Origin of the sequence: Hymenobacter sp. NBH84, from assembly GCF_014217645.1 — a bacterium.
Taxonomy (GTDB): domain Bacteria; phylum Bacteroidota; class Bacteroidia; order Cytophagales; family Hymenobacteraceae; genus Hymenobacter; species Hymenobacter profundi.
The window spans coordinates 57,672-115,342 of sequence record NZ_CP043645.1 but is presented as its reverse complement, the minus strand read 5'-3'; the positions used below and the strand labels follow the sequence as shown (position 1 = coordinate 115,342).

Genomic DNA, 57,671 nt, shown 5'->3' with positions numbered 1-57,671 from the left:
CCACACGTGACGCACACCGCTTGCAACTGGTAGCGCTGGGCCAGCCACTGCATGGCCGCTTCCCTATCCTGCACCGGCCCCTGGCCCAACCACTCCATCACTTCAGTCAACTCATGGTGATTCATCTTGACCAGGTTGGCTTTGCTGAGCAGGTACTTCGTTACTTCCCTGGTGTAGTGCGGGGGACGCAGGTTCACGTCGAACACCCGGAAACGGGCGCTTTCGAGTAGGCGGTAGAGAGTTTCGCGGCTATTGGTCTGGCGAGCAACTAGGCTGCCGTAGACCAGCATATCGGCCTCCGCTACTGTATCGGCCAGTGCCGCCTCATACTGGATATAGTCCCAGGCCACAGGCTGCACAATCTTGTAGACCACTTCGTTGGCGTCGTCTACGTTGGCTTTCACTACCCCCGTGAGGTGGGTATGGCCTTGTTGAACATAGGTGGTACTTAAATGCTTCGACTCGATGAAAGCCAGCAGTTCCCGGCCCAGCTCATCGTCGCCCACGCGGCTGATCAGCTCAGCAGGTTGGCCCAACTGGCTCAGGTGCACGGCTACGTTAAACGGAGCCCCGCCCGGCTGCTGGCCGGTAGGCAGGATGTCCCAAAGTACTTCGCCGAAACAAACAACGGAGGTAGGCATATGCAGCGTAAAAGGGTCTTGGTTAAGTAAGTAGATTAGCGGGCACGCTGTGCGTCAGAAACAGCGCGCCCAATAGCAACGGCGGCGGCTCAGTGCAGCACCAGCACTTTGTCGGCATCTTCCAGCGTTTTACCTTTGGTTTCGGGCATCAGCTTCCACACGTAGAGCAGCTGGAGCACCATCATGGCGCAGAAAAACGCGAAGGTGTTGCCACCGCCCAGCTTCTCGGTGAGGGCCGGAAAAGCAAAGGTGATGAGGGCCGCCAGCACCCAGTGGGTGGAGCTGCCCAGCGCCTGCCCCTTGGCACGCACGGCGCTCGGAAAAATCTCGGAAATAAACACCCAGATAACGGCCCCTTGCGAGAAGGCAAAAAAGGCAATATAGCCAAATAGCAGCAGGGGCACGAGCAGGCCACTGCGCTGACTGTAAAAGGCTTCCGCCACGAGGCCCAGCGTCACAATCAGCCCTACGGAACCGATGAGCATCAGCTTGCGCCGGCCAAATTTGTCGATGATGTTGACGGCTAGCAGGGTAAAACAGAAGTTCACCAGCCCAATACCGGCCGACGACAGCAGCGCCGCGCTTTGGCCCAGGCCCGTCAACTCGAAAATACGGGGGGCATAGTAGATGATGGCATTAATGCCCGCCAGTTGGTTGAACATAGCGAACAGCACCGCCAGCAGCACCGGCCGCCGGTACTGCGGAGCCCACAACGACTCGCCGGCACCTTCCTCGGCCGCGTTGGCCACCAAAATGGTCGATACGTTGTTCTCGGCCGTAGCCGGGTCAATGCGCTCAAACACGGCCCGCGCCTCGGCCGTACGGTTTTGGCGTAGCAGCCAGCGGGGGCTTTCGGGAATTCGGAACAACAGCAGGAAGAACGCCAGCGACGGCACGGCCTGCACGCCCAGCATCCAGCGCCAATCCTGCCCCCCCCCCAGCCCGGCCAGCAGGTAGTTGGAGAGGTAGGCCAGCAGAATGCCAAACACCACATTGAACTGGAACATGCCCACCATGCGCCCCCGTGAGGCGGGCGGCGACACTTCGGAAATATACAGCGGCGCCGTAACCGACGAAGCCCCTACCCCGAGCCCGCCCAGGAAGCGGAACACCATGAACGGCACCCACGTGGGGGCCAGCGCCGCGCCTACCGCCGACACCAGGTAGAGCATCGCAATCCAGCTCAGGGTGGTGCGCCGCCCCAGTTTATCGGATGGGACGCTGCCAAAGATGGCCCCGATAACGGTGCCGATCAGGGCAATGGACATGGTCAGGCCGTGCTGGTAGGAGTTGAGCTGCCACAGCTGCTGCACCGATTTCTCGGCCCCGGAAATCACCGCCGTATCAAATCCGAAAAGTAAGCCGCCCAGCGCGACCACCACGGACCAGAAGAAAACGTTCTTTTTCATTCGTTTAGAAGTAGCTGACGGGTACGTCGTAGCTGTTTGCGTTATGGATTCACCAAAGTCAGCGGGGCAGTGACAGCACGCCTACCACCCTACATTCTGCTTGTATAGTCCTTTGCTGAAGTTGATCTGGTTGATTGGAATCGGCATGTATTCGTCGCGGGCGGGCGTGAAGCGGGCGGTAGACAGGTACTGCCGCAGGTTCTTTTCCTTGGCGAAGTAGGTGTTCAGGTAGGGCGCCGCAATACCCCAGCGCACCAAGTCGAAAAAGCGGTATCCTTCCATGGCAAACTCCAGGCGGCGCTCAAAACGCAGGGCTTCGCGGGCGTAGGCCTGCGTGAAACCGGCGGTTGGGTAGAGGCCAATGTTGTACTTGGAGGTAGCCGCGCCGTTGGCTTGCTTCAGGCGCGCGGTGCTGTTCTGCGCCCGCTGCCGGATCTGGTTGATGAGGGGTAGGGCCTCCGACGGCCGGTTCAGCTCAATGAGCGCTTCGGCCTTCCACAGCAGCACGTCGGCGTAGCGGATAATCGTCCAGTTTTTCGAAGAGCTCATGAAGGGCGGCGTCTTCTGAAAGCTGGGGTCAGTGGGCAGCACGCTTTCCTTCATCGACAGGTTGTAGCCGTATACCTGCGGCACGCGCACCCACGACTCCTGAAACACGAAGTTAGGGTCGTACTTGAACGGGTGCCCCACAATGGCCACCGTGTGGTCGAGACGCGGGTCGACGGTCGTGCTGAGGAAGTCGGCCGGGGTTGTCAGGTCGCCGGAGGTGTTGAAATCGGCGAAGCGGGGCAGCCCGCCGGCATCGGTTTTAAACGAGTTGATCAGGTTTTGGCTGGGCTGATGAAACGAGCAGCAGCCGTACTCCGGGTTCATGGGGTAGTTCAGCTCGTTGCCGCGGTCGGTGCGGCCCTTGGGCGTACCGTCGTTGCGCGAAAACTGAATGGCAAACACCGACTCTACCCCGTTGTCGCCCGCCGTGAGGAAGTTGGTGGCAAAGTCTGCATGCAGGGAGTATTGGCCGGAGCTGATAACGGCGTTGCACAGGGCATTCACTTCCGTGAGCTTGGCCGCGTCGATGCCCGTCACGGCGTTGCTTTCGTTTTGCGTATAGGCCTGGTACAACAGCGTTTTGGCCAGGTAGGCCTGCGCGGCAGGCTTGGTAGCCCGCCCGATTTCAGGCTGGGTGGCGGGCAGGTTTTCCACCGCAAAGCGGAAGTCCTCGGCCACTTTGCTCCACAGCGCGTCGTTGCTCAGGGCCACGTTCGACACGGTGGGGTATTGATCCACCGGTAATTCCTCGTCGATGTAAGGCACGTACTTGAACATCTCCTTGAGCAGGAAGTAGAAGTGCCCGCGCAGGAAGCGCATCTCGCCCTGGCGCACCGCCTTGTTGGGCATCGTTGCGGCATCCACGGCGTTGAGGCGGCGCAGCGCGTCGTTGCAGCGCGAAATGCTCAGGTACATGCGGTACCAAAACTCGTCGGTGTTGCTCAGGTCGACGCGGTTGAAAATGAAGGTTTCGTAGAAGTGAAACGCGTCCACGTCGGCGGTGCCCCCGCCGCCCTTGTAGGCGTCGCCGCCGCGCACGTTGCCGTAGGGCCACATGGAGGTATAAGGCACGTAGTAGATATCGTTGCCTAACTGCGCATAGGCCGCAATTACTTGTTTATCAATATTTCCAACCGTATTCAGCTGGTCGTCGCTGAGCGCCCCGGTGGGGTCTACATTGAGGAAGCTTTTATCGTTGCAGCTCACCGAAAAGGCCAGCAGCGAGCAGGCCAGCACGCTGGTTTTGAGGAGTTTCATGGGAAGGTTTGGCTAGCGTAGCAATTAGAAGGAAACGTTGAGGCCGGTGGTGAACACGCGCGGTATCGGGTACTGGTAGTTGGTCACCTCGGGGTCGGGGCCGGTGAATTGCTTACTCTTGGCGATGAGGAAGTTTTGCCCCTGCACGTACACGCGCACGTTTTGCAGGCGCAGCCGGCTAACCAGCGCAGTGGGTAGGTTGTAGCCCACCTGCACGTTGCGCAGCTTCAGATACGACGCGTTTTCGACGAAGTAAGTGGAAGAGCGGCCCTCGTTGTTGGAGTTTACCAGGGTAGGCGCCGGAATAGAAGAGCCCGTGTTGGTCGGCGACCAGGCATCGAGCAGGCGCTGCCCCCAGTTCTCGCCCGAAGCCAAGGAGGAGAAATCCGTACGGAATTTTGAGTTGTTGTAGGCGTAGAGGCCTTGCACGCCCTGGAAAAACACCTGCACATCAAAGCCCTTCCAGGCGGCGCCCAGGTTCAGGCCGTACGCAAAGTCCGGAATGGCCTCCGTAATCCACGTCTGGTCGAAGTTGTCGATTACCCCATCCCCGTTCAGGTCTTTGTAGCGAATGCGGCCGGGGGCGGCGCCTACCTGGGTAGGGCCTTCGCCTACTTCCGTCGCATTCTGGTACAGGCCATCGGCCACGTAGCCGTACACGGCGTTGATGGAATGACCCAGGCGCGTCACGTCCTGACCGTTGCCGCCGTAGGCGTTAATCACCTCGTCGGGCAGGTAGGTGAGTCGGTTGCGGTACGTGGAGAGATTGCCCGACACATTGAACGTCAGCCCGTTGCTGAGTGCGTTCTGGTAGGTGAGCAGAAATTCCCAGCCCGAGTTTTTGATGGAGGCGCCGTTCACGAACTTGTCGCCGCCCTCACCTACTACCCCCAGGAAGGGCAGGTTCACCAAGATGTCGGTGCTCTTCTTCACGAAGTAGTCGGCCGAGCCGGTGAGCTTGTTCTGGAAGAAGCCCACGTCGAGGCCCACGTTGGTCTGGGTAGTGGTTTCCCACTTTAGGTTGGGGTTGGCCTGCTGCACGCGCCGGTAGCCGGCCGGCAGGTTGGTGTCGTTGCCGTAGATGTCGTAGGCCGTGCCAATGTCATAGGCAAAGTTGGGGTCCAGCGTCCCCAGGCTCGACTGGTAAATAGCCCGTGAGGCAAAATTGGCAATGTCCTGGTTGCCAGTCTGGCCCCAGCCAGCGCGCAGCTTCAGGTCCGATACGGCATTCACGTTGTCTTTTACGAAGCTCTCCTCGCTCAGGCGCCACCCGCCCGACACGGCCGGAAACACCCCAAACTGGTTATCGGCCCCGAAGCGCGAGGAACCATCGCGGCGGATGGTACCCGAGAGCAGGTACCGGTCCATGAACGAGTAGTTGACCTTAGCGAAATAAGAAGCCAGGCGGTAGGCCGTGGCCGAGCCGCCGTTGTCCTTGTTGGCCGAGCCCGCGTCGAGCACAATGTAGTTGGGGTCTTCGCTGGCAAAGTTGGTGCGCGAGGCGTAGAAACTCTCGCTGGCGTAGCTGATGCGCTCATTGCCCAGCAGAAAGCTCAGCGCGTGCTTGCCGCCGCCCAGCGCCAGGTCATAGTTCAACGTGTTCTGCCACACCCAGTTACCAAACGTGGTTTCGTTGTTAGTCACACGGTTGTTGTCGTTGGACAGGTAGCCGGCCCGGAAGGTTTTGTACAGCTCCTTGTACTTATACAGCGAGTAGTCGATGCCGAAACTGGTGCGCAGGTGCAGCCCCTTGATGATTTCGGCGTCGGCGAAGGCATTGCCGAACACGCGGTAGAGATTCGAGCGATTCTGCTGGTTGTCGGTGAGCAGGCGCACGGGGTTGTCCCGGTCGCCAATGCCGTTCACCGGGCCGCCCCACCCTACCCCGTCCACTGTGCGCACCGGCACAATGTTGAGCAGCTGGCTGCTTCGGTCACGAATCAGATTGAGGTCGAACTGAGCTTCCTCTAATTTGCTGACCGTCAGGTTTTCCCCTATTTTCAGACGGTCACCCAGCAGCGAGTAGTCCGAGTTGAGGCGCGTAGTCCAGCGGTCAGCGCCGGTGTATTTCAGCGTACCGGAGTTCTTGTAGTAGTTCAGCGAAAACAGCACGCCGCCGTGCTCCCCGCCATTGCTTACATTCACGTTGTACTGCTGCACCAACGCTGTCTGCTGGGTTTCTTTAAACCAGTCGGTGTTGGCGGTGCGCTGGGTTTGAGCCGCGTCCAGAAACTCCGGTACCGTCACGTTGTCCAGCACCGGCCGGCCATCGGGACCCAGGTGCGACTGAAAGTTGTAGAACGGAATAGTAGGCCTGGTGCCGTCGTTGACGGAGGCCTGCCAGTAGATGCGCCCGTACTCCTGGGTGTTCAGCATCTTGATGTGCGGCCCCGGCTTCTGGGCGGAGAAGAACGTGGAGAAGTCCACCCGCGTCACGCCTTTTTTCGCCTTTTTGGTGGTGATGATGATGACGCCGTTGCCGGCCCGCGAACCGTAGATACTGGCCGCCGACGCATCTTTCAGCACCTGAATCGACTCAATATCATTCTGGTTGAGCTGGTTGATCCCCTCCTTGGTCGGGATGCCGTCAATCACGTAGAGCGGGTCGTTGTTGCCCAGCGTGCCGAAGCCGCGGATGCGCACGGCCGTGCGGCTGCCACTCGGCGAGCCATCCGTGGTAATTTGTACGCCCGGCACCCTACCCTGCAAGTTGTTGGCCACGCTGTTGGACGTCATGTCCTTGATCTGCTCAGGCTTCACCACCGCCACGGCACCCGTCAGGTCGGCGCGGCGCTGGGTCTGGTAGCCGGTCACCACCACTTCACCCAGGTTCTGGGCGGAAGGCACCAGCTGAATGGTGAAGGTGGTTTTGCCGGCCACGGCTACCTCCTGCGGCGCGTAGCCCAAGGAAGAAACAACGAGCGTGGCGGTAGCGGGCACCGTGAGGGCAAAGCGGCCCTCCCCGTCGGTGGAGGCCCCGTTGGTAGTACCCTTCACTACTACAGTAACGCCGGGTAGGCCCACACCTTTCTCGTCGTTTACCTGACCCGTAATTGGAATATCCGCTAGCGCCTGAATAGCAGAACTGGGTAGGGCGGCCACGGCTACTCCCGGCAGCACGGCGGCCGTGAGGGGAGCCGCAGCCAGTAGCGTGAGCACACGCAGATGCCGCGTCAGAGGTACACTTTTGTGCATAATGTAGCAAGAGAAAGAGGGTGAGAACAGAAAGCGCATTGAAGCGGCTCCTTGCCCCTGCCACGTTACATCCGACCGGGCCTACCTGAGCTGCAAACGTTTTAGCAGCAGCTTTGAAACAGGCCCGGAAGACGAACTGGCCCGGAGGCTGCGACGGCTTCAGGGCTCAAAATTCTCGGATCTTTCTCTTGCAACAGTACACGATTGATTCAAAAGCTTTCACATTTGAATCAATTACCTTTCAATAATTAATTAGCTTAATATCAGTATTTTGTAGTTAGAAAACGTTTGCAGTCAAGCGCGTCGCTTTCACTTTTTACACCTGATTTTCGCTGGCGTATCACGTGCTGGGCGTGGTATGCAGCGCCCGAAACTCGGAGGGCGACATTTGATAGCGCCCCTTGAAGCTGGTGGAGAAATAAGCTGGGGAGGAAAAGCCAAGCTGGTAGGCCACCTCCGCAATCGTGAGGCCTTCTTCCAGCAGCAATTGCCGGCTTTTGGTGAGGCGCAGGCTTTGAATGAATTCGCTTACGCCGGTACCCAGCACGGCCTTCATCTTGCGGTACAGCTGCACCCGCGAGAGGCCCATGCTGTGGGCTACGTCCTCCACGCTCAGCTCGGGGCGAGCCAGATTCGCTTCGATAATGGCCGTGAGGTCGGCCAGGAATTTCTGATCTACGCGCTGTTGGGGAGCTACTGTAGCGGTAGCGGTACTCAGCTCACGGCGGAAGTGCTCACGCTGCCGCTGCCGGTTAGTTAGCAGGGTGCGCAGGCTTTCGAGCAGAAAGGTAGGATTGAAGGGCTTGGTGAGGTAGAGGTCGGCGCCGGCCTGCACGCCCTCCACCTGCTGCTCGGGCGCCGAACGGGCCGTGAGCAACACTACCGGAATATGGGAGGTGCGCCAGTCGCCCTTCAGCTGCTGCACAACGTCCAGGCCGCTTTGGTCGGGGAGCATCACATCGCACACCACCAGGTCGGGAATGGTGTCGGCCGCCAGGCGAAGGCCGTGGGCAGCATCCAACGCCGTTTGCACTTGGAAGTGGGGCCGCAGCTTCCGGGCCAGAAACGTATTGACTTCGGGGTTGTCCTCAATCACCAACACGAGGGCAGCGCTGTTGTCGCCGGTGGCGAAGGCGGCTTCGGGTAGGGTTTCGGCCAGCTCCTCATCCAGCAGGAAGGAAGCGGCCACGGGCATCGATACGGGCGCGGCAGAGCGCATCGCGTCGGGTAGGGAAAGCGGCAGGGTGACAACAAAAGTACTTCCCTGGCCTGCCTGGCTCCGAAACGTCAGCTGGCCCTGGTGCAGGCGCGTCAGGCCCAGTGCCAAGGCCAGGCCCATGCCCGAGCCCTTACCGCCGGGCGCCTGCCCTTGATAGAACCACTCGAAAATATGTGCCTGGTCCTGGGCGCTGATACCGGGGCCCGTATCTTCCACGCTCACCCGCACGTGGCCTTCCGCCGGCAGGGGTTCTATACTGACCGTGACTTGGCCCTTCTCGGGGGTAAATTTCAGTGCATTAGCCAGCAGGTTGAAAAATACTTTGTCCAAGATGTTCACGTCGAACCACAGCCATACCGCTGGTTCGGCCGGCAAGAAGCGTAAGCTGACTCGCTGCTGCTGGGCTGTTTTCTCGAACATATCTATGATTTCGCGCACGAACGCTACGAGATTACCTTCGGTGGCCCGCACTGGCATCTTGCCCACATCAATTTTGCGGAAGTCCATCAACTGATTGACCAGTTGCAACAGGCGCTGGGCGTTGCGACGCACCAGGCCCAGCTCCTGCCGATGCGAGGGCGCCAGGAGGGGGCCATCCGTCAATACTTCCTCCAAGGGCCCCAGCATAAGCGTGAGCGGAGTACGCAGCTCGTGCGAGAAGTTTGTGAAGAAACGCAGCTTTGCCTCTGTTTCCACCCGGGCCTGCTCGGCTAGCCCCTGAATCTGATTACGCTGCGAGCGGATTTCCTCATTTTGTTGGGCCAGCATCCGAGTGATGCGTCGGTTAGCCCGCAGTGCCCGCCATACGAGCAGCCCCAAACCAGCGGCGCCCAGCAACGCCGCGCCTAGTACATATAGGCCGCGCTGCTGGCTTACAAAGGTGTGTCGCTGGGTTTCCAGCAACTCTTGCTGCCGCTGAATATCACGCTGCTGGCTGGCTAGCTTCTCAGTCTGCATCTTCATGGTCAGCACGTTCGTCGAATCGATGACCATGGTGCTAAGCATGTTTTCCTTGTCGTACGGCTCGTTGTGCAGGATTTTCATGGCCGTGCGAATGGCTTCTTCCCCACCCGGCGAGTACAGCAGGGTGGCGGTGAGAATACTATCCTGCACCAGCTGCAACCCTCCCTGGGCGCCCGCCAGCCCATCTACCCCCACCACGTGCACCTGCTTAACCAGTCCCAGTTGCTTGCATACTTGGTAGGCCCCCAAGGCCATGCGGTCGTTGTGGGCAAAGATGAGCTGCACATCCGGGTGCAGACGCAATACGGCGGGCAACGCTGCCAGCACCGATGGGCGCTGCCAATTGCCTTGCACCTCTCCTACCAGCTGCACCTGCGGGAAGCTGCGTAGTGCCTGCAACAGGCCTTTGTGCCGGTCGCGAGCCGGGGAGGCCCCGGCTGCACCCAATACTTCCAGGATCTTGCCTTTGCCTTTCAGCAGGCTGCCAATGTAGCGGCCCGCAGCCCTACCCACTTCCTGGTTGTTGCCGCCCACGTAGGCAGTATAGAGCTGGGAGGTGGTGCGCCGGTCGAGAATAACGACGGGTATTCCCCGATTAAAAGCTTCCTCCACCAGGGGAGTAATCGGTTCGGCTTCGTTGGCCGACACAATCAACAGATCTACTTTCTCCTTCAGAAATTCGCGTATCTGCCGCTGCTGGAGGGTTGTATTGTCGTGGGCGTCCTTCAGCCGAAACGTTACGTTGGGATAAAAGCTCAACTCTTTTTTCATGCCCACCAACATGGCTTGTCGCCAGGCATCGTTCATCGTGCACTGCGAAAAGCCAATAACATAACGCGTTGTCACTGAAGCGCTTACTACATGCACGTTCAAGCAGCCCAACAATAGAAATAACCCAAGTAGCCAGCTTATTAAGTGAGGCAGTTGCTTCATCCTGCTAAGATACAGTAAGTGCTAAAGATGCTCTCAGTGCCGGGGTGAGGTTACGGTAGGGTAATGCCGACGTGGTGCAGCCCGAAAACAGCCATTGATGTTTATCGGGTGTTAATTAGACGCCATGGGCACCTTAAGATAGCCTGCAGCACAACCCAATTCAGCTTACCGATGGGGGGGCTTGCCGCCGGGGCGAAGCTGGTTTTCTTCCATTAGGCTGGTAAGTCTATCTGCCCGAAACCGTATAAGTCAACAGGTAGCTCGCGGCTACCTGTTCACAGTGTGTGTACTAGACTAGGGTGGTCCAGTAAGAACGGGCAGTGCGATTAGGCTTGTGCGTTCCCCCATTCGGTAAGCCATTAATTAATAGATGTTAAGCCGCTTGTTCAAGATAGCTACCACGCGAGAGGCCCACCAGGGCGCACGCCCGCCGCTGACTCCAGCCTTTCCCTACTAAGCCCTGCGCTGCCTGGCGCCGCGCCGCAGGGCTACTTACTTTTTTCGCAAGATCTCCTTGATTGCCTGATTCTCTAGGCTTAGGTCCGCGAACATCTGCTTGAGTTTTCGATTCTCCTCTTCCAGATGTTTGAGCCGGGTGAGCTCGGCCACGCTTGCCCCCGCATACTTGTTCTTCCAGGTATAAAAGGTGGCCTCACTCAGCCCATGCTCGCGCCCGATTTGGGCAACGGTCTGCCCGCTGGCTTGTTATTGCAGAATGGCCACAATCTGGGCCTCACTGAATCGTCCTTTTTTCATTCGTTAGTCGTCAGGTAGTGAAAGTTACGTCTTTCACTACGCACATTTACCGACTTTAGCCAATACGTCCCTTCGTGACCCCTGGCCTTGGTTAAAAGTTTGGTCCAAACGTTACGCAGTGGCCTTGCCTGCTAAATACCCCTCGTCGTGTAGCACCTGCACGAAACCATGCGCCAGCAAGGCGAGCCGTCAGCAGACGACGGCCGCGTGGAGAGAACGCTCTATCCGGGAGCCCTTCCCGACCCGGCTGCTACCCGATGCTGAGTCTGTAACAGGTGCGGGGACAACCGGCTGGTTAGCATAGGTTTGCTGCGTGATTCAGTGCGCTAGCGGTCGGGTGGGTGCTACTTCGCCGGCGGGCGGGCAAACTGTTCAAGAGCATCGGCAGCGAACGGGGTGAACAGGTTCACGAGATTGCCATCCGGGTCGCGGAAGAGCAGCGAGCGGTTGCCCCAAGGCATGGTGGTCGGCTGCTGTACCAGCGTGTCGCGCAACCAGTCAGCCAGCCGCTGGTAGACGGCGTCTACGTCGGCTACGCGAAATTCCAGGATGGCCGAGCGGTTGGCGGCGGCCGTAGCTACCTGCTCCCCACCGAAGGGTGCCAGGGTACTGGTATGGCCAATGGCCAGCGTGGCACCCGCCGTGCGCAGCTCGGCAAAAACAGGGACCGGGCGGCGAAAGGGTTGGTTAAACAAGTGCTCGTAAAAGCGCGTCAGGCGCTCCACATCGGCGGTGATGAGGCGGACGGAAGTGAAATGCATAGCGAGAGAAGTGTGTTCAGGTCGCAAAATTCTCCCCCGCCACTGACAACCCTATGGCAGTCGGTTTCGCCTGTCACCAACTTTTTTTGCAGGTGGTAGCTTCAGGCTTGCCAAGTAGTCGGTCAGCGACAACGGCGCGGGATTGGTGAAGGGCAGCCCCGTGGCCGTGAGGTGTTGCACCCGCGACACGCGAAACTCCCGGTAGGCCTGTCGCAGTTGGCACCACCCGACGAGCTGCCAGGCGAAATTGTAAAACACTAATCCAATCGGCTCGACGCGGCGCCGCGTCTGGTGGCCTGCTTTGTCGCGATAGGTCAGTTCGAGCACCTGCCGCTTGGCAATGGCCCCTTGCATGGGGGCCAGATACTGGGTATGCTGCTCCTGATACTCGGGGATGGCTAGCTGCATGCCGTGGTCTAGCTGCGCCAAGCGCGTCTGGTCGGGTGGACGCAGCACGGCGCGCACTTTCTGCAGGGCAGCGGTTACCAGCGGCTGGATGGAACGGTCGGCCAGGGTGGCGCCCAGCGTTTCGAGCAGCAGCAGGGCACTGGCTTCTTCCGTCGAGAAGCTGACCGGCGGCAGAAAGTAGCCTGGCACGAGGAAATACCCTCGCCCCGCCTCAAAGCTCACAGGGATACCCTGCTCGTCCAGCGCCCGGATGTCGCGGTACACGGTGCGGACACTGATGCCAAACTGCGCGGCCATGCGCTCAGCGGGCACGTAGCGCTGGGCTTGCAGGAGGGTCACCAGGCCAAATAGGCGGTCGATACGGTTCATGGAGGAGCGGCTAACGGCTACTAAAGCGGTGACTGTAGGCAACGGTTTTCCCGAATCTGTTCGCCTTTAGTAGCAAATGACCTGGTTAACGTTTGTACCAAACTTTTAACCAAGGCCTCTCTTGCGCGAAGGTCCAGCGGCCGTCTGGTACGGCCAGCGGGGGGAAAGTAGACCGTGGGGCAGTGGGGCAGCAGAGAGGTCCGGTGGACGTTTTACGGGGTCCGAGTGGAAAATGCCCAAGGGCCTCAGGTAGTTTGTCGCTTGATGCAGGAAGTTTCGTTCACCAAAAAGAGCCGCAAACAGGGTGGGGCAACGAGACGGTAGTTCCGGCCAGTAGAGTAGCATCAACAGCCTGGTCTATAAATTGCCTTTTGCAACAGCCACTAGCACCCTATGGAACAACAGTGCACCCCAGCCTGTGCACAAAATGATCGGCTTACCGTTCGGTTTCGCTATGCTCTTTCGATGCTGTTCAGGGCGTGTAAAACGCTCACCCGGCACTACTGTTAGAACACATGGGGGCCGTCGCAGCAGCCTGTAAGCTGTTTGGCTTCCGAGTCGGCGGTTTTGCTCTATTTGTTTAACGACACCCAATGCTGGTTTTCCTGCTGCTTAGCTTGTTCCTGCTGCTCTCCCCAGAGCCCGCGCCCTACCGGGCCGTCGTCGTGGACGCCACCACCAGCCAGCCCCTGCCCCACGTGGCGGTACTGGATCTACAGACCCAGGCCCGGTTGGCAACCGATGGCCAGGGCCACTTCACGTTGCCCACTAGCCCGGCCCACGTGAAAGTGCAGCACCTGGGCTACGCATCCTTGGAGGCTACCCGCCCCGCCGCCGCGCTGGGCCAAGTGGACACGCTACGCTTGTTACCACAGGCGGTGCTGCTCCCCGAGGTAAGCGTACGCCCTGCCAGGCAAGTGCTCCTTTCCAGCCTGGGCGCTCACGCCGGCCAACGCTCCCGCTACCTGGTAGCGCCTGGTATACAGTATGGCGTCCGCTTTCAGCCGCCTAGCGGGAGCGGTACGGCCGTGCTGGATGAAATCACGCTGCGCCTGGCCCCAAAGACACCTACGGAAGGCCGGGTTCGGGTTCGCCTCGTGGCCGTAGGTGCCGGTGCCCTTCCCGGCAGCCATGACCTGATCCCGGTCGCGGCCACCTACACCGCGCAGGAGCTGGCCGGCTTCTCGGATGGCCTGATTCACGTGGACCTGACGCCGTATGGTCTGGTGCTCCCAGCGGAAGGCTTCTATGTCTTGGTCGAGGGCCTGCCCACGGACCCGCGCGCCGTCCATGTGCCCCCGGCCGCGAACGATAAGACGCCCTGGCTGATTGTTACGGCCCTGGACCCGGCCGACCCGACTAGCTACCAGCGCACGAATATGCGCGCCTTCCCCGCCTTTGCCTTCACCAGCTCCGTTTCATCTACCCAGACGGTGGTACGCACCCACGCGCAAGCTGACTGGCGCGTGTCCGCTCGTGCCGATAAGCCGACGAAATCAGAAAACCTGGACATTACGCTACACGTCTCCGCGGAATAACGCGCCCCCGTTGGTGCGTGCAACTCGCTTCCAGGCTATCGCAGCGAAAGATTGTTTCCCGCCAGTATTGGCCGCAAATGAAAGGGTGGTACAAAGGGTACATGTAGGGACGTTCTACTCATAGATCCGGCTCACACACCGCCGCCCTGGTGCCGCGTGCCGTTGAGCAAGCGTACACTGCCATACGTATCCAGGAAAGCAGGTAGCGCCCAGGTCGCATCCGCCGGTTGCCGTTGGTACCGACTGTGGGCTTACCCGCTACTGACCACGAGCTTCTCGGATGGGGAAGGGGACACACGCGCTAGTCATCATAGTGCAGGTCAAAGCGGCCCTTGGTGACGTAATAGTATTGCCCGGTGTCATGGTCTCGGAGCGGAAACGAGAACGTACCCGCGGCGATATGAGCCACGGTATCAAAGCGGGTGAGCGTGAGCGTCCCCATGTTCGCCGGATCAGTAGACGCCGCAATGAAGAAGGTTTTATCATCATAGCGCTTCATTCTAGCGTACCCCTGCGTCATCACGTGTTGCCCCACGGACGAAATACCTTCCCCTAGTTGGTAGACGCCTCCGGTTTTAGGATTGGTCACGAGCACGGACAATTCCACAGTGCCCGCGCTGGTCTTGTGGTTCTGCATACCAAAGGTGAACACCTTGTCCTTGGCAATGGGGTAGTAGTTGCCGCCCACCGTCTCCAGGCAGGTAATGCACCGCACGGCAGGCAATACTTTCCCATCGAGCGCATAACCGGCGGTATTGGCCCCGTGTTGCGTTTCTTTGGGAAGGGCGTCCGGATCGTTTTTGTCGCAGCTGGAGCACAGCAGCGTGGCCATCAGACCAGTGAGCAGTACGCGTCCTTTCATCTTCATGCGTTAAGTAGCTGTGGCCAAAGTTAATGCGCACGTCGTTTGGTTTTGGAAAGTGCGCTGTTGTACGCTGCTTCGTACCCGGGAAATGAGTGTCGCAGGCCCCTCTTGGCAGCTTCGGGCCACGCAGTCTTTTGATAGCCGAGAGCATCAAAGAGTGTGGAGCAGCTGGACAGTACTTCCATCAAGTAGAGAAGCCCCAACCGTTCGGTCTATGCCTGTCGTTACTTCGGAGAGTCCTTCAAACTAACTTGTAAGACGCCTACCGCCCCACTGCCCCACACTCTTTGATGCTCTCCAGAGGTGTTCCATCTGGTCGAGTCGTAGGTGTAGCACGTCGCTTTCTTTCAGCGCTAAGAGCGTCCGGGTTGTCAGGGCCGGGGCGCCGGGACGCGGAAGGTTGGCGCACCACCAGCCTTCAGTAGCAAACAGTAGCAAAGGCTAAGCTGTGCTCCCGGCCGTGGGCATCGGTGACGTAGGTGCGCACACAATCCCGCACCACAAACGTGAGTTGCGGTGGCCGCTGCCCGGCTTCGACCACCAGGCCGGCGCGGGCCACGTGCTGTGGCATGAGCAGTGCCGTGAAGACGGCGCCCTCCTCGGCCGAGAGCGTAATGTGGCGGGCCACGTTGGCCAGAATAGCGGGGTACATTAGGCGGCAGTTAACCAACTAAGCGCGGCCTTCCCCGCTAGCTCCCAAAAGTATTTACTTCCCTAAGAAGCTGCGGGGCCTACTGTTTGGCGTGAATCAACAGGATACTGCGGGGCTGCGCCCAGGCCGCAGTTCCGCCGGGTAGCGACTGAACCGGGGTACCGACCAAGCGTACGTTAGCCGACGGGTCAGGCAAGTAGCTAGACTGCGTAAGGGTAATTCCCAGGAGCCCAGCAGGTTCGGCGAGCCACCCGGCGGCTCGCCGAACCTGCTGGGCTCCTGGGTCTGTTTAGCCGATATTCTGGATGAATTCCAGTGTGTTGCCGTGCAGGTCAGACACAAAGCCGCAGCGCTTGCCCAGGAGCGGCACATCGAACGGCTCCCGGGTCACCTGGACCCCGCGCTCACGCAGGGCGGCGAGCGTGTCATCGACGTTGCCAACTGTGAGGCACAGGTGTTGAAAGCCGGAAGTGATGGGCGGCGGGGTGGACGGCGGCGGGGTGGCTGGACCGTTACTCAACACTTCCAGCCAGAAGTTGTCGTCGTTGGCCGGGGCCAGGAAGGCGAGCTGCAAGTCACCCAGCGTAACCTGCTTAATCAAGCGAAACCCGAGTTTTTTGGTGTACCAGCCGATCGTACCCGCGAAGTCAAGCGTGCGCAAGCCCACGTGGTCGGCCCGCATGGTTCCATTGATGCCTTCGGCGTTTTTCGCCGGCAGCGGTAGAGTGGTATTTTCCATAGGTTCTGTTTTTGGCGACCACTTCGGTCGTCGTTGGTAGGTGCTAGTACAACCACGAATCGCCTGGTTAAGTCAGAGGTCGCAGCGGCTTTCACCAGTACATCCGGTGGGGAGGCTGGTACTATTCACTGCCCGTGCGATAATGAAGGGGCGTCACGCCGGCCAGCCGCTTGAAGAAGCGGGTAAAGTAGGCGGCATCTTGAAAGCCGAGCTCGAAGGCGATTTCCTTCACGGACCGCTCGGTATGGTAGAGCAGGCGCTTGGCTTCGAGCAATTGGCGCTCGTGCAGGAGCTGGAGCACCGTTTTGCCGCTCTGCTCTTTTATGATCGTGTTGAGGTGATTAGCGGAGAGGTGCAGTAGCTGGGCGTAGGCCGGCACGTCGCGGAGCGTTTTGTAGTGGTGCTCGATACTCGCTTGCAGGCGGTGGTAGAGGCTGGGCACAGTCGGCCCCGCGGCGGCGCGGCTAGGCTGCTGGTAACAGAGGCGGCCGATGGTGAGGAGCAGCACGCGCAGGTAGGCGTACAGGAGCTCATCGTGCAGGTCGGCCGGCTGTTCGTATTCCTGCACGATGCGCTGACAGAGCTGGCGCAACTCCGTCAAGTCGTTGGGCGCGAGCCGCAGGCCGTGGCTAAGGTGGGGGTATTGTAGGAAGGGCAGTTGCCGCAGGTCGGCGTTAGCGGCCTGGGTAAAGAAGTCGGGGGTGAGACAAATCGCCGTGCCGGCGGTCTGGACCTCCTCTTTGGCATGCACCTGCGTGGGGGTGGAAAAGAACAGCGAGTCGGCCCGAAATTCGTGGGGCACGGTGTCCAGCCAGTAGCGGCCGCTCCCGCTGGTCAGCAGCAGCAGCAGGTAGTAGTCTTTGCGGTGCGGCAAGAGCCAGCTTTTGCGCTGGTCCAGCAACGTGTCGTGGTGCCGAACGGTGACCAGCCGCACGCGTTCGCCGGGTGCGCGAAATAGGGTGTGAGTGGGAATGGCCGGGGTAGTTGGAGAACGCATGGAAAAGCAAGGGTGACCACTCGATCATACGGGCGGTGACGAAAAGGGGCAAAAGCTGTTTGGCGAAGAGGGCCACTTTAGAAAGCGGCGAACGCCATGCTCTCCCGGGTAAATAGTCGCCCAAGCTAGCCACCAGTGCCGTAGCCACCCTGTTGCTAGTCGGCGAGCAGGATCTAGAAACCTGTAAAAAGCAGCGTTATCGTCAGTAAGTAGGCCTCATTTAGTTGCTAGTGGCCCTACTAGAAGTTCTGCAACAGCCACGTCCCTTTAATTAATGTTATAGGCCTACCAAGATTGCTACTACCTACTTATCAGTGTCTACCACATCTAGCTAAGCCCCAGAACCAAAGCCATAAAAGGAATTCAGCTGAGTTGACCGACTTCGCTGATTCTATGTCTACTTTGCCCGCTGTCTATATGATTCCTAGTGCTCTCTTGCAACGATTTAGAGCTTTTGTGATTCTTAGTCGAGACTACTGTTCACTAGCATCTTCTGTACTTATCCTTTTACCCCTCATTTTATGCTCACCCGATCCATTGGCATCTGCGCCACTTTACTAAGTATGCCCCTGCTTAGTCTCGCCCAAAGCGCTGAGGTAGCAGCACCTCGTTACTATGTTGGGCTTTCAGCCTCTACCAACTCCTATCAGCGCCAGAGCCGGGAGTTAGATAATAGTACGGTGCCCCCGCTGCAACTCACGCTCGGTTACCAACTGCGTCCCCGCTGGGCGGTGCAGGTAAGTGCCTCGTACAGTCACAGCCCCGGTTTCGTGATGAGCGCACTCTATGACATCAACGAAAACTATGTCGGCGAGTATAGCAACGCCTATCGCAATACGGCCTTGACCGTCACGGCGCTTGGGCGCTACACGCTGACGCGCGATCTGAGCCATCGCTTTCAACTGGATGCGCTCGGCGGCTTGACGTTCGATCACCTGACCCATCGACAAGAGGGGTACCTACCGGATGCGGTAACGGGAGAGCAGCGTTCCTTCGCCGGTCATTCCAAAACGACCTGAGGTGATCTAGCTAAGCCGCACAGAGTTGGGACGTAGTTTGAAATTGGGTTTCGAAGTGATTGGGGGATTGGTAGCCGAGGGCCGAATGGCGGCGCTCGGCGTTGTAATAAGCGAGATAGTGACTGATTTCCAGCCGGGCTTCTGCTAGGTTGCGGAAGCGGCCGCCGTCGAGCAACTCGGTTTTTAAGCGGCTCCAAAAGGACTCGGCGTGGGCGTTGTCGTAGCAGTTGCCCCGCCGACTCATGCTCTGCAAGGCCTCGTGGCGGGCTACTAAGGCCTTGAAGTTGGTGGCTGTGTACTGGCTGCCCTGGTCGGAATGGATGACCAAGCCCGCCGCGGGCTGGCGCACGGCCAAGGCGCGGCGCAACGCTTCGCTGACCAGGTCTTCGGGCATGGACTCGCGCACATCCCAGCCCACGACTTTACGCGAGTAGCGGTCCAGCCAGGTGGCCAGGTACAGCCACCCGCCGCCCTGTTTAGGCAGATACGTGATGTCGCCCACCCAGACCTGGTTGGGGGCCGTGGGCACTGGTTGACCCAGTAAGCGATTTGGCGCGGCGCGCACGTTTGGGTCGGAATCGGTGGTACGGGGCACAAAAGCGCGGGGCTGCTGGGCCCGCAAGCCGTGCGCTTTCAGCACGCGCCGGATGCGCCAGCGGCCCACAGGGTGCCCTTGGGCGTGCAACTCCGCTCGCAGGCGCCGGGTACCGTAGCGCGCCGAATGCCACTTAAACTCCTGGCGCACCGCTACTTGCCAAGCGGGCTCAGGGGCCGGCACTTGCCCCCGCTGCCACGCATAGTACGCGCTCGGGGCCACGCGCAGCACCTGACAGAGCTGGCGCACGGGCACCTGAGCCCGGCGTTGGGCGATATACTGATAAGTACTCACCGCGTTGGCTGGCTGAAGATGACCAAGGCTTTTTTTAAAATATCTAACTCCTGCTCCGCTCGTTTGAGCTGGGCGCGCAGCTGGCGCACTTCCGGGTCGCGAGCCACTTCCACACTGCCCACTTCGGCCACGAGTTGGGCCTGCTGCCAGCGGTAAAGTAGCTTGGGACTGATGCCCAACTGCTGGGCGGCCGCCTGCGTGCTGCGGCTCTCACTAGCCAGGCGCAGGGCCTCGGCTTTGAAGGCGTCGTCGTATTTGCGCCGTCTATCCGGCGTGGACTTGCTGCTTTTTACACTCATGACTCAGGAAATATACGTCCTGTTTCTGTGCGCCTAACCTAGACCACCTCATTTTGTGGCAATAGCCTTGTTGAAGTTCCCTAACGGGAATTTCTGTTCCTACTCTTGTATGATTGCACTGCCTTACTTTAGGCGGTAGCCAGAAAAGGAGACGGGGACATCATTTTTCCCTAACGGCGGCCTGCTTGGGTTGACCGTGTACAAAAGAGCCGGTGCTCCGTTTCCCGTTTTTGCCTGAAGACTGCACAGTATGGAGGGAGCCGGGCCTAGCTCATCGCATCCCGTATTTGTACAAGGAGAGTTGCGGTAAAAACTTGACTGGCTGAATGTTCAATTTCTTTTCCCATTCGTTTATGCCTGCTGCTTGCCCCTCTGCTGCCCCGCTCAAATACGTGGTGGGTATCGACATTGCCAAAGACACGTTTGTCGCCTGCTTCGGCCGAATCGACACTAGCCAGCGCCTGCACTTCCAGAAAGAAGTCACGTTTGCCAACTCGGCTACCGGCTTTGCGGACTTACTGGTCTGGACCAACAAGCAGCACGCGCCGGCAGTACCCCTCTGGTTTGTGGTCGAGGCCACGGGGGTGTACTACGAGGAGCTGGCCTATTTCCTGGCTGATAGGGCACAAGCATTGAGCGTGTTATTACCCAATAAGGTCAAGCATTTTGCGCAAAGCACGGAGCAGAAAAGCAAAACCGACCAACTCGATGCTCGTCTGCTCTGCCGCTTAGGCTTAGAGCGGGCCCTGCCTACCTGGCAGCCTCCCACGCCGGCTTTGCGTCAGCTGCGGGCCCTCTCCCGCGAGCGCCAGAGCCTGATTCAGCAGACCACCCGCCTTAAGACGCAACGCCATGCCTATCAGCACAGCTATCAGCCCGACACACGTACGCTAGCGCGCCTAACAGCCCGCCAACAACTACTTGAGCAGCAAGTGCAAGCGGTAGACCAGGACGTAGCCACGCTGCTGAAAGCGGAGCCCGAACTGGCGCGTAAGCTGGCCCAACTGACGAGTATACCCGGTATTGGGCTGACGACCGCCATTGCCGTGGTAGCCGAAACCAACGGTTTCGTACTGGTAGAAAACGAACGGCAACTCGCTTCCTACGCCGGCTTGGATGTGGTGCAGCGCCAAAGTGGCCTCTCTGCCGGAGCCACCTGCATCTCGCGCCGCGGCAACGGGCCCTCTATCTGCCGGCTGTGAGCAGTCTGCGTTTCAATCCGCAGCAAATGGCCTTTTACACCCGGCTGCGCGCTCGGCAGCCCAACGGCAAGCCTGGCGTGATTGCCGTCATGCGTAAACTGCTGCTACTCTGCTATTCGCTGTGGAAAAATGACTGCGTCTATGACCCCCACTACCACCCGGCCCACTGCCTGGAAAAAGAAGTAGCCCCAACCAGCTGACCGGTCGAGGCTACGCAGGATAAACCGAAAGGCCCTCCTTAAACAGCTCTAAAGGTAAAAAAACTTGCCCAATCCCTTGCTTTTTATCACAGTATCTTGCGCTACCCCGATATTGAACGCTGCGCGGGGCCTTGGGCTAAGCAGCAAGCCCCCTACCCTGCTACTACTGGCCCATCGGCTGTAGCTCGGGGCTGTTGGCGTAGAAGGACTTCTGACTGGCCACGTAGCCCGTGGGGCGCACCACCGTGATGATGCCGGCGCCGTCGAACTCGTCGTCAATCTCGAAGTCCAGCTTCTGGCCCGGCTTGATATCCGGCAGCTCGTAGGCTTTGGCGCCCTGCCAGTTGTCGGTTTTGCTCGACAGGTACACCTTATAGCCCTTCACGAGGTGCTGGGGCAGGCCCACGCTGCCAAAGATGAGCAGGCTGGCCTTGCCCTTCTTGCCCTGCTGGCGCAGCTGCTGCACCTCCAGCGGCGACGACATTTCGCGCAGCACCTGCATGGAGGGCTTGGGCTTGCCGTACATGTCGTAGATGCCGTGCACGCGGCGGCGGTACTTGTTTTTCTCGCTGGTGCCGGGGTAGTGGGTGCGGTAGTCGGTCAGGTCGAAGTAGATAGCACCCTCAATGTAGGGCTTGCTCTCGTAGATGGCCATGTGGTATACCAGATCCTGGATGCGCCGCTCGTCGCCGCCCCGGAAGTTGGGCTCTACCAAGCCGAACTCCGATATAAACAGCGGCTTATCGGGATAGGAAAGGTGCACGCTGTCGAGGTAGCTGTGAATCTGGCCCACGGGAATGGCCCACCAGCTGCCACCGTACTCGTTCATCATCAGGTAGTCGCCCAGGCTGCCGGCGTCGGGCGTGAAGTTGGGCTTGTTGTAGAAGCCCTGCGTGAGCGTGTTGCTCACGTAGGCCACGTGGCGCGACGGGTCCAGCTCCCGCGCCCGCGCCACCAGGTCCGTAATCATTTGCTTCATGTGGGCGTTGCGGCCGCGCAGCTCGTTGCCCGCGCCCCAGGAAAAGATGCTGGGGTAGTTGTACATGTTGCGCACCATCGTTTCCAGCTGCCGCATGGCAATGGTGCGGATAGTATCGTTGGAGGGCGTTTCTGGGCCCCAGAGCGGCACTTCCTGCTGCACCAGAATGCCGTTGCGGTCGCAAAAATCATAGAACACGTCGGACTGCTGGAAGTGCTGGCGGGTGAAGATGGCGTTCACGTCCTTCATCAGCTTGCCCTGCCGCCGGATTTCCGCTGCTGGCTCGGCAAAGCCGTAGTCGGGGTTCGAGCCGGCGGTCCATTCCACGCCCATCAGCTTCATGCGCTCGCCGTTGAGGTAGGTTTTGCCGCCCTCAAACTTCACCTCCCGGAAGCCGGTATTGGCGCTGATTTTATCCACGGCTTTGCGGCCGCTCAGCACCGCCACGTCGATGCGGTAGAGGTTGGGAAAGTCGAAGTGCCAGGGCTTCACCTGGGGTAGGGAATAGGAAAGCACCGCCTCGCCTTTTTTCCAGATGGCCTTGCCGGTCTTCTTCAGAATGACTTTTTTGGTGGCTTGGTTTTCCTCCGTGATGGTGACGGCAAAGCTCAGGTTGCGGGCGGCGGCTTCCGCCAGGCCCAGGCGCACTTCCAGCGTGCCGGAGCCGGTGCGCACGTCCAGCTTGGGCGCGGCGTGCAGGTAGCGCACGGCCGGCCGGCCGGTCACAATCAGGGCCACGGGGCGGATGATGCCGCCGTCGTTGGGCCAGTCAAAGGAGCTGCCGTAGGGTACTTTGTTGCGGCCGTAGTCGTTGTTTACGGCCACAGTGAGCGTGTTCTGCTGCCCTGCTTTCAGCTTGCCGGTCAGGTCGACGTAGAACTTGTCGAAGCCGTCGCCGATGTTCTCGCCCACCTGCTCGCCATTGAGGTAAACGTAGGCCGTGTGGTTCACGGCCCCGAATTCGAGCACTACGCTCTTGCTTTTCCAGCTGGCGGGCGCGGCCAGGTTTTTCTGGTACCAGCCCCAGCCGTAGTGGCGCTGGTTGTTGGGCTCCACGTTCCAGGTGTGGGGCAGCTGCACGGCGCGGGCCTGGGCCAGCGGGCGGGCGTACCACTGGCCCTGCCGGCCCTCGGCCTTTTTATCCACGGCAAACTGCCAGCCGCTGTTGAGCGCTATGGTGTCGCGCTGGGCAAAGGCCGGGGCCGCGCACAGGGCGATGAGCAGAAGAAGAAGAAGAAGAAGGATTTTACTTGGTTGCATGAATGGTTGGTTAGGTGTCTGTTTATTAATTCGTTATAGCAAACCTGTTCAGGCAATAGCCGGAAAATAGGCAGGTTGTCATGCGGCGCTTGTCGCCGCATGACGTTCTTTTTTACTTTTTGAATACCGTTGTCCCTACTTCACGATGATTTCGTCGGCAAAAATCCAGGGGGCTTTGCCTTCGCCGGGGTGGCCTTTGGGGTTGGCGCCCAGGTTTTTGGCCGTCACGCGCACGTAGCGCGCCTGCTGGGTAGGGAAGGAAGCCGTAAAGTCGCGGATGGTAGCATCCTTCTCGTCCACCGACACCTGGTTCTGCACCGTGCCTACCTCCTTGAAGTTCGTCCCGTCCGTGGACACCTCAAACTTCACTTGCCGGGGCATAAAAATCCAGTCGCGGTAGTTTTGCAGGCAGCCCAGCGTGAGGTTGCTCACCGCCTGCGGCGCGCCCAGATCCACGGTGGCTACCAGGTCGTTGCCGCTGAGGCCGTGCCAGTGCTTGCCCACCGCCGTGGTGCCGCGCACACCGTCGGTGAGCGAGTTGGGGCCTTCGGCCTGATAGTACTTGCTGATGGGGTTGCGGTAGGTGACGTTGCGGCCGATGGCCTTGTGCACGGCAAACGACTGCGCGGCCGGCACCACGCCCTTTACCTGGCCGTTGACGACCGTCACGGCCTTCAGCGTGACCGACGACGTGATGGGAACTGGGCCCCTGTACGCCGTGCTTTGCCCGGTTGGCTCGCTGCCGTCGAGGGTGTAGTAGATGGGCGCGCCCACCACTTCCGCCGAGAGAGCCACCGCCAGGGCCCCGTTTTGCGCTATGGGCTGGATGGCCACCGTGAAGTTGCCGGGGCTGTAATTAAGGCCGCGCTGCCCGAAGCCCTTGTAGTGGTAGGGCAGGCGGGCGCTGAAGCCCTCCCAGCTCCGCTTCTCCTTGGGCGACCACACCACCTCGGCCAGCGCCAGCATGCGGGGCAGCACCATGTACTCCACCTGGTTGACGGTGGTGATGTACTCGGTCCAGAGGTTGGCCTGCGCCCCCAGCACATGCTGGGCCTGCGCGGCCGTGAGCTCCTTGGGCACGGGCTCGTAGTCGTACACGTTTTTGAGGGTGTTGAAGCCGCCGATGGCCAGCGGCTCGCCCGCCGGCCCGGCCTGGTACTGGTCAAAATAGACGGGCTTGCCCGGGGTCATCACCACGTCGTGGCCCTGCCGGGCCGCCTCGATGCCGCCGCTCTCGCCGCGCCAGCTCATCACGGTGGCCTCGGGGGCCAGGCCACCCTCCAGAATCTCATCCCAGCCGATGATGCGGCGGCCCTTGCTCACCACGTACTTCTCGATGCGCTTGATGAAGTAGCTCTGCAGCTCGTCCTCGTCCTTGAGGCCCTCGCGCTTCATCAGGGCCTGGCAGCGGGCGCACTTCTTCCAGCTGGATTTGTCCACCTCGTCGCCGCCGATGTGGATGTACTTGCCCGGAAACAGGGCCATCGTTTCGTCCAGCACGTTCTCCAGAAAAGTGTAAACCGCCTCGTTGCCGGGGCAGTAGTTGGATGAGATGCCGGTGTAGTTGCCGCCGGTCAGCGGCAGCTGGGGCTTCTGCTCGCAGCTCAGCTCGGGGTAGGCGGCAATGGCCGAGGCCACGTGGCCGGGCATCTCTATCTCGGGTACCACCGTCACGTTGCGCGCGGCGGCATACGCCACAATTTCCCGTACCTGCTGCTGGGTGTAGTAGCCGCCGTAGGTGGGCGCCTGGCCGGGCTGGGCCTGGGGCCGCTGGTCCCAGGCTTTGTCGTTCTGGTCCACGCGCCAGGCGCCCACCTCCGTCAGCTTGGGGTACTGCTTGATTTGCAAGCGCCAGCCCGTGTCGTCAATCAGGTGCCAGTGAAAGCGGTTCATCTTGTAGCTGGCCAGCAGGTCGATGTACTCCTTCACGGCGGCGGGCGGGAAGAAATGGCGGCTCACGTCGAGGTGCATGCCGCGCCAGGCAAAGCGCGGGTAGTCCGTCACCTGCATGCTGGGCACCAGCAGGGCGGCGTTGGTGCGCACCTGGGGCAGGGTTTGCAGCAGCGACTGCATGCCGTAGAGGATGCCCGCCTTGGTGTTGGCGCTGATGCGGATGCCCTGCGGCGACACGGCCAGCTTATAGCCTTCCTCCCCCACGCCGGGCACGTTTTCGAGGCTGAGGCGAATGGCGTTGCTGGCCTTGCCCTTGCGGGGCAGCTCGTAGCCGGAAATGCGCTGGATGCAGCCGGCCAGGAAGTCGGCGGCCGGCGCCAGCTCCCGGCGCGCGTTGTCGAGCCGCACGGTGGTGCCGCCGTCGATGGTGAAGCCCCCCTGCCCCAGCTGCAGCTGCACGGGCTCCGGAACAATGCTGACTACGGGTTGCTGCTGGGCCAGTGCCAGCGACGGGGCTAGCAGAAGGAGGTAGAGGAGCGTTGAATTTTTCATGCTGTTGTACTGGTAATCAATTGATTTTTAATATTTTTGACACTTTTCCACGTCATCGTGCCGCGGCTTGGCAGGCGCCGGATGAAGCACGACGTTCTGCTTTTGCGCCCGGCCCTCAGTTCGTGGGGCCCTTGTACAGGCCCAGCTCCGAGAGGGTAGGGTTGAGCCGCGAGGAGAGAATGCGCAGCCGCACTTTGGAGGCCGTGACGGGCGCAAAGCGCAGCAGCCGCTTGTAGCCCACGGTGGTGCCCTCAGCCACCGGCTGCCACTGCCCCTGCTGCTGCACTTCCAACGCGAACCGCTCGATGCGCTGCCCCACGGCGATGTTTTCCTGTAGCAACAGCACGTCAAACGTCCGGCTTTCGGGCAGCGTCAGTTCCAGCACGGCCGCGGTATCGCGGCCGCTGGTGGTCCAGTAGGTGTTATACTTGCCGTCGAGCAGGGCCTGGGGGCGGCGGCCGGGCGCCTGCACGCGGGCGCCGGCGGCCAGGTTTTGGGTGAAGGTTTCGTCGCGGAGCTTCTTCCAGCCCTGCAGGGCCCGCACGTCGCTATCGTGAATAAGCCCGCGGGTGTCGGGCGGGATGTTGAGCAGCAGCACACCGTTGCGGCCCACGGAGTTGTAGTAGATATCCAGCAGCTTTTCCGGCGACTTCACCTGGTCGTTTTCGGCGGGGTGGTAAAACCAGCCGGGACGGATGGACACGTCCGTTTCGGCCGGATACCACGCCAGGCCCTTGGCGTTGCGAAGCTGCTCGCGGCCGCCCAGCACGGCGCCGCGCATGTCGCCCTGGGGCTTGAAGGCCACTGCCTGCTGCGACCCGGCCGCCACGGTGGCCTGGTCGAGGTTGTCGGCGGGCACCACGCTCCACTCAGTTTCGCGGCCGTAGCCCGTTTCGGTGCCTACCCAGCGCACGTCGGGGCCCATCACGGCAATGGTGGCCTGGGGCTGCAGTTTGCGGATGTGGGCGTACCAGCGCGCGAAGTCGTACTCCTGCTTTTTGCCGTTGGGCCCCTCGCCGTTGGCCCCGTCAAACCACACCTCGTCTACCTGCCCGTAGTTGGTGAGCAGCTCCGTGAGCTGGTTGATGAAGAAGTCGTTGTAGGCCGGGGTGCCGTACAGCGGCGAGTTCATATCCCAGGGCGAAAGGTAGATGCCAAACCCTACCCCCTCGGCGCGGCAGGCGTCGGCCACCTCCCGCACCACGTCGCCATGGCCGTTTTTCCAGGGGCTGTTTTTCACCGAGTGCTCGGTGTCCTTGCTGGGCCACAGGCAGAAGCCGTCGTGGTGCTTGGCCGTGAGAATCACCTGCTTGATGCCGGCCTCCTTGGCCACGCGCACCCACTGGCGGGCATCGAGCTGGGTGGGGTTGAAGATCTGCGAGCTTTCCTTGCCTGTGCCCCACTCGCGGTTGGTGAAGGTGTTGACGCCGAAGTGAAAGAAGGCCGTCAGCTCCAGCTGCTGCCAGCGCAGCTGCCGGGGGGCAGGCACCACGCGGGCCGCCTGCCGAATAATATCGGCCTCGGTGCTCTGCGGCGCAATAACGGCGTAGCTGCCGGCACTGGCCGCCGGGCGCTGGGCGCAGCCGGTGGCCAGCAGCAGGCCCGCCGCAAGCGCCGCCAAAAAAGCCGTAGAGACGCATCCTTGCGTCTTGTCGCTGCACGACTCGTTGAACGACGCGGTAGGCGCCGATTGGGGGTTTCTGTCAACGGTGAGACGCAAGGATGCGTCGCTACGGGGCGGTGAATGGGAGGGTCGGATCATGTGTATGGGTCTTTTGCGTTTTTAAGGGGGTAGGGCGGGCGAGGCGGGGAGCCCTACCCTGTTGCTGGTTTGCCTGGTGGCCTACCTGCCGGCCACCTCATCGGGGTAGGGCACGGGCTGGCCGGTGCTTTTGTAGAGGGGCAGCTGGGCATCCCAGGCTTTCAGCTTGCGGGTAAGCTCCTGGGCCAGCTGCCGGGTTTTCTTCGGGTTCGTGGCGACCAGGTTGTGCTGCTCGCCGAGGTCGTTTTTCAGATTATACAGCTCCAGGCGGCCCGGCTTGGCGAAGTACAGCAGCTTCCAGTCGCCCTGCCGGATGGCGCTCACGTAGCTGGTGATGCCGGCCGGGCCGGGGTACCACTTGTTGGGGTAGTGCCAGATCAGCGCCCGCTGGTTGTCGCGCTTGCCGGGGTGCCGCAGGTAGGGCACGAGGCTGCGGCCGTCCACCGGCTGCACGGTTTTGTAGTCCGCCACGCCCGCCATTTCCAGCAGGGTAGGGAAAAAATCCTCGATGATGAGGTACTGGCTGTTGACGGTGCCGGACCGGGTTACGCCGGGCCAGCGCACCAGCAGCGGCTCGCGCACGCCGCCCTCGTAGAGCGAGCCTTTGCCCGCCCGCAGGGGGTAGTTCTGCGTGTCGGGCGGACCGCTGCGCGGGTCTCGGGTCAGGCCCCCGTTGTCCGACATAAACACCACGATGGTGTTGTCGGTCAGCTTGCGCTCGTCCAGGTAGTCGAGCAGGCGGCCCAGGCTGGCGTCCATGCCTTCCACCAGGGCGGCGTAGGCGGCTTCGGGCCCGGCCAGGCCAGCTTGCAGGTACTTGTCGATGTAGCGCTTATCGGGGTCGAAGGGCAGGTGCACGGCGTAGTGGGCCAGGTAGAGGAAGAAGGGCTGGCGCCGGATCTGCGCCGTGTCCATCGCCTTGATGGCCTCCGTAGTCAGCGCGTCGGTCAGGAAGGTGCCGGTGTGCCAGTAGGGTTTCAGGCCCTGAACGGCCTTTTGCTCGTGGCGCAGGTTGCCGTATTCCTGCTCCGAGAGAAAGGAGGCGGGGTTACCGATGGCGCTACCCCCGATGTTCTTCTGAAAGCCCAGATTCAGAGGGTTGGCTCCCGGCGCGTCGTAGACGGAGAAGTGCGCCTTGCCCGACAGGATGGTGTAGTAGCCGGCCCGGCTGAGCAGCTCGGGCAGGGTGGTGGCGTGCACGCTGTAGGGCGCGCCGGGGGTAGGGCTCAGGCCGTTCATGTTCCACTGCGGGGGCTGCAGCTGGTCGTCGTCGAGGTGGTCGGTGCGCTGGTTTTTTACGCTGGTCCAGTTAGTGACGCGGTGGTGGGCGGCGTTCATGCCCGTCAGCAGGCTCACGCGCGTGGGCGTGCAGATGGAGGCCGCGTAGGCATTGGTGAACTTGACGCCCTGCCGCGCCAGCCGCGCCATATTGGGCGTATGAAACTTGCTGTTGGCAGGAGTCGGCTGCTCCCAAAAAGGCACCGAAGTATCCTGCCACCCCATATCATCCACCAGAAAGAAGATGATATTAGGCTGCTTCTGCTGCGCCCACGCCGGGGAGGTGGCAAAGAGTAGGAGGAGGAGGAAGATGGCTTTTTTCATGTGTTTCTGGTTGGGATGCGTGGTTCGTTCAGCCCCACCCCCGGCCCACCCTCGCTTGATGCGCGACTTCCTGCGGGGGAGGGGAGCCAGACGATGTACTAAGTAATAAGCTGGTAGTTTTCAGCTGCTAGCTGTTATCTTTCCACTTGACTAACAAGGATTTACATTCATGTTAATGTGCGCTTATTCCCAACTCACTACTTAACAGCTAACAGCCATCAGCTAACAGCTAAAAAGAAACCTACTGCCGGGTGGCTTCGTGGGTGCGGCTGCGGTAGTGGAGCGGGTGAAACCGGATGCCCTGCTGCTCCCAGCCACTGAAGTGGCCCTGGTTCAGGCGGTCGGTGAAGTTGTTGAAATTCTGCTTGTTGGGCGGGGTCCAGAGGGTTTCGGCGAAGGCGGGCAGGCGGGGCAGCAGCATGTATTCCAGGTGGCTCCGGGAGGAGATGAACTCGGTCCAGATGGCGAACTGCGCGCCCAGCACGTGCCGCTGCTCCGGGCCGCTGAGGGCGGCGGGCAGCGGGTTGTAGGCGTACACTTTTTCCAGGGTATTGATGGAGTACCTGCCCGCCAGCGGCTCGCCTTCGGGCCCGGCCTGGTAGCGGTTGAAGTAGAGCGGGTTGCTGGGCGACATCACCACATCGTGGCCCTGCCGGGCGGCGGCAATGCCGCCTTTCTCGCCGCGCCAGCTCATCACGGTGGCTTCCGGGGCCAGACCGCCTTCCAGAATCTCATCCCAGCCAATGATGCGGCGGCCCTTGCTGACCACGTATTTCTCGATGCGCTTGATGAAGTAGCTCTGCAGCTCGTCCTCGTCCCTGAGGCCTTCGCGCTGCATCAGGGCCTGGCAGCCGGCGCACTTTTTCCAGTCGTCTTTGTCTACCTCGTCGCCGCCGATGTGGAGGTACTGGCTCGGAAAAATGTCCATCACCTCGCTGAGCACGTCCTGCAAAAACACGAACACGCTGTCGTTGGCGGGACAGTAGTTGAGGTTGAAGCGGTCCTGCTGCATGCCGCCGCTCCACAGGGTAGCGTTGGGCACGGGCTGCGGGTGGGGCATGCAGGCCAGCCGGGGGTAGGCGGCCAAGGCCGCGCCGGAGTGGCCGGGCATCTCAATCTCGGGGACGACGGTGATGTTGCGCGCCTGGGCGTAGGCCACCACTTCCCGCGCCTGCGCCTGGGTGTAGTAGCCGCCGTAGGGGTAGGGCCGGCCCGTGAGCGGCGGCACGTAGGCCGAGTCGGGCTTGTAGAACACGCTGCCGGGGAGCTCCTGACGCCAGGCCCCTACCTTGGTCAGCCGGGGGTATTTTTTAATTTCCAGCCGCCAGCCCTCGTTGTCGGTCAGGTGCCAGTGGAAGGTGTTGATCTTGTAGAGGGCCAGCAAATCGAGGATTTCCTTGATGTCCTGGACGGTGTAGAAATGACGGCTCACGTCCAGCATCATGCCGCGCCAGGCAAAGCGCGGGGAATCAACGACTTCCATCGCCGGCACCGTCAGCGGGGCGTTGGTGCGCACGGGGGGTAGGGTTTGCCGCAGCGACTGCAGCCCGTAGAAAACGCCGGCCCGCGTGTTGCCTTTCACCACAATACCCGTAGGCGACACCCGCAGCTGGTAGCCCTCGTCGCCCAGGCCGGGCAGGCTGCCCAGGGCCAGCTCGATGGTGTAGGGCGTCTTTTTATTCAGCGGCAGGGTGTAGCCCGAAATATCCCGCACGTGGTCCGCCAGGTACTGCGCCAGCGCCGCCAGCTCCTTGTTGCCGCGCTTAAACTGAATGCTGGTGCGCTCGTCGAGCGTGAAGCTGCCCGGCTTCAGCTCCAAGCCAGCCGGCTGCGGAATAATGGGCGCCTGCTGCGCCTGTGCCCGGAAGCCAAGTCCGAGCAGGAGGTACAGAATCAGCAGACTACATTTATTTCTCATCAGTCATTCTTTATAACGGGCTGTTTTATAGCGATTTCGCGTGCCGTGCATCCCAGGGATGAAGCCCTGGGCTATGGAGCGGTTTCGTTCGCTGCATCCCAGGGCTGAAGTCCTGGGCTATGGAGCGGTTTCGTTCGCTGCGTCCCAGGGCTGAAGCCCTGGGCTACGGAGCGGTTTCGTCTTGTGCCCCGCTGATTAGCCCAGGGCTTCAGCCCTGGGACGCACGGCACGCGAAGCCGCTCCGTAGCCTGGGGTTTATCCCTGGGACGCACGGTTTTTACTGCGCTTTCTTCGCCTCCGCATCCGCGAGCGGGGCGAAGTAGATTCCCTTGCTCTCCCATACCTTCAGCAGCGGCAGCAGCGCCTTGCGGAACTGGTCGTAGTCCTTGCGGGCGGGGTTGGTCCAGCTTACCTCGGCGTAGGCGGCGATGCGCGGAAACACCTGGTAGTGCATCTCACCCCTGGTGGGCACCCACTCGCTCCACATCTGGCAGCCCGTGCCGATGATGTTGGCGTGGTACTCCTTGGCCAGCCCCTGCGGCACCGGGTCGAAGCCGTAGGCTTTTTGCAGCGGAATGGAGCTGTAGTCGTAGTCGAGGTAGGTCATGCCGTTGATTGAGTTGACCACCTGGTAGCCTTTGGAGGCGGCCTGGGTGATGAGCTTCACGTCGCCTTTCCAGAAATGCACCACCACGTTTTTGGCCAGCTCGGTTTCGGCGTTGGCGTCGGCTTTTTTCTCCTCGAAGTCGGGGTGGATGTTGATGCCCATAATCTCGTTCCAGCCCATCATGCGGCGGCCGTGCTGCTCAATGAACTGGGAAATGCCATTCGTGAACTGCACCTGCAGGTCGGCGTAGGTTTTGATGCCGTGCTCCTTCATGTAGGCATTCACCTGCGGCGACTTCTCCCAGGGCCCGTAGTCCACCTCGTCGCCCCCGATGTGGATGACCTTGGACGGGAACAGCGCAAACACCTCCAGCAGCACATCGCGCAAAAACTCCTGCACCTTGGGGCTGACCACGTTGTAGACGTCGAACGAGCGGCCGAACAGCACCGGCACCTCCACCTGCTCGTTTCGCGTGCCCAGCCAGGGGTAGGCGGCAAAGGCGGCGCTGGCGTGGCCCGGCATCTCTATCTCCGGCACGATGGTGATGTGGCGCTCGGCGGCGTAGGCTACCAGTTCCCGAACATCCTGCTGGGTGTAGAACCCGCCGTGCGGCTCGCCCGACTGCTTGGTGCTTTTCCATTTAGCGGGCCCTACCTGCGTGCTGCGGCGCGTGGCGCCTACCTCCGTCAGCTTGGGGTACTTCTTGATTTCGATGCGCCAGCCCTGGTCGTCTACCAGGTGCCAGTGGAAAGTGTTCATTTTCAGGCGGGCCATTTCGTCGAGCATCCGCTTCACCTCCTGCTTGCCTTTGAAGTGGCGGGCCTCATCCAGCATGAAGGCACGCCAGGCAAAGCGGGGCTGGTCTTCGATGGCCACGGCGGGCACAAAGGGGCTTTTGCCCGACGAGTCCACGGCCTGCAGCAGGCTCTGCACGCCGTAGTGCACGCCTGCGGCCGTGGCGGCCTGCACCGTTACCTGCTGGGGCGTCACGCTCAGCCGGTAGCCTTCGCTGCCCAGCGCGCCCGCCTGCTTGGGGCTCACCTCCAGGCTGATGCTGCCCTTCCTGGCCTTGCCGGCCGTGGTGGTCGGCCGCAGCGTATAGCGCTCCTGCAGAGCACGTTGCAGAAAGCCGGCTTCCCGCTCCGCCGCCGCGGCGTAGTAAATAGCCGGCGCGCTGCCGAGGTCGAACTGGCCCTTGCCCGCCACCAGGCGGTTGGGGCGCGGAATGATGTTAATTTCCTGCGCGCCCGCTTCCAGAACGGTCAGCAGAATCAGGCAGATAAGGGGGAGGAGCTTTTTCAAGAGAAGATGGTTTTAAACTATAATGAAGCTTACTTTTTAACAGGCTCAACCTGAAAAATGGTGAAGCTGGCAATGTCTGGCTCGGCCACCGACTCGTCTATTTGTAGCCTGAGCTTCGTGGCTACCACCGGCTCGTTGAGCAACTGGATGTACTTCTGCCCGATGGCGGTACCAGCAGCCACCGTTTGCCACTTGCCGCCGCCTACCTGCGCTTGTATGCTAAAGCGTCGTACGCGGTGGCCTTTTACAATGTCTTCCTGCAGCACGACCTGGTTTACCGGCTGCGCTTTGGGTAGGGCAATCTCCAGGCGTTTGCCTTTGCCTTTTGTCCTAGCCAGCGGATTGTTGAAGCGGCGTTTTATTTCCTCCCCAAACTCGCGCAGGCGCTTTACATCCGCGGCTGGCATCAGGCCGGCCGTGTCGGGCGTGAGGCCAAGCAGAAGCGTGGCGTTGCGGCCCACGGATTTATAGTACATGTCCACCAGGTCTGCGACCGGATAGATGTGCTTTTCGTCGCCGGGTTCCCAGAACCACTCGTGGCGGCCATTGTAGCCCCGCAAGGGTGCATCCGCCATGGCAGGCATCCAATACTGGCCCGTTGGGTCGCCGTGCTTGAGCAGTGCAAAGCCATCCTTCTGGAGGTTTTCGCCGGCCCCGGTGGAAACGTAAGGGAAGATGGCCCAGCACGGGTAGCCTACCGTGCCGCTCTCCGAGCCGCCCCAACGGGCTTCAGCCAGTTGGTCATTATGATAAAAGAGGCAGTTAGGCTGATATCTCTTAACAATGGGCAGCACGTCCGGCGCGCCTTTGTCGGGACTGCTGGCTCCGCCATCAAACCATATCTCGACTAACGGACCGTAACGGGTGCAGATTTCCTCCACCATGCCCTCCACCATTTTGTTGTAGTAGGCCTGACGACTCCTCTGCATCTGCCCGGTGCCGGCTACTTTAAAGTCGTGGACGCCGAAAAAAGAGTTCCAACGGATGCCCAGGTAGATACCCGGCTCCAGCCCGTGCTCCCGACAAGCATCCACAAACTCCCGCACAATATCGGCCTTCCCACTGCGCCATTTGAGTGCTTTCACCGAATAGGGATTCACCTCGGATGGCCAGAGAGCAAAGCCCGTTTCGTGGGTGGCCGTGAGGAGGGCAAACCGGGCGCCGGCCGCTTTGGCTGCCAGCACCCACTGCCTCCACATTCAGCCGGGTAGGATTGAATATGTTATAATCCGGCACGGGCGTGGTGCGGTTGCTCGGCTGATTGTAAGGCTGTCCATCGAACACGTGCAGGTCGTAGTGGAAGACTACCCCCAACTCCGCCTTTTGCCAAGCCAGCTGCTGACGGTTGGGCACGGGTATGCCCGGTTTCCCCTGCCCGAAAACAGCCGTACTCACCAGCGTAAGTGCCAGCGTCAGCCAGACAAGGTTTGAGTTTCTATATTTCGTCCGGACACTATTCATACCCTAGCTGGCGGGCTGGCGCACCAGCTCGTAGAGGCGCGCCGGCTGGCGGCCATCGGTGGAGAACGTCAGCGCCGACACGCTTTTCAGCTGTTCGGCCGGCAGCCGGATGTAGTCGTCGCTGCCGCGGTAGAGGGTCTGCTGCCGGCCGTTTTTGGTGCCGCTGATGGTGAGGGTGCCGCCGTTGGTTTTTGCCAGTACCGCCAGGTCCGCGCCCTTCAGCTCCGGCGGCAGCGTGACGGCCACCGGCTGCTGCTGAGTAAGCGGCTGGTAGGTGCGGATGCTGCCATCGTGGGCAAACACGGCCTGGTCGCTGCCGGTGGCGGGCTGCACCGCCAGCCGGAATTCCTTGAGGGAGAAGTTCTGCCGCTTAGCGGACGTGTTGCGCAGGCGCACGTAGCGGAGGGTAGGGTCGTTCAGGGGCACGCTGCCTTTGCCGCCCTGCTGGGTAGGCGTCAGCTGCACCCACTGCCGGCCATCCCGCGAAGCCTCGAACGTGCCCCAGGTGGGTAGGCTGTTGCTGCCCAGGCTGAAGTGCAGCCCGGTGGCCTGCAGGGCGGCGGCGGGCCGGAAGCCGATGTACTCGCCGCTGTCGAGGTAGGCCACCTCCAGCAGGGGCGAGTAGGCCAGGCCGGCGTTGCTGTAGAGCAGCGGCTGGCTGCCCAGCTTCTGGCTCTGGCTGTAGGCGGCGCTGGCCTCTTTCCCTACCCCCGCCGGGGTAGGGCTGCTGCCCAGCAGGTAGCTACCCGACTGCGCGAAGATTCCTTCAATAAAAGGCATGAGCACCAGGGAGCCCGTTTTGACGCCCGGCTGGTAGGGGTTCTGGTTGAGCGTCGCGTTCACGGTGGCCATGCTGTCGAGCACGGTTTCCAGGGGGAGGTAGGCGGCCCAGGTGGCGGCCGGCTGGTGGGCGGTGTGGTGCTCGGCCACGGTCAGGGCGTGCTGGCCGGCGCGGCCCAGCAGCGCAAACTGCAGCAGCCACGGCGCCAGCTGCTCCGTCAGCCGGGCGTTCTGGCCGTTGCTTCTGATGGCGGCAGGAGCCTTCGCTATCCGCCCAAACTCCTCCCCGATGCGCTTGCCCGCCTCGGTGGCGTACTGCCCCTTCTGGTAGGCTTCCTGAAACGTGCGCAGGTAGGGCGCCAGCGCCGCCGACTCGTCGCGGCGGTAGCGGTGGCCGTTGGGGCCGGGGTCGCTGTTGTGGGCACTGAACGTCCGGAAGGCCTCGGCAGCGCCGGGCAGCACGTACTCACTGGCAGCCTCCCAGGCCCGCTGCGGGTCGTAGGCCTGCATGTTCCAGCTGTAGAGCGCCACGCCGAAGATGGCCGGCTTCGAGGCTTCCGCCTTGTCCATGGGGTTGGTCACGAAGCCCGACATATCCGCCGCCGCCTGCGTATCGAGGCCGTAGGAGGGGCCCATCAAGAGGTGGTTGCGCACGTAGTCGCTCACCGGGAAGTTCCACCACACAAAGGCCGGGCGCTGAATGCGCTTGTTGACCCATTCCAGCCCTTCCCGGGTGATGTCGTCCACTACTTTGTTGCCGGTCCACATCACCCGGATGGCCGGGTCAAGGTGCTGGCCCAGGATGTCGAGGTAAGTGCCGGGCGTTTTGTTGGCCCAGCTCTTGTTGTACTCGGTGGGGCACATGATGAGCGGGGCCACGTCCTTTTTGGCATTGATGAACTGGCGCTGCAAAAAGTTGAGCACGTTGGCCTGCATCCGGGCATCGGTACCCGCGCCGGAAATGTCGTCGAAGAACACGGCAAAGGCGCGCACGCCCAGGTCGTACATCATCCCAAACTTGGCCCGAATGGCGCTGCTGTCGGCCTGGTTCCACTGAATATCCTTGCCGGGGTGGATGGCCCACACGAAATCCACCTTGTTGCGGCGGGCCTCCTGCACCAGCTCCCGCAGGTGTTCGGCCTCCGCCGCAGGGTAGGGCTTGCGCCAGTTGGGCGAGGAGTGGTAGGGGTCGTCCTTGGGGCCGTAGATGTACGTGTTCAGCTTCAGCCGGCCGTAGAAGCGCAGCTGCTCCAGGCGGTCTTGGTGGCTCCAGGGCTCCCCGTAGAAGCCTTCCACCGTGCCGCGGTACGCCACGTCGGGGTAGTCGGTGATGGTGCCTTCGGGCAGGGTCACGCGGCCGGCCGCATCCTTCTGGGCCAGCTGCCGCAGCGTCTGCGCGGCGTAAAACACGGCGCGGTCGTCGTAGGCTTCGATGGTGATGCGGGCCGGCGTGAGGCGGAGCGTGTAGGCGCCCGAGCGCTGCTGGCGGGCATCCCCGCCTTTCAGCCGCACCACCTGCAGCCGCGGCCCTTTCTGGCCGGCCTGCGGCGGGGCCAACTCCTGCAGCAGCTGCCGGGTAGGGGCTTCGCCCTGAGGCAACCCTTTGATTTGCAGGGCACCCGCCACGGGAAAGCGCTTCGGCCCTACCTCGCTTTGGTGGGGGGTAGGGTACATGGCCTGCGCCCAGGCGCCGGGGCCGGCTAACAGGAAAAGCACGACGGCCAGGTAGCGGATCGTTTCTTTCGACATTATCAATAGGGTTAACGCAAGGCGTTGGGTAGGTTGTGGGGGCCGGGGTACTGGCTACCGGGCGGCGGTTTTCGCCGTCATCAGCTGCCGGGCTTCGTCATCTTCGTATTTGTCAATCAGGCTGCTGAGCTGCTTTTTCAGGTCAGTCGTTATCTTCTCGTAGCCTTTCTGGCCGTAGAGGTTGCGCATTTCCTGCGGGTCCTTTTGCAGGTCGTACAGCTCCCAGTCGTTCACGCGCTTGTAGAAGCGGATGAGCTTGTAGCGCCGGGTGCGGACGCCAAACTGCGGCGACACGGCGTGCTCGCCGTTTTCGTAGTAGTGGTAGTACATGGCGTCGCGGCCCTTGGCCTTGGCGCCCGTTAGCAGCGGCAGCATTGACTCGCCCTGCATGTCTGGAGGCACGGGCAGGCCGGCGGCCTGGAGCATGGTAGGGGCGATGTCGAGGTTCAGCACGAAGGCATCGGACACGGTGCCGGGCCGTACCACGCCGGGGTAGCGCATCACCATGGGCGTGCGGAACGACTCCTCGTACATCCAGCGCTTGTCAAACCAGCCGTGCTCGCCCAGGTAAAAGCCCTGGTCGGAGAGGTAAATCACGATGGTGTTGTCTTTCAGCTGGTGGTTGTCGAGGTAGGAAAGCGTGCGGCCGATGTTGCGGTCCAGGGAGGCGGCCGTGCTCAGGTAGTCGCGCATGTAGCGCTGAAACTTCCACTCGGCCAGCGCCTTACCGGTGAGCTTGCGGGCATCCAGGTCCTTTTTGATGGGCTCGTAATAAGCCCGGAACCTGGCCTGCTGGGCGGCGTTCATGCGCTTCACGGCGCCCTCGCGCACGCTGTCGTAGCTGGCAAACATCTTCAGGTCGTAGCCCATCTGCATGTCTTTGGCGATGGACATTTCCTGCTGCTGGGCGGCCTTGCGCCCGGCGTAGGTGTCGTAGAAGGTGGGCGGAATGGGAAAGGTCTTGCCGTCGAAGCGGCCGTAGTCCTGCTCATCCGGCAGCCACACGCGGTGGGTGGCCTTGTGCCCAATCACTAGGCAGAAGGGCTTGTCTTTGTCGCGCTGGTCGAGCCAGCTCTCGGCCAGATCCTCGGTCACGGTGCTCACGTAGCCCTCGATGCGCTTGGTACTGCCGTCCATCATCAGGAAGTCGGGGTTGTAGTACTCGCCCTGCCCCGGCAGCACCTGCCAGTGGTCGAAGCCCTCCAGCTTGTGGCCCAGGTGGTACTTGCCAATCCAGGCGGTCTGGTAGCCGCCCTTGCGCAGCTCCTTGGCAAAGGAGTTCTGGCGGGGGTCGAAGCTGGAGGTTTCGTTGTCTTTGTAGCCGTTTTTGTTGCTGTACTTCCCCGTCAGAATTACGGCCCGGCTGGGGCCGCAGATGGAGTTGGTGACGTAGGCCTTATCAAACCGCACACCTTCTTTAGCAATGCGGTCGATGGCGGGCGTCGGCATCAGTCCCTGCCCGTAGGCGCTGATGGCTTGGTAGGCGTGGTCGTCGGAGACGATGATGATGATGTTGGGCTTTTTCGGGGCCGGCTGCTGGGCTACCGCCAGGTAGGGGCCACACAGCAGGGTGATAAATACAAGCAGGTGTTTCATAGGGTAGGGTTTTCTAAGAATAAACAGAGACCACAGGTTGCGCGGCAAAAAGCGGATCAGCAGCGCCGGCTGGCTACTTTTGCTCTTTATTTTTGGTAATTCGTTGTAGCTCAGCCGCCATCTGCTGCACCCTGTCGGGGTGCTGGGTGGCCAGATTATTTCGCTCCCCGATATCTTCCCGCAGGTGATAGAGCTGGGGCTCGGGCGCGTTGCCGGTTTCAATGCCGGTCAGCGGGTTGTAGGCCGCCAGCTGGCTGGGCTTGATGTACTTCCAACCGTCCTGCACCAGCGCCAGGGTAGCGCCCTGCTCCACCAGTTGCCGGCGGCCTTTAGTGGATTTGCCCAGCAGCACGGGCAGCATATTCTGGCTATCGGGCGCGTCGCCGGGCGGGAGGGGTAGGCGCAGCAGCGCGGCAAAGGAGGCCAGCAGATCCAGCTGGCACACCAGCGCCTCCGATACGCCGGGCTTCACCTGGCGAGGCCAGCGCAGCATAAACGGCACGCGCGTGCCGCCCTCAAAGGCGCTGTACTTGCCCCCGCGCAACGGGCCGGCGGGCAGGTGGCCGTTCTGCCGGGTCACGGCCTCGTCCTGGTAGCCGTCGTCCAGCACCGGGCCGTTGTCGCTGCTGAAGATGAGGATGGTATTGTCGGCCAGCCCCGCTTCCTCCAGCTGCTGCATGATCTGGCCTACCGTCCAGTCGAGCTGCAGGATGGCGTCGCCGCGGTAGCCCAGCGCGCTCTGGCCCTTAAACATAGTAGCCGGCATACGCGGCACGTGCGGCTCGGTGAGGGAGAAGTACAGAAAGAAGGGCTGGCGCTGGTGGCTGGCAATGAAGTCTTTAGCTTTGGCGAGGAAGGTGGTCGAGATTTCCTCGTCCACCCAGCGGGCCTTGTGGCCGCCCTGCATGTAGCCGATGCGGCCAATGCCGTTCACAATCGTGTTGTCGTGCCCGTGCCGGGGCGAGGCCTGCATCTTCAGCAGCTCCGGGTTTTCGCGGCCGGTGGGGTCGTTGCCTACCTTGCGCTGGTAGTCCACGGCAATGGGGTCGGCCGGCTCCAGGGCCAGCACGCGGCCGTTTTCCATAAACACGGTCGGCACGCGGTCGGCCGTGGCCGGAAAGATAAAGCTGTAGTCGAAGCCTACCTCGTTGGGTCCCGGCGACACGGCCTGGTTCCATTTCTTGTTCACCGCCGTACCCAGGCCCAGGTGCCACTTCCCCACAATGGCCGTGGCGTAGCCGGCTCGCTGAAACAGCTTCGGCAGGGTGGTTTTGTCGGTGGGCACAATTAGGGCCGCGTCGCCGGGCAGGATGCCCGTGCCGGACTGGCGCCAGGGGTATGCGCCCGTCATCAGGGCGTAGCGCGAGGGGGTGCAGGTGGCCGAGGTGGCGTGCGCATCGGTGAAGCGCAGGCCCTGGCTGGCCAGCCGGTCGAGGGCGGGCGTGCGGATTTGGGTGGCCCCGTAGCAGCTCACATCTCCGTAGCCCAGGTCGTCGGCGTAGATGTAGATGACGTTGGGCCGCGGCCGGGCCGCCGCCCCGGCGCCCCAGAGCAGCAGCGGCAGCAACACCACGAGCACATTTCCACTTGATTTTCTCAGCATATCGTTCGCTTTTTACTACCCTACCCCTACCCCTACCCCTACCCCCTACCCCCTACAAGGAGGCGCGGCGCTGGTCCTTTTGCTGGTACACGCGCACCCAGTCCACCACCATCTGCACGGGCAGGTCCTCCTCCTTGATTTTCCCTGCCCAGCTGCCGCCCAAAGCCTGGTCCAGGATGATGAAAAAGTCCTCATCAAACGGCCACTGGCTGGGGTCTACGCCCGTCACTTTGGGGTAGGTGAAGGTCTTGCGGCCGTTCACGAAGAAGTCCAGTCGGTCGGGGTACCATTCCACCCCGTACACGTTGTACTCGCCTACCTCAAAGGGGGCGGTGGAAAAGTACAGGGGGTTGTTCTTTTGGTTCAGACGGTCGATGTAGCCGCTGTGCAGGGTCTGGTAGAAGACGGAGTCGTAGTTGAGCTGCTCCATGATGTCGATTTCGCCGCTGTAGGGCCAGCCGCCGTATTTGGCCGCTTGCGGCATCATCCAGATGGCCGGCCACGAGCCCTTGCCTTTGTCTAGCTTGGCCCGCACCTCTACCCTACCGTACTTGAAGGCAAACTTGTCTTTGGTCTGAATACAGGCCGTTTTGTACTTGACGGTGTCCGTCGGGTCGCGGTTCACGATGCCGCGCATATAAAGCTGGCCGCCCTGCACGAAGGTAGTAGCCAGCGTATCGGCGCAGTAGCAGGCCCAGTCGGCCTTCTTGCGCGGGGCGAAGCCCCACTTGGCCGGGTCGGGGGCGCCGTCCTTTTCAAACTCATCGGCCCAGATCAGCTTCCAGTCCGATGCCTTGCCTTGGAGCGCCAGCTCCTTGTGGGCGCAGCCGCCCAGCAGCGTTGTACCGGCTGCCAGCAGCAGCAGCGCAGCGCCCTGCCGCATACGCAGCCTTACATGATGTACACCCAGGTTTTTCTCTATCATTTCAACGATGGTTTAAAACCCTACAGGGCCTAAAAATCTGCCGCCGCCCTTCACCGCATACAGAGGTAAAAAGAGCGGCGGCAGAGAAAGTATAGCAAGGGTAGGGCGACGCTATTCGCGGGCGCCCACGTTGGCCTCCAGCGGCCAGCCCGGGTTCTGGTATATCACCGAGCTGTTCGCGTCGCTGTTGGACGACGTGATCAGGAAGTGCTGAACGGCAATCGGGTCGAGGTAGTGGGCGTAGGCCCAGCGGTAGCCGTCGCGCACCAGGTTGGTGTTGGCCAGAACGATGCGGTAGGGCCGCAGGTAGAGGCTTTCCGACTTCTTCGACACGTTGGCCGTTTTGCCGGGCGTGCCGGCCTCAATCAGCTGCGTGGCGCCCTTGCTGTCGGTATACCAAGCCTGCATGGGGCCCCAGAGCTTGAATCCCTCAATGATGTAAGGCGTAGCTTTGAGCTGATCCAGGGCCCTCCAGCGCTTCAGGTCGGTATAGCGCATGCCCTCGGCAATGAACTCGTCGCGGCGCTCCCGGCGGATGTTGTAGAGGGTAGGGTCCATGAGCAGACGACCGGCCGAGTAGGCGGCAAAGTCGTTTTTCGCTTCCTGCTCCATGTTGGTGGCTGCCACCGTCACCTTGTAGTCGGTGTTTACGCCGGCCCGCTGGCGCAGGGCGCGCCAGTACTTATCGGCCGTGGCGTTGATGGTTTTCTCCTTCAGGTACGACGCTTCAATGTAGTTCAGGTAGGCCTCGGCCCCCCGGAACACAATGCTGCCCGTGGAGCCCATGCTGCCCACCGTTTGCGCAAACAGGTACGACACCCCCTTCTTCACGCTGTAGCCCGTCACGTCGCGGGTTTCCTGCAGCCCGGTAACGTCGGGGTAGGCAATCAGGACAGGCGAGCCGTCGGCGTTGGTGCGGTCGGTGAGGCGTACTTCGCCGGGCGCTTTCATAAACAGCTGCAGGCGGTTGTCGCGGTCCGTCTTCACGTCCTTGATGAAGTCGTCGCCCTTGTAGCCGGAAGCATTGGCATAAATAGGCAAACCATTCTTCATCAGGAAGTTATCTACCAATCCCCGGGTGTAGCCGGTGTTGCCACCGTTCTGGTTGAGGTAGTGGTTCACGTTGTTGTTGATGCCCAGGGTAGGGTCGTACTGACGCCACATGATCACCTCTGAGTACTTCTCCATGTTCGGATCCGAGAACATAGTGAAGTAGGGGTTAGAGGAGGAGTTGTAGCCGTTGTCCTGCACATTATTTACCAGCGGCACGGCATCGGCTACTAGCTTCGCCGATTCCATCGCCTGGGTCAGGAAGTAGTCGATTTCGCTGTCCAGGTTGATGGTGAAGTTCTCCACCTTGCCCGCACCGGGCCAGCCCGAGCCGCCGGGCACCTGCGCCGTACCACGGTGGTAGGTGAGCCAGGAGGCCTCGTGCAGCGCCACGCGCGACTTCAACAACAGGGCGGCGTTTTTGCTGACGCGGTTTTTGCCGCCGGGAGGCGCCGTTTGCAGCAGCATAATGGCCGAGTCCAGATCGGAGATGATAAAGCGCGCTACCTCGTTGCGCGGGCGGCGCTTCGAGGCGGCCGTCAGCTCCGCGGCCTTGTCGGGCAGGGTGCGGCGGATGATGGGGAAGTCGCCCAGGGCCTGCACCTTGTTGAAGTACTCGTAGGCCCGCAGGAAGTAGCCCTCGCCCACGTAATGGGTGACGTTGGTGGCCGTACCCGTGATTTTACCACTTTTCCAGCGTGGCACTACCGTTTCCAGGTAGTAGTTCATCTGCCGGATGTTGCCGAAATCCCAGCTGCCCCCCGACTGCGGCACGCGCCACTCGCCCGGCACCCAGCGCGTTGCGTAGGTGCTGGCGGCTTGGTTGTCGGTGTGGTTGTCGTTGCCGAACGTGCCCACGTTGAAGCCGCTGTGGGTCGGAAACATGCCGTAGCGCGCTACGGTGAAGGCGGCCAGGTCGGCCTCGCCGGTGAAGTAGTTGGAGGGCGTCACGCTGGAGAGCGGCTCGCGGTCCAGAAACTCGTTGCAGCCGGCCAGCCCCCATACGGCCAGCAGCGCTACCGCGCCGGCCTTTTTGGTGTGCATTATTTTTTTCATGCTGGTTGTCGTGTTAGAAGGTGATGCTCAGACCACCGGAGTATACCTGCGAGAAGGGGTAGGTTTTGCCGTCGTTCCAGCCATTCAGGCCCACGCTTTCCGGATCGAAGATCTTGGTGAGCTTGGAGAAGGTGAGCAGGTTTTCGCCCGACAGGTACACGCGAATGCGCGACACCCCGGCTTTGGCCACAAACGGGTTGGAGAGCGAGTAGCCGATCTGCAGGTTTTTCAGGCGCATGTAGGCCGCGCTCTGAACGTAGCGGGTCTGGGTTTGCTGGTTCTTGCCCGTGTTGAAGTAGGGCTTGGGCAGGTAGCTGTCCAGGTTCACCCCGGCCACGCCGGCCTGCACCATGGGCGAGGTCTCGTCGCGGAAGAAGTCCATGTGCTCCTGGAAGCCCGCCGACTGCCACATGCCGCCGCTAGCCCCCCAGAAGTAGGGGCCGCTGGGCATGTAGTCGCGCTTGCCTACCCCCTGCAAAAACAGGCGGGCGTCGAAGCCCTTCCAGCTGGCGGTCAAATCCAGGCTGTAGCGGTAGCGGGGCGTGCTGTTGCCCAGGATGGTCCGGTCGCCGGTATTGCCCAGGATGCTGGAGCCGGCGTCTACTTTGCCGTCCCCGTTCAGGTCGGCGTACATAATATCACCGGCGCCCCACTTGCTGCCCAGCGCGTTTTGGTTGACGGTAGCCAGGTGGGCGTTCATTTCTTCCTGCGTTTTGGCAATGCCTAGCGTAGTGTAGCCCCATATTTCGCCCACCATCTGCCCCTCGTACCAGGTATTGATGTTGCCGGTAGGGTTGGGGTAGCGGGTAACGCGCTGCTTAACGTCGGACAGCACGGCGCGCGCGCCATACTGAAACTCGCCAATGCGGTCCTGCCAGCCAGCCTCCAGCTCGAAGCCGTAGGACTCCAGGTCGGCGTTGTTGATCTGCGGCACGGACGTACCCAAAATCGCCGGCAGCTCCGGCGCCGGCCCTACCATGTCAAAGGTTTTGCGCTTGAAGTAGTCGAAGTTCAGGGTGAACCGGTTCCGCATCAGGGCCATGTCCAGGCCGGCGTTCCAGCTGGATACCCGCTCCCAGGTCAGCAGCGAGCTTACCAAGCCCGGCGACGAGGCCGTATTGGGCTGCGCCCCACCAATCAGCCAGCTGCCGTTGTTCACGCCAATGGGCACGGAGGGGTAGAAGGGGTACCAGTTGTTGGTGTTCTGGTTGCCCAGCTCGCCGTAGGAGCCGCGCAGCTTCAGCGTCTGCACGGCGTCGCTCCAGGTCCAGAATTCTTCCTGGGCAACGTTCCAGCCAGCCGATACCGACGGGAACATGTTCCAGCGCTTGTCGCGCACAAAGCGCGAGCTACCGTCGTAGCGGGCGTTCAGCTCCAGCAGGTAGCGCTCCTTAAAGTTGTAGTTGAGGCGCCCGAAGAAGCCGGCAAGGGCCCAGTGCTGGTACTGCCCCTCCTCGGCCCGGCTGATGCCGGTGGCCGTGTTGATGGTAGGCAGCGTGGGCGTGATCAGGCCCGTGCGCGAGGCGCCGAGGGTACGGTATTTGGTCAGCTCTGAGTTGAAGCCGCCCAGTACCTTGAAGTGGTGGCCCTGCTTCAGATCGAAGCTGTAGTTGGAGTAGATGTTGGTGGAGAAATAGTTTTCTTTTTGGTTGTACTCGTAGGCGCGGCTATAGCCGGCCGAGTAGTCGCTCACCGGAATGGGGTAGGGATTACCGGACACGTCGTAGGCCGACACGGGCAACACATCAGAGTGGTTGTTACGGTTGGTAATGCGGAAGTTACCGTTGGCGATGATGTTCCAGTTCTTGAGCGGCGTCAGCGTCAGCTGGCCCTGCTGGTAGAGGTAGTCGGTCTGGTTCAACACGCGGCCGCCTTCTTCCAGCTGGGCAATCTCGCCCGAGTCGGTCCAGTGTCCGTTCGGGTCGTAGACGGGCACAGTGGGCCAGCGGCGGGCAATGTTGTGGTAGAACAGCCCGTTCTGGTGCGAAGCCTGCGTGTAGTCTTCACGCACGTAGCGGGTGCTGTAGGTGAAGCTGGCCAGCTTGCTGATGGTGGTGTTAAGCTTGCCGTTCAGCGAGTAGCGATTAAAGCCATCGTTGGAATGGCGCAACAAGCCCCCCTGATCCAGAAATTCGCCAGAGGCATAGAACTGGCTTTTCTCGGTGCCACCATTCACGCTGATGTTGTGGTTCTGCGAAAACGACGTGCTCCTATACTGCTCCTTAAACCAGTCGGTGTTGGCGTTGGAACCAGTGTAGTACTGGTACCGGTCGCCGGTGGCGTTGGGCACGGTGCCGTAGTCAATCTCGCCACGCTGGTACTGCTGAATGCGTTTCAGCACGTCATCCGCGAAGGGAGCTCCCTGCCCGTCGTTGGCGGCGGCCTCGTTCCAGTACCGGGCAAAGGTGTAGGAGTCCAGCATGTTGGGCAGGCCCATGGGCTTGCTGATGCGGAAGTTGTTGTTGTAGTTGACGGTGGTTTTGCCAGCCTTACCGCTCTTGGTGGTAATCAGAATCACGCCAAACGGCGCGCGCGACCCGTAGATGGACGAGGCCGCGGCGTCTTTCAGCACCGTCACACTCTCAATGTCCTGCGGGTTGATGGCGTTCATGTTGCCCTCCATGCCGTCAATCAGCACCAGCGGGGCCCCTGTGGAACCCGTGCCGATGGTGCCGGCCCCCCGGATGTTGAAGCTCAGCGGCTGGTTCAGCTCGCCGCCCAACCCGCTGGCCTGCAGGTTTAGGCCGGGAATGAGACCCTGCAGCGCTTGGCCCACGTTCTGCACCGGCCGCTCGGCTAGCGCCTTAGCGTCCACCGTCGACACGGCGCCCGTCAGGTTGGCTTTTTTCTGCGTGCCGTAGCCCACTACTACCACTTCATTCAGCTCCGCGGTGCTCAGCTCCAGTCGCACGGTGCCCAGCATAGCGCTGGCCGGCACTTCCTTCACCTTGTAGCCCACAAAGTTGATAACCAGCACGGCGTTGTCGGGCACGTTGGACAGCACAAAAGCGCCGTCGCCGTCGGTGGCAGTGCCTAGGTTAGAGTCTTTCACCCGCACGGTGGTGCCCGGCAGCGCGTTGCCCTTCTCGTCTACCACTTTGCCGCGCACCTCAATGGGGGCAGCCGGAGCCGTGGCCAACCCGTAGGGTAGGGCCGGCGGCGTACGCAGAAAATCGGTCAGCGCCTCTGCCAGGTGGGCGTCGCGCACGGGTTGCAGCGGGCGCAGCGGGGCGGCGCCAAGGTAGCCGGAGCCACGCTGCGGCTGCCCGCCACCGGTGGCTCCGCTGGCCGGTGCCACAACCAGGAGAGCACAGGATAGTGCCATGGCCTGGATGAACCTATATTTCGTGCAGGTTCGCCTTTCAGGGTTAAAGGTGTAGAAGTTCATACATCGTGGGTTAGATTAGGTTGGGGTATGAGGGCATTAAAAAATTCATTCTAGAAATCGCAGCCGCTTTACCACCAAGAGTTTAACCGCATCACTGGAAAGCTATTCGCTTTTTCAGCCGCAGTTGCTGGTGCTCTGCGGGGGGCTGGCTACACCGCTGGCACCGGGGGGCGCGGCTATTCGCCGGCTTCTCCCCTACCCCCTGCCTGGGCTTTGCGCAACTGCGTGCAGAACACGCTACTTCTCCAAAAGACAGGCTTAGGGCTATTTCAGCGGCGGTGCATTATCGCGTGAGCTGTAGCGTTCGGTTCCCCGTGTTTTCCGGGGCCGCGGCTACTGGCAGGAGTATGCAAACTACCTGGTGTGCGCTACAGTAAGTGCGGGGTTTATTTGGTTTAAAAAACTGTTGATCAGCCATATATCGTTATTATTTCAGATAAAAATGGCGTAGCAGCACCCTACCCATCGCGCAAAAAATAGCGCGGTGGCTCCCTGCAACAACGCCTGAGGGGCATTGCGCGCGTATCCATTTTTGGCGTCCTGGCGCCGCTACTGATCTAGTGTCTACAGGGTGAGCGGGGACAAAGCCCCCCCCTACCCTGGCAGCTCCGGCTCCCTACCCTGCCCGAAGGGGGTAGGGAGCCGGGCTCCGATGGCTGGCCGCCACGGCAAGCGTGACGGCCAGCCCCTCAACAGCGGGTTACTGTTTCTTGGCCCACCACAGGGGGGTGAAGGCGTTGTCTTTGCCGCCCAGAAAGCCCAGCGCTTGGCCGTAGCCTTTAGCGTTGGTATTGGGCAGGCTGGAGGGGTACTTGAGGCGCTGCGGGAAGAAGGCCACCTCACTCTTCATGTAGTTCGACTTGGTGAGGGCGGGCAGGTCTACCAGCGGGTTTTCTACAGCTGGGTTCTCGAAGAACGGCAAGCCCAGGCGGCGCTGGTCGCTCCAGGCCTCCAGGGGCAGCCACGGCAATTGGGCAATGTACTTCTGGGTGATGATCTTGGTCAGGTGGTCGTTCTTCACCGCCCCGTTCTTATACAGGTTGTTGGTGGGGTAGGCAACAGCTACCGTGCTGGCCTGGTTGGTGTAGCCGTTCTTGTAGCTCATGGTGTGCGTGGCGGCGGGCTCGGCGGTGTGCGTCCAGCTTACGGAGGTGCCAACGCGGTTGTAATCCTCGGAGGTGAGGTAGCTGCCCGCAGTCAGGCCCCAATAGGAGAAGTTGGAGGCAATGCCTGCCTCGTAGGCCTTTTGGGCCGATGTGGGCGTGCTCCAGCCGCGCTCGGCGGCCTCGGCCAGCAAGAAGTGGGTTTCCCAGGGAGCGAAGAAAATGCGCTGGCTCTGGCTACCCCGGAACTGCTGCGACAGGCGCGGAATAGTGCCGGCAAAGTAGTACGACACCTTGTTGCGGGAGCCCTTGGCCCCCCACTCGCCGTTGATGCCGGGGTTCCAGGTGTAGGCCGCGTCTATCGTCTGCACCACGGCGCCTTTGTCGTCCACCAGGGTGCGCTTGGTAGTTTTGGCGTTGGTGGTCCAGGAGGGGTAGTTGCTGAAGCCTTCGTTGTTGAAGTCGCCCGGAATGATGAAGGCCTTGTACGCCCGCGGATCAATGGCGTAGGGTAGGCCATCGAACCAATAGCCGGCCGAGGGGTCGTTGGTGGCGGTGGCAAAATGGTCTTCGTAGCGCACGCCCATCCAGTTGGCGGGCTTCACGTACTGGGCCATGCTGGCGGGCAGCTGCGCGGTGGTGGGCACCCCACCCAGCCCGAAGTAGATGTTGAAGAGGGTAGGCGACAGAAACTGCGGGTTCCACTCGCGGCTCATAACGCCGGTTAGCGCGTCCCAGCCTTGTTTCTCCTGCACCTTAAACGTGCCGCTCATGTCCGTAATCAACTCCTGCTTGGCGGCGTCCTCAAACTCGGCCTTGGCCTTGCTGGGGTCTACCTCCGATAGGCGCATGGCCAGGCGCAGGCGCAGCGAGTTGGCGTACTTTTTCCACTTGGCGTAGTCGTAGCCGTAGGCGGGGTCCTGCTGGCTCAAGCCCGAGGGGTTCACCACCGACACGTCTAGCTTGGCGCTGGCGTCCTTGAGCTCTTCCAGCACGTAGTAGTACACCGCTTTGGTATCCGAAAAATCGGGGTTCGTGCCCTGGAAAGCCGCCACCGGCACCGGCCCAAAGTTGTCCGACATCTCGCTCATGAGGTAGGCGCGCCAGATGCGGGCCACCTGCATCAGGTTGGCGGTGTAGGCTTTGGCCTTGCCGTTAGCCGTTTGCTCGTTGGCAATCTGAATGGCCGAGTTGGCCGCGTTCAGCCAGCTGGCCACCTGGTTGTAGTAGGCCGCGGTCCAGCCGTCGTCTACCGAGCCCGAGGATAGGCCCTCGTCTTCCTGCTGATGCGCGGCCGTTTTCCAGTACAGCACAAACGAGCGCTCGGCCACGTCGGGGTTCATCTGCGCGTTCACGATGGCGCTGTTGATGAAGTATTCCACCTGCACCTGGTCGCCGCTGGCGGCTAGCGGGTCTACGTTCAGATCCTCAAAATTATTGCAGGCTGCCAGCAATAGACCGGTTGTCAGAAACAGACCGGGTGTTTTGATTGCGTTTTTCATAACTGAGAGCAAGTTTAGGATTAGAAACCCAGCACGACGTTGAACAGGTAGGCGCGGGTAGTCGGAGGGCTGGCATTCTCGAACCCGGTGGCGTTGGTGCCGGTAGCATACACTGATTCCGGATCCAGTCCGTTCAGGTGGCTTTTAATCAGCCACAGGTTGGTGCAGGTCACGCCCACGTTCACGCGCTGCAGCGGGGTTTTGGCGAGCAGCGTGGTGGGTAGGGCGTAGTTCAGCTGCAGGTTGCGCAGGCGCACGTTGGAAGCGTCGTAGAGGTTGGCCTCCGTGATGCCCAGGTTGCCTACTCCGGCCACGGCCGTCCAGTACAGCTGCTGCGTGACGGGCACGGCGTTCTTTTCGTAGCTGCCACTGTTGGTGCCCGCTACCGCACCATCTACCACAAACTCCTGCCGCTCGCCACCCGGCGCCGTCACCGACGAGGTGCCGTTTTCCTGCATGCTGGCCAGGGTAGAGGAGAAGATCTTGCCGCCGAAGCGGGCATCTACCAGGAAGGAAAGCCCTATCCCTTTGTAGGTGACGGTGTTGGTTACGCCCAGCAGCCCTTTGGCCTGCTGGTTGCCCAGCTTCACGTTCTGTTCGCCCCGCTGCGGCAGGCCGGCCGCGTTCAGCAGCAGCTGGCCGTTGTAGGGGCTGTTGGCGTCGTCCACGCGCAAAAACTTGCTGCCGTAGATGTCGCCGTAGCGGCCACCGGCGGTAGCTACTACCCGCACATCATCGAAGCCGCCCAGCGGGTAGGTCAGCACATCTCCCGTCAGTGATTCTACCGTGTTGTTGTTGCGCGAGAAGTTGGCCATAATGTCCCAGTTCAGGCCGGTAGGGTTCTGGATGATGGCACCGTTCACCCGGGCCTCAATACCCTTGTTTTGGATATTGCCGGCGTTGATGATGCGGTAGCTGTAGCCGCTCAGCGGGTCCAGCGGCAGGGAAATCAGCTGGTTCGTAGCGTTCGATTTGTACACGGCCACATCAAAGCCCAGGCGGTCCTTAAGAAACCGCATTTCCAGGCCAGCCTCGTACGATTTGATGCGCTCGTTGCGCACGTTTTGATCATACAGGGTACCGTTGCGGCCGGCCGTGGTATTGCCGTTGGGATCTTTGTTGATGGTGTAGATGTTGTAGAGCTGGTAGGGCGACAGGTCGTTGCCGACCTCGGCGTAGGAAGCCCGCAGCTTACCGAAGCTCAACCAGCCCGGCAGGGTGCTACCCATTCTTTCCATCATGTCGGTGAAGACGTAGGAAACGCTCACGGCGGGGTAGAAGAAGGGGTTATTCACCTTCGACAGGGTCGACGACCAGTCTGTGCGCCCGGTCACATCCAGGAACAGGTAGCCGTCCCAGTTCAGCTGGGCCGAGCCGTAGATGGAGTTGATTCGGCGCTCGTAAAAGCGTTGGCCCACCGTGGGGTTGCCCACGCCGTTGTTGAGGGAGAACAGGTTGGGCACCTTCAGATTACCCGAGCTGCTGTTCAAGTCGCTGAACTGCTGCGCCATAAGGTTGGTGCCCAGTATGGCCACGCCGCCCAGCTTGCCCACCACGTTGTCCTGCTTGGCCGTCACCAGCGCACTGTAGTTGGTTTCGGTGAAATCCTGCTTGCCTAGGCTGTAGCGCCCCCCGGCAGCGATGGGGCTGCCGTCGTAGAGCTTGTTTTCAGAGTTGGTGTAGTACTTGTCGGCCCCGGCCCGCACTTCGGCCGACAGCCAGTCGGTGAAGGCGTACTTCAGCGAGGCGTTCATGATGAACCGGTCGCGCACGTCCTGGTTGAGGTTGTACTTGTTGTTCCAGTAGGGGCTCACTTGGTTACTACCGCCGTACCAGAGCATCTGGCCCGCCTCGTTCACGGCCGACTTAAAGTCGCGGATGTCCAGCGAGCGGGGCAGCATGTAGAGGGTGCTGTAGGAGTTGCTCTGGTTGGCGCCCACCAGCGGCCGGTTGTCGGCCTTCGACTGGCTGTACTGCACTTTGGTATCAATGGTCCACCGGTCAGCGGCGCCGAAGTTGGTGATGGCACGCGCCATCAGGTTGGTGCGCGTCAGCTTGGTGCCCGGAATGATGCTCTGATCGTCGAGGCGGTTGAAGGAGGTGTAGAGGGCAGTGGATTTGTACTGCTGCTGCAACGACACGCTCTGGTTGGAGCGGATACCGTCGCGGAAGTAGTTGCCGATGTTGTCGTAGGTCTGCAGCGGCGTTTGCTCGTCGTTCCAGCCGGTCACTTGCTGGCCGTCGGCCTTGGGGCCCCAGCTCGTGTTGGCGCGGTTGTCGTAGATGTTGTTGCTACCCTGCCCAAAGGCGTCCTGCAGCTTGGGGTGCGTAAACATCGTTTCCAGACCCACAGTAGAGGAGATGGTGATGCCCAGGCCCTTCTGCGGCCGGCCCGATTTGGTGGTAATCAAAATGGCGCCGTTGCCGGCGCGGGTGCCGTAGAGGGCGGCAGCAGCCGGCCCCTTCAGCACCGAAATGCTGGCAATGTCCTCGGGGTTGATGTCCGACAGGCCGTTGCCCATGTCCAGCGAGGGATTGAAGTAGTCGTTGTTGACGGCGCCCGTCGCGTTGCTGATCGGAATACCGTCCACCACAATCAGGGGCTGGTTGTCGCCGGTCAGCGAGTTGTTGCCCCGCAGAATGATCTTGGACGAGCCGGCCGGGCCGTTGCTGGAGCGAATTACCTGCAAGCCGGCTACCTTCCCCGACAGGGCGTTCACCACGTTGGGCTCGCGGGCTTCCACCAGCGTTTGGCCCGCCACTTCCTGTACGGCGTAGCCCAGCGACTTGCGCTCCCGCTCAATGCCCAGGGCCGTCACTACTACTTCGCCCAGCTCGTTGGCGTTGCTACCCAGCACCACATTGATGGTGTTGCTGCCGCCCATAGGCACGGACACCTCTTTGCTCTTGTAGCCAATGGAGCTTATCACGAGCACCGAGCCGTCGTTTTGCAGCGTCACGCTAAACGCGCCGTCGTCGTTGGTAGTCCCCCCGTTGGTGGTCCCCTTCACCTGCACCGTTGCAAAAGGCACTGGCACTCCTTTCTCGTCTTTTACAGTGCCCGTAATGGTTCGGCTTTGCTGGGCAAAAGCTGTGCTTACGAACAGGCTCAGCAGCATAAAAAGCAGGAGTCCTTTTGTAAACTGATTTCTCATACGCGTAGGAAAGAATGGAAATGGAGGGTAGAATAAGAGCAAGGTTGGGCTCACTAACAGCACACCGTACCGGTATATTTATGCAGCTATCGACCAGTGGTTAACCCTGTTTGCGGGGCTAGCAGGGGCGTCAAGCGCGGCGTACGGGCACTCAGGCCGGTACGGCCTGCTGCACAGGTAGCAGCGTATCATAGCTTTCCATAACCAAGGCAGCCGCGCCAAACATTACGGCCTCGTAGCCCAGCGAGGAAATGGAAATCTCTGTATTCTCCGCTATTTTCGGGATGCAGTGCTCGTTGATGGCCTGCTGCATGGGGGCCAGCCATAGCCGGCCCGCTGCGGCTCCTTTGCCGCTCAGCACGGTCAGCTCCGGATTAAACAGGTGAATTAGGATGGCCACGCCGCGCCCAATGTTGTAGGCCGATTCGGCAATCAGATCCACGGCCAGCCGGTCGCCTTTCAGGGCGGCATCCATAATGGTATCGGCTACCCGCTCAATGTTGTCCAAGGTCAGGCCCTGCAGGCTGGAGCGCTTCCCCGTTTTCAGGACAGCCATCGCCTTTTCGGCCATCATCAGCAAGGAAGTTTCGGTTTCTAGGCAGCCGCTTTTGCCGCAGCTGCACAGCCGGTTGTTCGTAAATAAAGGCATATGACTAAACTCACCCGCAAAGCCATTATGTCCCCGGAACAGCTTGCCGTTCAGGATTATACCCAGGCCTACCCCCCAGCCAACGTTCAGCACCATTACGTTCTGCTTCTCGCGGGCGGCGCCCATCTTCAGCTCGGCTAGCGCCATCAGGCTCGAGTCGTTGTCGATTAGCACGGGCACCCCTGTCTCCTGCTCAATGTAGGTCACGATGCTGTCATCGGCTTCCAGAAAAGAGTGATTAATGCCTTTGACTACGTCCACAAAGCCGGGCATGCCAATGCCTATGCCGGCTATGCTGCTCTTCGAAATGCCGGATTCGGCAATAAAATCTGCTATAAACTCCGTCAGCTGCTGTAGGGCCGTCGGGTTGCGCGGTAGGCCCAACGTCAGCTTTTTCATTTTCCCCACGGGGTTGTTGCTCATGTCCAGCAGCACAATGCGCGTAACCAGCTGATCCATGCCCACGGCCACTACATACATCAAGTCAGACTTAAGCGAGTACATCTGTGGCCGGCGCCCCCCTGTTGAAAGCGCATAGCCCTGTTCTATCACTGCACCTTCGCTTATTAGCTTGGCTATCAGTTGGTTGACGAGGGGTAGGCTTTTTCCAAGGCACGTACTTAGCTCTGCGCTGGAAAGCTCACCAGCAAAATACAAATGCTTGATGATGCTTTTTTTATAAAACGCCTGTTTATTAAGCACATCCATAAGGCTTTATGATAGTGTTTTGCTCGTTTCTATGCATCTAAAGTAGAAATGCTTTTTAAGATATCAATAGATCTTCTTAATTTTTTCATAAAAGAATGCCCAAAAAAAAGAATGTTTGCCGGGTACAGGTAGTGCTATTTCTAGCCCACATGCCCGGCAAACATTCCTATTCAAGCCATCTTTATAACTTTTCCGTTTTAAGTATGACTTAATTTTATTTTAGCCCGCCTTGTCCTTGGTAAAGCTCCAATGGCTTATTTAGCTCCAGCGCCAGCACTGTCATGTACTTATCCTGAGTTTGTTCGGGCACGCTGATATACACCAGTCCGGGCACCGGACTCCACGAAATCTTGCCCACAATCTTGTGCGGTAACGTTTGCGGAGTGCCTACCACGCGAATGCGCTTAATATCATTTTTCAAGCCTTTCACCACTATCTGCCCCTGCACCTTGCCGGGTAGGAACAGGTAAACCGTGGCCGAGTCTTTGGCCAGCGTAGTAGGGCCGTAGAAGTGCCCCTGCGGCAGCCCGGCCACGGTACCGAAGATGGCCTCATCGTGCTTTTTGTTCCACTGGCCCAGCTCTTTCAGCACCTGCACCTCCTCGGGTGGAATGGTGCCATCTTCTTTGGGACCGATATCGAGCAGCATATTGCCGCCGTTGCTCACGGCATCGGCAAAGATGGTAATGACCTCGTAGGGTGTTTTCCAGGCCTTATCCTGCGGCTGGTAGCCCCAGTTATTGTTGATGGTCATGCACAGCTCCCACCAGTTGTACTGGGGGCGCGTCACGGGGAAATTCTGCTCCGGCGTGTCGTAGTCGCCGTAGCCGGCCAGGCGGCCGTTGAGAATGGCGTCGGGCTTCAGGCTCAGAATGTTACGGCGAATACCAGCCGAGTTCCACTCGGCCGCGCTGTGCTCCCAGTCGCCGTCAAACCACCACAGATCGGGCTTAAATAGCCGGTTCACCTCGTCGATCTGTGCCTGGTTGAAGGCCAGAAACTTCTGCCAGCGCTTGGGCTGGTCGCTGATTTTGTAGCGGCTGCTGTCCTTCAGAAAGCCGGGATAATCGGGGTAGCTCCAGTCGATGAGCGAGTAGTAGGCGCCGCGCTTGATGCCCTGCTTATCCAGCGCCTGGTAGAAGGGAGTGAGCAAATCGCGCTTGGCAGGCGTATTTTTTACCACGCTGAAGTGCTTCTGCTTGGTGTTCCACAAGGCCACGCCATCGTGGTGCTTGGTGGTGATGACGGCGTAGCGGGCGCCACTTTCCTTGATAAGCGCGGCCCAGGCCTGGGGATCGTACTTCGACGCCGTGAAGCCCTTCATCTGCTTCATGTAGTCGGGGTAGCTGATTTTGCGGTTGTGAAAGCTCCAGCTCTCATCAATGCCATCCACGGCATAAATACCCCAGTGAATGAAGATACCCAGCTTGGCATCGGAAAACCACTGCATCTTGCTGCGAATGGAGTCGGGGTCGATTTTGGACTGGGCCTGCGCCGGTGCCGTGGCCACCAGGGCCAGCGCCAGCAGGGCAAGGCGGCTGCGTTTGTTGGTCATAGAAATGCGTGTTTTGGGTGTGCGTAAAAGTTATTTTTGTCTCTCATTTCCCTACCCCTGGCGGGGCATTATGCGGCATCTCTGCCCTACCCTCCCCTACCTCTCTTTCAGGCGAAGGCGCTTTTTGAAGCGTTCCTGGCCATTTATCAGCACTTTCAGGTAGAAGCGCCCTTTGGGGAAGCGGCTGAGGTCGTAGGCAAAGGTGCCTTCCTGGAGGCGGGGGTAGCGGTGCTCCTCCACCACCGCGTCGCCGGGGTCCGTCACTAGCTGCACCACCACGTCCTCCGGGAAGTTGGCGTAGTAGTCGAGGGTCGTTGGGCCGTTGGTGCTGGTAGGATAGAGCCCAAACGAGGTCTGGGCCGTGATGGGCGCCACCGGCTGCCCTACCCGGAAATCGTACACTACCGAGGAGCCGAAGTCCGACTCAAAGTCCTTCAGCATGGCCCCGTCGGCATTGAGCAGGCGCAGCTTGCCGCGGCCGCCGCGGGAGTTTGCCCAGAACTCCAGCCCGTTGCCCGCCGAGTCGAGCATGACCAAGCGGTACCGGCCCTCGGGCAGGTGCAGCGTATCGCGGTATAACGTGTTGTTTTTCAACGTACCTAAGGCTCGCCGCTGCCACACCTTGCCCTGGCTATCCGTGAGCGTGTAGCTATTTTGAGCCGACTGGTTGTTGGTTTGCAGGTACACCACCATGTTGCCGGCGTGCGTCGGCACTGCCGCGTAGGGGCTGGTCTGGCGGTTATCGGCCGCATACTGGTCGCGCTTGCCGTTGGGGCGCAGCAGCTCGGCCACAAACGTATTGCGGGCCGCCTGGCCGCCAATGACACCAGGCAAATCAATGACCGTAGAAGCGCCGGGCGCCAAGCTACCCTGCCAGCGGTGCTGTTGCAACGGGGCGCCCAGCGTGCCGTAGCGCACCATAAGGCTGCTGACGGGGCCGGCGCCCATGTTTTTTACCACCAGGCGAGGCTGCATGGCGGCCGGGTTGTCGCGCTGGTACACGTCCTTCAGCGAAGGCCGCACAATGGCTTCCAGGGCCACATCATGTTGGGTGGGGGCCTTCTTGTATTGAATAAGATAGGCCGAAATCACCTCGTCGGCGCTGGGCTCCGAGCTGGCGGTGTAGGGCTCCATGGTCAGATCGATGGTGTGGCGGCGGCTACCCTGCACGGGCAGGTTGTAGAGGTCGGGCTGCATCAGGTTGCCGGGGCACCAGTTGGCGCGGTCGTACACCCAGGTGCCGGCCTGGGGGTAGAGCGGATTATCGCCGCACTTCTTCCAGATGGGCCGCTTATCGATCATTTTGCCGTCGTACCACAGCTCCCGATACTTATCGCAAAACTCGCCGCAGCCGTCGGGCTTGTCCATGCCGTGGCCCGTTTGCACCACGCGCAGCCGCGCAAAATCGGCCTGCTTATCGGCCATGAAATCAACCGGTTTCAGCATCTTTTCGATGCTGTTGGCCTTGTCGCCGTAGCGAAACGAGCCGTCGTAGATCTTCTGAATACTGATGGGCTCCCAGGCCGGCCTACCCTTCACCAGCTCAAAGTCGAGGGTCACGCTCCACCCCCGGTCCTGGTTAGGCTCCCAGCCGACGTGGTTATACTCAATTTCCACGCTGTCGCGCAGTAGTAGGCTAAAATCGGTGACGTCTACCTCCCAATTGAAGCTCCAGTCCTTGGCAAAAGCACCGCCGTAGGGCGTCAGCATCCGGCCAATTTCGTAGTCCTGCGAGGCGCCCTTCACCCCGCCCGTGCGCCGGATGGTGATGTGGTCTTTGTAGTCCCAGTCGGCGCAACGCATACCATCGGGACAGCCAAAGCGCACGTTCAGCGTGATGCTCCGAATACCTTCTTTGGCCGCCGGAAACCGCCCCCAGGCTTTGTAGGTTTTGGTGCCTTTGGCCGGGTCAGTCACCACCGTCACGCGCTTGTGCGTGACCACGTGCAGGGTGTCGCCGGCGGCGTAAGTGGCTTTAGCAGAGATAATAAGAAAAATCAGCAGCAGAAAAAAAAGAAGGCCTTTGCCAGATAACTTGTTCATGCAGGGTAGGGAAAGTAGTAGGTAGTAGGGTCTAGATTGTGGCGGCCGTGGCCCCCTACCCCCCCCTAGAAGGGCGGGGACGGGGGGCGCCGTTAGGAGCGGCGGGGCTTATACTGATACACGTTGAACGGCCGGGCTTTGCCCGTCAGCTTCAGCACTACCACCCCATGCGCGGGCACTTCAAAATCAACGTCTTTCTTAGTGGAAGCGGCGTAATCCTTCTGCGCCCACAGGTCGCGCATGGTGTAGCTTTTGGCGGCTTCCAGTCCCACCGAATCGGGCTGAAAACGGATGGCAGCGGCTTTGGCCGAGCGGTTGAGCAGGGCCACGGCTACCTCGCCGCTCATGGTCGATTGCAAGGGCTTGGCCCACACTTCCCGGTCGCCGTAGTCGGCGAGGCGCCGGGCCTGGTACACCAGCGGGTCTTGATTCAGGGCAACCAACTCCTTATTAGTCAGTATTTTGATGGTTTGCGGCGTCATCTGGCGCAGGTCGTTGCCCAGCAACAGCGGCGAGCTGAGCATGCACCACATCGAGAAGTGCGTTTTGTCTTCCTCGAAGCTCATACCCCGCCCTACCTGCAGCATGTCCATATCGTTGACGTGGCCCGGCG

Annotated in this window: 35 protein-coding genes and 2 pseudogenes (2 of these 37 cut by a window edge); 4 read left to right on the top strand and 33 right to left on the bottom strand. The window is 60.8% G+C overall.

Annotated elements, in window-relative coordinates; translation table 11 throughout:
• From F1C16_RS20455 to F1C16_RS20420, 8 genes and pseudogenes are all read right to left on the bottom strand, one after another.
• Positions 1-641 carry the 5' portion of a carbohydrate kinase gene (locus tag F1C16_RS20455; protein ID WP_185284440.1) on the bottom strand. The gene continues 256 nt to the left of window position 1, outside the view, so 641 of the gene's 897 nt are visible here — the first part of the coding sequence; the start codon lies at positions 639-641; its stop codon lies beyond the left edge, outside the window.
• 89 nt (positions 642-730) lie between these two features.
• Positions 731-2,050: a sugar porter family MFS transporter gene (locus F1C16_RS20450; RefSeq protein WP_185284439.1), complete on the bottom strand. Its 1,320-nt coding sequence runs from the start codon at positions 2,048-2,050 to the stop codon at positions 731-733.
• Between the two features lie 81 nt (positions 2,051-2,131).
• Complete coding sequence (locus F1C16_RS20445) at positions 2,132-3,856, bottom strand: RagB/SusD family nutrient uptake outer membrane protein (RefSeq protein WP_185284438.1); 1,725 nt, start codon at positions 3,854-3,856, stop codon at positions 2,132-2,134.
• Between the two features lie 24 nt (positions 3,857-3,880).
• Positions 3,881-7,051, bottom strand: a complete 3,171-nt coding sequence (locus tag F1C16_RS20440; protein ID WP_185284437.1) for a TonB-dependent receptor — start codon at positions 7,049-7,051, stop codon at positions 3,881-3,883.
• Between the two features lie 340 nt (positions 7,052-7,391).
• A complete protein-coding gene (locus tag F1C16_RS20435) occupies positions 7,392-10,166 on the bottom strand; it encodes a substrate-binding domain-containing protein (RefSeq protein ID WP_258049151.1) in 2,775 nt (924 codons plus the stop codon).
• A gap of 492 nt (positions 10,167-10,658) precedes the next feature.
• Positions 10,659-10,856: pseudogene (locus F1C16_RS23415) on the bottom strand (transposase); the annotation flags it as partial.
• A gap of 410 nt (positions 10,857-11,266) precedes the next feature.
• Positions 11,267-11,683, bottom strand: coding sequence for a VOC family protein (locus F1C16_RS20425; protein WP_185284435.1), 417 nt, complete (start codon positions 11,681-11,683; stop codon positions 11,267-11,269).
• 51 nt (positions 11,684-11,734) lie between these two features.
• Entirely contained in the window at positions 11,735-12,460 is a 726-nt protein-coding gene (locus tag F1C16_RS20420) for a YafY family protein (protein ID WP_185284434.1), read from the bottom strand.
• Positions 12,461-13,053: 593 nt separating this feature from the next.
• On the opposite strand from F1C16_RS20420, the gene F1C16_RS20415 reads away from it, so the two are divergent.
• Entirely contained in the window at positions 13,054-13,998 is a 945-nt protein-coding gene (locus F1C16_RS20415; RefSeq protein WP_185284433.1) for a carboxypeptidase-like regulatory domain-containing protein, read from the top strand.
• A gap of 301 nt (positions 13,999-14,299) precedes the next feature.
• On the opposite strand, the gene F1C16_RS20410 is transcribed toward F1C16_RS20415, so the two are convergent.
• The 4 genes from F1C16_RS20410 to F1C16_RS20395 all read right to left on the bottom strand — a co-directional run bounded on the left by F1C16_RS20410 (position 14,300) and on the right by F1C16_RS20395 (position 17,251).
• On the bottom strand, positions 14,300-14,860 hold the full coding sequence (locus F1C16_RS20410) for a hypothetical protein (RefSeq protein ID WP_185284432.1): 561 nt from the start codon (positions 14,858-14,860) through the stop codon (positions 14,300-14,302).
• A 421-nt stretch (positions 14,861-15,281) separates the two neighbouring features.
• The gene (locus tag F1C16_RS20405) at positions 15,282-15,515 is read right to left on the bottom strand and encodes a hypothetical protein (protein ID WP_185284431.1); all 234 of its coding nucleotides are present in this window, start codon (positions 15,513-15,515) and stop codon (positions 15,282-15,284) included.
• Positions 15,516-15,804: 289 nt separating this feature from the next.
• Positions 15,805-16,254 carry a VOC family protein gene (locus F1C16_RS20400; RefSeq protein WP_185284430.1) on the bottom strand — a complete coding sequence of 150 codons (450 nt, stop codon included), beginning with the start codon at positions 16,252-16,254 and terminating at the stop codon, positions 15,805-15,807.
• A 121-nt stretch (positions 16,255-16,375) separates the two neighbouring features.
• Positions 16,376-17,251, bottom strand: a complete 876-nt coding sequence (locus tag F1C16_RS20395) for a helix-turn-helix domain-containing protein (RefSeq protein WP_185284429.1) — start codon at positions 17,249-17,251, stop codon at positions 16,376-16,378.
• 521 nt (positions 17,252-17,772) lie between these two features.
• Here F1C16_RS20395 and F1C16_RS20390 point away from each other — a divergent pair.
• Positions 17,773-18,270, top strand: a complete 498-nt coding sequence (locus F1C16_RS20390) for an outer membrane beta-barrel protein (protein ID WP_185284428.1) — start codon at positions 17,773-17,775, stop codon at positions 18,268-18,270.
• A gap of 10 nt (positions 18,271-18,280) precedes the next feature.
• On the opposite strand, the gene F1C16_RS20385 is transcribed toward F1C16_RS20390, so the two are convergent.
• A complete protein-coding gene (locus F1C16_RS20385; protein ID WP_185284427.1) occupies positions 18,281-19,159 on the bottom strand; it encodes an IS3 family transposase in 879 nt (292 codons plus the stop codon).
• The gene (locus F1C16_RS20380) at positions 19,156-19,458 is read right to left on the bottom strand and encodes a transposase (protein ID WP_185284426.1); all 303 of its coding nucleotides are present in this window, start codon (positions 19,456-19,458) and stop codon (positions 19,156-19,158) included. The genes F1C16_RS20385 and F1C16_RS20380 overlap by 4 nt, the downstream gene beginning before the upstream one ends.
• A 353-nt stretch (positions 19,459-19,811) precedes the next feature.
• Between F1C16_RS20380 and F1C16_RS20375 the strand changes: the two genes are divergently transcribed.
• Complete coding sequence (locus F1C16_RS20375; RefSeq protein ID WP_185284554.1) at positions 19,812-20,660, top strand: IS110 family transposase; 849 nt, start codon at positions 19,812-19,814, stop codon at positions 20,658-20,660.
• Positions 20,657-20,860, top strand: coding sequence for a hypothetical protein (locus F1C16_RS20370; RefSeq protein WP_185284553.1), 204 nt, complete (start codon positions 20,657-20,659; stop codon positions 20,858-20,860). The genes F1C16_RS20375 and F1C16_RS20370 overlap by 4 nt, the downstream gene beginning before the upstream one ends.
• Positions 20,861-21,023: 163 nt before the next feature.
• Here F1C16_RS20370 and F1C16_RS20365 read toward each other — a convergent pair whose 3' ends face one another.
• The 19 genes and pseudogenes from F1C16_RS20365 to F1C16_RS20275 all read right to left on the bottom strand — a co-directional run.
• Positions 21,024-23,099, bottom strand: a complete 2,076-nt coding sequence (locus F1C16_RS20365) for a glycoside hydrolase family 2 protein (protein WP_185284552.1) — start codon at positions 23,097-23,099, stop codon at positions 21,024-21,026.
• Between the two features lie 135 nt (positions 23,100-23,234).
• Positions 23,235-25,544: a family 20 glycosylhydrolase gene (locus F1C16_RS20360; RefSeq protein ID WP_185284551.1), complete on the bottom strand. Its 2,310-nt coding sequence runs from the start codon at positions 25,542-25,544 to the stop codon at positions 23,235-23,237.
• A 115-nt stretch (positions 25,545-25,659) separates the two neighbouring features.
• Positions 25,660-27,165 (bottom strand): alpha-L-fucosidase, encoded by a 1,506-nt coding sequence (locus F1C16_RS20355; RefSeq protein WP_374940611.1) that lies wholly within the window; start codon positions 27,163-27,165, stop codon positions 25,660-25,662.
• 222 nt (positions 27,166-27,387) lie between these two features.
• Positions 27,388-28,908, bottom strand: a complete 1,521-nt coding sequence (locus F1C16_RS20350) for a sulfatase (protein WP_185284549.1) — start codon at positions 28,906-28,908, stop codon at positions 27,388-27,390.
• A gap of 241 nt (positions 28,909-29,149) precedes the next feature.
• On the bottom strand, positions 29,150-30,826 hold the full coding sequence (locus F1C16_RS20345) for a beta-N-acetylhexosaminidase (RefSeq protein ID WP_185284548.1): 1,677 nt from the start codon (positions 30,824-30,826) through the stop codon (positions 29,150-29,152).
• Positions 30,827-31,103: 277 nt separating this feature from the next.
• Complete coding sequence (locus F1C16_RS20340; protein WP_258049161.1) at positions 31,104-32,735, bottom strand: beta-N-acetylhexosaminidase; 1,632 nt, start codon at positions 32,733-32,735, stop codon at positions 31,104-31,106.
• A 29-nt stretch (positions 32,736-32,764) separates the two neighbouring features.
• Positions 32,765-34,196 (bottom strand): annotated as a pseudogene (locus F1C16_RS20335) (alpha-L-fucosidase).
• 3 nt (positions 34,197-34,199) lie between these two features.
• Positions 34,200-36,725, bottom strand: a complete 2,526-nt coding sequence (locus F1C16_RS20330; RefSeq protein ID WP_185284547.1) for a beta-N-acetylglucosaminidase domain-containing protein — start codon at positions 36,723-36,725, stop codon at positions 34,200-34,202.
• A 54-nt stretch (positions 36,726-36,779) separates the two neighbouring features.
• Complete coding sequence (locus F1C16_RS20325; RefSeq protein WP_185284546.1) at positions 36,780-38,321, bottom strand: sulfatase; 1,542 nt, start codon at positions 38,319-38,321, stop codon at positions 36,780-36,782.
• 73 nt (positions 38,322-38,394) lie between these two features.
• Positions 38,395-39,924 carry an arylsulfatase gene (locus F1C16_RS20320; protein WP_185284545.1) on the bottom strand — a complete coding sequence of 510 codons (1,530 nt, stop codon included), beginning with the start codon at positions 39,922-39,924 and terminating at the stop codon, positions 38,395-38,397.
• Positions 39,925-39,976: 52 nt separating this feature from the next.
• Positions 39,977-40,849 (bottom strand): glycoside hydrolase family 16 protein, encoded by an 873-nt coding sequence (locus F1C16_RS20315; protein WP_185284544.1) that lies wholly within the window; start codon positions 40,847-40,849, stop codon positions 39,977-39,979.
• 111 nt (positions 40,850-40,960) lie between these two features.
• On the bottom strand, positions 40,961-42,955 hold the full coding sequence (locus F1C16_RS20310) for a RagB/SusD family nutrient uptake outer membrane protein (RefSeq protein ID WP_185284543.1): 1,995 nt from the start codon (positions 42,953-42,955) through the stop codon (positions 40,961-40,963).
• 13 nt (positions 42,956-42,968) lie between these two features.
• Entirely contained in the window at positions 42,969-46,280 is a 3,312-nt protein-coding gene (locus F1C16_RS20305) for a TonB-dependent receptor (RefSeq protein WP_258049159.1), read from the bottom strand.
• Between the two features lie 763 nt (positions 46,281-47,043).
• On the bottom strand, positions 47,044-48,948 hold the full coding sequence (locus F1C16_RS20300; protein ID WP_185284541.1) for a SusD/RagB family nutrient-binding outer membrane lipoprotein: 1,905 nt from the start codon (positions 48,946-48,948) through the stop codon (positions 47,044-47,046).
• A gap of 20 nt (positions 48,949-48,968) precedes the next feature.
• A complete protein-coding gene (locus F1C16_RS20295) occupies positions 48,969-52,103 on the bottom strand; it encodes a SusC/RagA family TonB-linked outer membrane protein (protein ID WP_185284540.1) in 3,135 nt (1,044 codons plus the stop codon).
• Between the two features lie 151 nt (positions 52,104-52,254).
• Positions 52,255-53,460, bottom strand: coding sequence for an ROK family protein (locus F1C16_RS20290; RefSeq protein ID WP_185284539.1), 1,206 nt, complete (start codon positions 53,458-53,460; stop codon positions 52,255-52,257).
• Positions 53,461-53,674: 214 nt separating this feature from the next.
• On the bottom strand, positions 53,675-55,015 hold the full coding sequence (locus F1C16_RS20285) for an alpha-L-fucosidase (protein ID WP_185284538.1): 1,341 nt from the start codon (positions 55,013-55,015) through the stop codon (positions 53,675-53,677).
• Between the two features lie 96 nt (positions 55,016-55,111).
• On the bottom strand, positions 55,112-57,058 hold the full coding sequence (locus F1C16_RS20280; protein ID WP_185284537.1) for a peptide-N-glycosidase F-related protein: 1,947 nt from the start codon (positions 57,056-57,058) through the stop codon (positions 55,112-55,114).
• Between the two features lie 92 nt (positions 57,059-57,150).
• Positions 57,151-57,671, bottom strand: partial view of a glycoside hydrolase family 27 protein gene (locus F1C16_RS20275; RefSeq protein ID WP_258049158.1) — the 3' end only. 751 nt of this gene lie beyond the right edge of the window; 521 of the gene's 1,272 nt are visible here — the last part of the coding sequence; the start codon falls outside the window, past its right edge; the stop codon is at positions 57,151-57,153.

Bases quoted from the DNA above. Each gene is read 5' to 3' on its own strand.
- F1C16_RS20310 (WP_185284543.1), bottom strand. From the start codon at position 42,955: ATGAAAAAAATAATGCACACCAAAAAGGCCGGCGCGGTAGCGCTGCTG.
- F1C16_RS20400 (WP_185284430.1), bottom strand. From the start codon at position 16,254: ATGGAAAATACCACTCTACCGCTGCCGGCGAAAAACGCCGAAGGCATC.
- F1C16_RS20420 (WP_185284434.1), bottom strand. From the start codon at position 12,460: ATGAACCGTATCGACCGCCTATTTGGCCTGGTGACCCTCCTGCAAGCC.
- F1C16_RS20440 (WP_185284437.1), bottom strand. From the start codon at position 7,051: ATGCACAAAAGTGTACCTCTGACGCGGCATCTGCGTGTGCTCACGCTA.
- F1C16_RS20315 (WP_185284544.1), bottom strand. From the start codon at position 40,849: ATGATAGAGAAAAACCTGGGTGTACATCATGTAAGGCTGCGTATGCGG.
- F1C16_RS20305 (WP_258049159.1), bottom strand. From the start codon at position 46,280: ATGGCACTATCCTGTGCTCTCCTGGTTGTGGCACCGGCCAGCGGAGCC.
- F1C16_RS20380 (WP_185284426.1), bottom strand. From the start codon at position 19,458: ATGAGTGTAAAAAGCAGCAAGTCCACGCCGGATAGACGGCGCAAATAC.
- F1C16_RS20320 (WP_185284545.1), bottom strand. From the start codon at position 39,924: ATGCTGAGAAAATCAAGTGGAAATGTGCTCGTGGTGTTGCTGCCGCTG.
- F1C16_RS20405 (WP_185284431.1), bottom strand. From the start codon at position 15,515: ATGTACCCCGCTATTCTGGCCAACGTGGCCCGCCACATTACGCTCTCG.
- F1C16_RS20375 (WP_185284554.1), top strand. From the start codon at position 19,812: ATGCCTGCTGCTTGCCCCTCTGCTGCCCCGCTCAAATACGTGGTGGGT.
- F1C16_RS20435 (WP_258049151.1), bottom strand. From the start codon at position 10,166: ATGAAGCAACTGCCTCACTTAATAAGCTGGCTACTTGGGTTATTTCTA.
- F1C16_RS20350 (WP_185284549.1), bottom strand. From the start codon at position 28,908: ATGAAAAAAGCCATCTTCCTCCTCCTCCTACTCTTTGCCACCTCCCCG.
- F1C16_RS20360 (WP_185284551.1), bottom strand. From the start codon at position 25,544: ATGAAAAATTCAACGCTCCTCTACCTCCTTCTGCTAGCCCCGTCGCTG.
- F1C16_RS20295 (WP_185284540.1), bottom strand. From the start codon at position 52,103: ATGAGAAATCAGTTTACAAAAGGACTCCTGCTTTTTATGCTGCTGAGC.
- F1C16_RS20445 (WP_185284438.1), bottom strand. From the start codon at position 3,856: ATGAAACTCCTCAAAACCAGCGTGCTGGCCTGCTCGCTGCTGGCCTTT.
- F1C16_RS20450 (WP_185284439.1), bottom strand. From the start codon at position 2,050: ATGAAAAAGAACGTTTTCTTCTGGTCCGTGGTGGTCGCGCTGGGCGGC.
- F1C16_RS20345 (WP_185284548.1), bottom strand. From the start codon at position 30,826: ATGAGAAATAAATGTAGTCTGCTGATTCTGTACCTCCTGCTCGGACTT.
- F1C16_RS20395 (WP_185284429.1), bottom strand. From the start codon at position 17,251: ATGCGTTCTCCAACTACCCCGGCCATTCCCACTCACACCCTATTTCGC.
- F1C16_RS20290 (WP_185284539.1), bottom strand. From the start codon at position 53,460: ATGGATGTGCTTAATAAACAGGCGTTTTATAAAAAAAGCATCATCAAG.
- F1C16_RS20300 (WP_185284541.1), bottom strand. From the start codon at position 48,948: ATGAAAAACGCAATCAAAACACCCGGTCTGTTTCTGACAACCGGTCTA.
- F1C16_RS20410 (WP_185284432.1), bottom strand. From the start codon at position 14,860: ATGAAAGGACGCGTACTGCTCACTGGTCTGATGGCCACGCTGCTGTGC.
- F1C16_RS20330 (WP_185284547.1), bottom strand. From the start codon at position 36,725: ATGTCGAAAGAAACGATCCGCTACCTGGCCGTCGTGCTTTTCCTGTTA.
- F1C16_RS20365 (WP_185284552.1), bottom strand. From the start codon at position 23,099: ATGCAACCAAGTAAAATCCTTCTTCTTCTTCTTCTTCTGCTCATCGCC.
- F1C16_RS20325 (WP_185284546.1), bottom strand. From the start codon at position 38,321: ATGAAACACCTGCTTGTATTTATCACCCTGCTGTGTGGCCCCTACCTG.
- F1C16_RS20285 (WP_185284538.1), bottom strand. From the start codon at position 55,015: ATGACCAACAAACGCAGCCGCCTTGCCCTGCTGGCGCTGGCCCTGGTG.
- F1C16_RS20280 (WP_185284537.1), bottom strand. From the start codon at position 57,058: ATGAACAAGTTATCTGGCAAAGGCCTTCTTTTTTTTCTGCTGCTGATT.
- F1C16_RS20415 (WP_185284433.1), top strand. From the start codon at position 13,054: ATGCTGGTTTTCCTGCTGCTTAGCTTGTTCCTGCTGCTCTCCCCAGAG.
- F1C16_RS20425 (WP_185284435.1), bottom strand. From the start codon at position 11,683: ATGCATTTCACTTCCGTCCGCCTCATCACCGCCGATGTGGAGCGCCTG.
- F1C16_RS20390 (WP_185284428.1), top strand. From the start codon at position 17,773: ATGCTCACCCGATCCATTGGCATCTGCGCCACTTTACTAAGTATGCCC.